Source organism: uncultured Turicibacter sp. (assembly GCF_938044715.1).
GTDB classification, from domain to species: domain Bacteria; phylum Bacillota_I; class Bacilli_A; order MOL361; family Turicibacteraceae; genus Turicibacter; species Turicibacter sanguinis.
In genome coordinates this window covers 1-57671 of sequence record NZ_CALIOS010000116.1, presented here as the reverse complement: position 1 = coordinate 57671, position 57671 = coordinate 1, and the positions used below count along the sequence as shown (strand labels likewise).

50 protein-coding genes and 1 tRNA gene (1 of these 51 running past the window's edge) are annotated in these 57671 nt (G+C 32.9%); 8 read left to right on the top strand and 43 right to left on the bottom strand.

Features of this window, described 5'->3' with window-relative positions; genetic code table 11:
* On the top strand, nucleotides 1–965 hold the 3' portion of the coding sequence (locus QWC74_RS11115) for an HD domain-containing phosphohydrolase (RefSeq protein ID WP_006785218.1). The gene continues 286 nt to the left of window position 1, outside the view; the window shows 965 of its 1251 coding nt (coding positions 287–1251); its start codon lies beyond the left edge, outside the window; its stop codon occupies nucleotides 963–965.
* Between the two features lie 38 nt (nucleotides 966–1003).
* Here QWC74_RS11115 and surE read toward each other — a convergent pair whose 3' ends face one another.
* The 6 genes from surE to QWC74_RS11085 all read right to left on the bottom strand — a co-directional run bounded on the left by surE (nucleotide 1004) and on the right by QWC74_RS11085 (nucleotide 7042).
* On the bottom strand, nucleotides 1004–1720 hold the full coding sequence (surE, locus tag QWC74_RS11110) for a 5'/3'-nucleotidase SurE (protein WP_006785217.1): 717 nt from the start codon (nucleotides 1718–1720) through the stop codon (nucleotides 1004–1006).
* 12 nt (nucleotides 1721–1732) lie between these two features.
* Nucleotides 1733–2674 carry a bifunctional oligoribonuclease/PAP phosphatase NrnA gene (locus QWC74_RS11105; RefSeq protein ID WP_006785216.1) on the bottom strand — a complete coding sequence of 314 codons (942 nt, stop codon included), beginning with the start codon at nucleotides 2672–2674 and terminating at the stop codon, nucleotides 1733–1735.
* A 117-nt stretch (nucleotides 2675–2791) separates the two neighbouring features.
* Nucleotides 2792–4111: an ABC transporter substrate-binding protein gene (locus QWC74_RS11100; protein ID WP_006785215.1), complete on the bottom strand. Its 1320-nt coding sequence runs from the start codon at nucleotides 4109–4111 to the stop codon at nucleotides 2792–2794.
* Nucleotides 4112–4222: 111 nt separating this feature from the next.
* On the bottom strand, nucleotides 4223–5065 hold the full coding sequence (locus QWC74_RS11095) for a carbohydrate ABC transporter permease (protein ID WP_006785214.1): 843 nt from the start codon (nucleotides 5063–5065) through the stop codon (nucleotides 4223–4225).
* Nucleotides 5066–5077: 12 nt separating this feature from the next.
* Complete coding sequence (locus QWC74_RS11090) at nucleotides 5078–5989, bottom strand: carbohydrate ABC transporter permease (protein ID WP_006785213.1); 912 nt, start codon at nucleotides 5987–5989, stop codon at nucleotides 5078–5080.
* Between the two features lie 9 nt (nucleotides 5990–5998).
* Nucleotides 5999–7042 carry an ABC transporter ATP-binding protein gene (locus tag QWC74_RS11085; RefSeq protein WP_006785212.1) on the bottom strand — a complete coding sequence of 348 codons (1044 nt, stop codon included), beginning with the start codon at nucleotides 7040–7042 and terminating at the stop codon, nucleotides 5999–6001.
* A 347-nt stretch (nucleotides 7043–7389) separates the two neighbouring features.
* On the opposite strand from QWC74_RS11085, the gene QWC74_RS11080 reads away from it, so the two are divergent.
* The 3 genes from QWC74_RS11080 to QWC74_RS11070 all read left to right on the top strand — a co-directional run bounded on the left by QWC74_RS11080 (nucleotide 7390) and on the right by QWC74_RS11070 (nucleotide 10091).
* Nucleotides 7390–8415: an ABC transporter substrate-binding protein gene (locus QWC74_RS11080; protein ID WP_006785211.1), complete on the top strand. Its 1026-nt coding sequence runs from the start codon at nucleotides 7390–7392 to the stop codon at nucleotides 8413–8415.
* A 115-nt stretch (nucleotides 8416–8530) separates the two neighbouring features.
* Nucleotides 8531–9289, top strand: coding sequence for an ABC transporter ATP-binding protein (locus tag QWC74_RS11075; protein ID WP_006785210.1), 759 nt, complete (start codon nucleotides 8531–8533; stop codon nucleotides 9287–9289).
* Complete coding sequence (locus QWC74_RS11070) at nucleotides 9270–10091, top strand: ABC transporter permease (protein WP_009606695.1); 822 nt, start codon at nucleotides 9270–9272, stop codon at nucleotides 10089–10091. The genes QWC74_RS11075 and QWC74_RS11070 overlap by 20 nt, the downstream gene beginning before the upstream one ends.
* A 31-nt stretch (nucleotides 10092–10122) precedes the next feature.
* Here QWC74_RS11070 and QWC74_RS11065 read toward each other — a convergent pair whose 3' ends face one another.
* The 35 genes from QWC74_RS11065 to QWC74_RS10895 form a co-directional block, all read right to left on the bottom strand.
* A complete protein-coding gene (locus tag QWC74_RS11065; protein ID WP_238672939.1) occupies nucleotides 10123–10506 on the bottom strand; it encodes a hypothetical protein in 384 nt (127 codons plus the stop codon).
* Between the two features lie 17 nt (nucleotides 10507–10523).
* Entirely contained in the window at nucleotides 10524–11651 is a 1128-nt protein-coding gene (locus QWC74_RS11060; RefSeq protein ID WP_230321562.1) for a DHHW family protein, read from the bottom strand.
* A 12-nt stretch (nucleotides 11652–11663) separates the two neighbouring features.
* The gene (locus QWC74_RS11055) at nucleotides 11664–13079 is read right to left on the bottom strand and encodes an MBOAT family protein (RefSeq protein WP_006785206.1); all 1416 of its coding nucleotides are present in this window, start codon (nucleotides 13077–13079) and stop codon (nucleotides 11664–11666) included.
* Nucleotides 13080–13152: 73 nt separating this feature from the next.
* Entirely contained in the window at nucleotides 13153–13680 is a 528-nt protein-coding gene (locus QWC74_RS11050; RefSeq protein WP_006785205.1) for a DUF4358 domain-containing protein, read from the bottom strand.
* 171 nt (nucleotides 13681–13851) lie between these two features.
* A complete protein-coding gene (locus QWC74_RS11045; RefSeq protein ID WP_006785204.1) occupies nucleotides 13852–14253 on the bottom strand; it encodes a hypothetical protein in 402 nt (133 codons plus the stop codon).
* Between the two features lie 116 nt (nucleotides 14254–14369).
* On the bottom strand, nucleotides 14370–15821 hold the full coding sequence (locus tag QWC74_RS11040) for an NAD(P)/FAD-dependent oxidoreductase (RefSeq protein WP_006785203.1): 1452 nt from the start codon (nucleotides 15819–15821) through the stop codon (nucleotides 14370–14372).
* 99 nt (nucleotides 15822–15920) lie between these two features.
* The gene (gene smpB / locus QWC74_RS11035) at nucleotides 15921–16388 is read right to left on the bottom strand and encodes an SsrA-binding protein SmpB (protein ID WP_006785202.1); all 468 of its coding nucleotides are present in this window, start codon (nucleotides 16386–16388) and stop codon (nucleotides 15921–15923) included.
* Between the two features lie 26 nt (nucleotides 16389–16414).
* On the bottom strand, nucleotides 16415–17905 hold the full coding sequence (locus QWC74_RS11030) for a CapA family protein (protein ID WP_006785201.1): 1491 nt from the start codon (nucleotides 17903–17905) through the stop codon (nucleotides 16415–16417).
* A gap of 36 nt (nucleotides 17906–17941) precedes the next feature.
* On the bottom strand, nucleotides 17942–20287 hold the full coding sequence (gene rnr, locus QWC74_RS11025; protein ID WP_006785200.1) for a ribonuclease R: 2346 nt from the start codon (nucleotides 20285–20287) through the stop codon (nucleotides 17942–17944).
* 192 nt (nucleotides 20288–20479) lie between these two features.
* Nucleotides 20480–20710, bottom strand: a complete 231-nt coding sequence (secG, locus tag QWC74_RS11020) for a preprotein translocase subunit SecG (RefSeq protein WP_006785199.1) — start codon at nucleotides 20708–20710, stop codon at nucleotides 20480–20482.
* 58 nt (nucleotides 20711–20768) lie between these two features.
* Nucleotides 20769–21743: a sodium:calcium antiporter gene (locus QWC74_RS11015; protein ID WP_006785198.1), complete on the bottom strand. Its 975-nt coding sequence runs from the start codon at nucleotides 21741–21743 to the stop codon at nucleotides 20769–20771.
* Nucleotides 21744–21970: 227 nt separating this feature from the next.
* The gene (locus QWC74_RS11010; RefSeq protein WP_006785197.1) at nucleotides 21971–23083 is read right to left on the bottom strand and encodes an AI-2E family transporter; all 1113 of its coding nucleotides are present in this window, start codon (nucleotides 23081–23083) and stop codon (nucleotides 21971–21973) included.
* A 486-nt stretch (nucleotides 23084–23569) separates the two neighbouring features.
* Nucleotides 23570–24859: a phosphopyruvate hydratase gene (gene eno / locus QWC74_RS11005; protein ID WP_006785196.1), complete on the bottom strand. Its 1290-nt coding sequence runs from the start codon at nucleotides 24857–24859 to the stop codon at nucleotides 23570–23572.
* Between the two features lie 284 nt (nucleotides 24860–25143).
* A tRNA-Thr gene (locus tag QWC74_RS11000) sits at nucleotides 25144–25217 on the bottom strand.
* 300 nt (nucleotides 25218–25517) lie between these two features.
* Nucleotides 25518–27059, bottom strand: a complete 1542-nt coding sequence (gene gpmI / locus QWC74_RS10995; protein ID WP_006785195.1) for a 2,3-bisphosphoglycerate-independent phosphoglycerate mutase — start codon at nucleotides 27057–27059, stop codon at nucleotides 25518–25520.
* 243 nt (nucleotides 27060–27302) lie between these two features.
* A complete protein-coding gene (gene whiA / locus QWC74_RS10990) occupies nucleotides 27303–28274 on the bottom strand; it encodes a DNA-binding protein WhiA (RefSeq protein WP_006785194.1) in 972 nt (323 codons plus the stop codon).
* 5 nt (nucleotides 28275–28279) lie between these two features.
* A complete protein-coding gene (gene yvcK / locus QWC74_RS10985) occupies nucleotides 28280–29260 on the bottom strand; it encodes a YvcK family protein (protein WP_006785193.1) in 981 nt (326 codons plus the stop codon).
* A gap of 14 nt (nucleotides 29261–29274) precedes the next feature.
* On the bottom strand, nucleotides 29275–30144 hold the full coding sequence (gene rapZ, locus QWC74_RS10980) for an RNase adapter RapZ (RefSeq protein WP_006785192.1): 870 nt from the start codon (nucleotides 30142–30144) through the stop codon (nucleotides 29275–29277).
* 39 nt (nucleotides 30145–30183) lie between these two features.
* Nucleotides 30184–30639, bottom strand: coding sequence for an NUDIX domain-containing protein (locus tag QWC74_RS10975; RefSeq protein ID WP_006785191.1), 456 nt, complete (start codon nucleotides 30637–30639; stop codon nucleotides 30184–30186).
* A gap of 77 nt (nucleotides 30640–30716) precedes the next feature.
* A complete protein-coding gene (locus tag QWC74_RS10970; RefSeq protein WP_006785190.1) occupies nucleotides 30717–31532 on the bottom strand; it encodes a putative manganese transporter in 816 nt (271 codons plus the stop codon).
* 91 nt (nucleotides 31533–31623) lie between these two features.
* Nucleotides 31624–32553 (bottom strand): thioredoxin-disulfide reductase, encoded by a 930-nt coding sequence (gene trxB, locus QWC74_RS10965; RefSeq protein WP_006785189.1) that lies wholly within the window; start codon nucleotides 32551–32553, stop codon nucleotides 31624–31626.
* Complete coding sequence (ppaX, locus tag QWC74_RS10960) at nucleotides 32553–33203, bottom strand: pyrophosphatase PpaX (RefSeq protein WP_006785188.1); 651 nt, start codon at nucleotides 33201–33203, stop codon at nucleotides 32553–32555. Before ppaX ends, trxB begins: the two co-directional genes overlap by 1 nt.
* 15 nt (nucleotides 33204–33218) lie before the next feature.
* Nucleotides 33219–34073, bottom strand: a complete 855-nt coding sequence (gene lgt / locus QWC74_RS10955) for a prolipoprotein diacylglyceryl transferase (RefSeq protein ID WP_006785187.1) — start codon at nucleotides 34071–34073, stop codon at nucleotides 33219–33221.
* A 55-nt stretch (nucleotides 34074–34128) separates the two neighbouring features.
* Nucleotides 34129–35067, bottom strand: coding sequence for an HPr(Ser) kinase/phosphatase (hprK, locus tag QWC74_RS10950; protein WP_288994047.1), 939 nt, complete (start codon nucleotides 35065–35067; stop codon nucleotides 34129–34131).
* An 82-nt stretch (nucleotides 35068–35149) separates the two neighbouring features.
* A complete protein-coding gene (locus tag QWC74_RS10945) occupies nucleotides 35150–35683 on the bottom strand; it encodes a phage holin family protein (protein ID WP_006785185.1) in 534 nt (177 codons plus the stop codon).
* Nucleotides 35684–35981: 298 nt separating this feature from the next.
* Nucleotides 35982–36956 (bottom strand): 3D domain-containing protein, encoded by a 975-nt coding sequence (locus QWC74_RS10940; protein ID WP_006785184.1) that lies wholly within the window; start codon nucleotides 36954–36956, stop codon nucleotides 35982–35984.
* A gap of 372 nt (nucleotides 36957–37328) precedes the next feature.
* Complete coding sequence (gene uvrA, locus QWC74_RS10935) at nucleotides 37329–40163, bottom strand: excinuclease ABC subunit UvrA (RefSeq protein ID WP_006785183.1); 2835 nt, start codon at nucleotides 40161–40163, stop codon at nucleotides 37329–37331.
* Nucleotides 40164–40236: 73 nt separating this feature from the next.
* The gene (locus QWC74_RS10930) at nucleotides 40237–42108 is read right to left on the bottom strand and encodes a HAMP domain-containing sensor histidine kinase (RefSeq protein ID WP_006785182.1); all 1872 of its coding nucleotides are present in this window, start codon (nucleotides 42106–42108) and stop codon (nucleotides 40237–40239) included.
* A gap of 95 nt (nucleotides 42109–42203) precedes the next feature.
* On the bottom strand, nucleotides 42204–43385 hold the full coding sequence (locus QWC74_RS10925) for a CamS family sex pheromone protein (RefSeq protein WP_006785181.1): 1182 nt from the start codon (nucleotides 43383–43385) through the stop codon (nucleotides 42204–42206).
* Nucleotides 43386–43397: 12 nt separating this feature from the next.
* On the bottom strand, nucleotides 43398–45386 hold the full coding sequence (ligA, locus tag QWC74_RS10920; RefSeq protein WP_040764069.1) for an NAD-dependent DNA ligase LigA: 1989 nt from the start codon (nucleotides 45384–45386) through the stop codon (nucleotides 43398–43400).
* Nucleotides 45387–45441: 55 nt separating this feature from the next.
* On the bottom strand, nucleotides 45442–47667 hold the full coding sequence (gene pcrA, locus QWC74_RS10915; RefSeq protein WP_006785179.1) for a DNA helicase PcrA: 2226 nt from the start codon (nucleotides 47665–47667) through the stop codon (nucleotides 45442–45444).
* A 901-nt stretch (nucleotides 47668–48568) separates the two neighbouring features.
* On the bottom strand, nucleotides 48569–50221 hold the full coding sequence (locus QWC74_RS10910; RefSeq protein WP_006785178.1) for a glutamine--tRNA ligase/YqeY domain fusion protein: 1653 nt from the start codon (nucleotides 50219–50221) through the stop codon (nucleotides 48569–48571).
* Nucleotides 50222–50312: 91 nt separating this feature from the next.
* Nucleotides 50313–50972, bottom strand: a complete 660-nt coding sequence (locus QWC74_RS10905; RefSeq protein ID WP_006785177.1) for a B3/4 domain-containing protein — start codon at nucleotides 50970–50972, stop codon at nucleotides 50313–50315.
* Nucleotides 50973–51039: 67 nt separating this feature from the next.
* A complete protein-coding gene (locus tag QWC74_RS10900) occupies nucleotides 51040–51405 on the bottom strand; it encodes a hypothetical protein (protein WP_006785176.1) in 366 nt (121 codons plus the stop codon).
* A gap of 407 nt (nucleotides 51406–51812) precedes the next feature.
* A complete protein-coding gene (locus QWC74_RS10895; protein ID WP_237701279.1) occupies nucleotides 51813–54044 on the bottom strand; it encodes an Ig-like domain-containing protein in 2232 nt (743 codons plus the stop codon).
* Between the two features lie 150 nt (nucleotides 54045–54194).
* Here QWC74_RS10895 and QWC74_RS10890 point away from each other — a divergent pair, with 150 nt between their 5' ends.
* The 4 genes from QWC74_RS10890 (at nucleotide 54195) to QWC74_RS14855 (ending at nucleotide 56111) form a co-directional block, all read left to right on the top strand.
* Nucleotides 54195–54833 carry a VanZ family protein gene (locus QWC74_RS10890; protein WP_006785174.1) on the top strand — a complete coding sequence of 213 codons (639 nt, stop codon included), beginning with the start codon at nucleotides 54195–54197 and terminating at the stop codon, nucleotides 54831–54833.
* A gap of 103 nt (nucleotides 54834–54936) precedes the next feature.
* Nucleotides 54937–55110 carry a transposase gene (locus QWC74_RS10885; RefSeq protein ID WP_006785173.1) on the top strand — a complete coding sequence of 58 codons (174 nt, stop codon included), beginning with the start codon at nucleotides 54937–54939 and terminating at the stop codon, nucleotides 55108–55110.
* Nucleotides 55111–55355: 245 nt separating this feature from the next.
* On the top strand, nucleotides 55356–55472 hold the full coding sequence (locus QWC74_RS14860; RefSeq protein ID WP_081448241.1) for an IS3 family transposase: 117 nt from the start codon (nucleotides 55356–55358) through the stop codon (nucleotides 55470–55472).
* 15 nt (nucleotides 55473–55487) lie between these two features.
* Complete coding sequence (locus QWC74_RS14855; protein ID WP_081448240.1) at nucleotides 55488–56111, top strand: DDE-type integrase/transposase/recombinase; 624 nt, start codon at nucleotides 55488–55490, stop codon at nucleotides 56109–56111.
* 109 nt (nucleotides 56112–56220) lie between these two features.
* On the opposite strand, the gene QWC74_RS10880 is transcribed toward QWC74_RS14855, so the two are convergent.
* Together QWC74_RS10880 and QWC74_RS10875 are read right to left on the bottom strand one after the other, a co-directional pair.
* Nucleotides 56221–56853, bottom strand: coding sequence for an IS110 family transposase (locus QWC74_RS10880; RefSeq protein ID WP_006785171.1), 633 nt, complete (start codon nucleotides 56851–56853; stop codon nucleotides 56221–56223).
* A gap of 12 nt (nucleotides 56854–56865) precedes the next feature.
* A complete protein-coding gene (locus tag QWC74_RS10875; RefSeq protein ID WP_081448239.1) occupies nucleotides 56866–57321 on the bottom strand; it encodes a transposase in 456 nt (151 codons plus the stop codon).
* Between the last annotated feature and the right edge of the window lie 350 nt (nucleotides 57322–57671).

Here is a 57671-nt window from a genome sequence, read left to right as displayed (position 1 = left end):
CACCTTTATCTCATTTATCAGATATTATCCTCCATCATCACGATTCTATAATAGAATATGAAAAACTAGATTTTCCTTATAAAGATGAGACTATTCTCTTAAATCTCCTAGATAAGATATCATTATTTATTCATCGTAAATCATATATCACAGATGAAGCCTTGAAAAAGATTTTACATTCTCCTCTAAACTCTTCCCTTCTCGACTATTTTAAAGAAGTTAATCAATCAGAAGAATTAATAAGCAAAGTAATAGATGGGCGATATTTAAAGGAATTATATCATTTTTTAAATCATTTCGAGCCCTCTAAAGAAACAACGATGGAATACGTTAGAATGATGATGTATATGATTGATTTTAGAAGTGAGAGTACGCTCATCCATACTATAACAGTGACTAGTTTATCAAAGATTATCGCAATAAAACTAGGACTTGATGATGAAGTGGTAACGAATCTTGCATTTGCAGCGACGATGCATGATATTGGAAAAATCGCTACTCCCATCGAAATTTTAGAAAAACCAACAAAACTTACTTCTAGTGAGATGGAAATTATGAAACAACATGTTACGATTACATATGACATTTTAAATTGTATCTGTTCTAAAGATATCGTTGAAATGGCAGCTTATCATCATGAGAAATTAGATGGTAGCGGTTATCCTTTTGGTTTAAAAGATCATCAACTTTCAATTCCGGTTCGCATTATTAGTATTGCTGATATTATGAGTGCTCTCCTTGGCGTGAGAAGCTATAAACAAGAATTTCCAAAAGAGAAAATTATCAATATTTTAGAGAACTTAGCACGTGACTATAAAATTGATGCTGATATTGTAGAATTTATCGTTACTCATTACGATACTTTAGTTTACGAATTAAGTATTGATTCTAAACCTTATCTGGACCGCTATACAGATTTAAAAAAAGAATATCAAGCTTTATTTAAACAAAAAATAGCATGTTAAAAATCCTGAGAAAAAATCTCAGGATTTTTTATATTAAATTAAAATAATTTTTGTAATTCTTTTATTTTATCATCATCATCTAGCTTAATTTTTAACGGAGTAATAGTAATATAACCTTTTTGAATAGATTTTACATCTGTATCCTCAGATTGTTCAATATCGATAAATGGACCTGATAATTTATGGCCACCATCTTCTTCAACATAAACTTCATCATAACGTGTAACTCCTAAACTTGCAACTTTAATTCCTTTAGGTTCCGTTAATGAAGGGAAATTAATATTAAATGTAATATTTGATTCTAATTTTTGAGAAAATAGCTTTTCAAATAGTTGAGGCAAATATTTTTTTACTACCTCAAAGTTTGACTCTGTTGTTGATACAGCAATAGAAGGATATCCACAAAGATTTGCTTCAAGCGCACCCGATACTGTTCCTGAATATAAAACATCAGTCCCAACATTACGTTCATCATTAATACCTGATAAAACCAAATCGGGTTGAATCTTCAAATGACCAAGGGCATATTTCACGCAATCAGCTGGTGTCCCATCAATTCCATAAGCCAGTTTGGTATAAGGAATTGATTCAATATAAGCTTTTAAGGGACGGCGCATTGTAATTCCATGTCCTACTGCACTATTATTTTGATGAGGAGCAATCACATAAATATCACCAAATTTTGATGCAATTTCAGCTAAGGCTGCAATTCCTGGCGCTTTTATTCCATCATCATTTGTAATTAAAATTTTCATGACATCATCTCCTTAGTTATTTTGAGCTAATTCATCCAAGTCAGCAATCATCGCATCAACAGTTTCCCAATCCATTACACGAGCACCTGCTGCTTGCACATGACCACCTCCGCCATATTTTTTAGCAATTTCATTAACGGCTGCCCCACTTGAACGTAAATTAACGCGAATATCATTTCCTTCAGCATTTTCAACAAAAAATGCCCAAATTTTAATTCCTTCAATGTTTGCCAACGTATTAACGTTAGCTGAAGCTGCTAATTCATTTACGTTTAAAGATTGTAATAATTCATCTGTTAATTTTAAATACCCAACACCATGAGCCGTTTCTTCAAAGTTACAAACCGCATAACCTTTAAAACGTGCTAATTCTTTAGATTGTGTATACATTTTTGAGTATAACTCTACCATATCAAAATTATATTTTAATAATTCTGATGCATAACGGAATGTTTGCTCACTTACTCCACGGAATAAGAAGCGTCCTGTATCTGATACAATTCCATTGAATAAGCAACGAGCACCGTTATCATTTGTTTTTAAATTATTCTTAACTAATAAATCTGTAATCATTTCACAAGTTGATGTATAACTTGTATCAATCCACTCAATATCTGCATATTCATCGCTAAATGGATGATGATCGATTTTAATTTTGAAAGCACCTAATTTCCAACGTTCATCTGAAATACGTGCTGCGTTCGATGTATCTGTAATGATAACTAAAGCATTGTTATATAGTTCATCTTCAATTTCTTCTGTATGACCAATGTAATTTAAATAAGCTACTTCCTCGCCTACAAGGTAAACTTTCTTCCCCTCAAAACTTTCACGAATGATTTCAGCTAATCCAAATGATGAACCATATGCATCTCCATCTGGAATGACGTGACGGTGAATAATAATTGTTTCAAATTCTTCAATTTTCTTTAAAATCTCTTGTTGAATTGACATATTGAACCTCCTAATATAAAAATGATTACCTACTTTAATTATACGTCAAATTATGACACTCTATCAAATTATAAAGAAAAAATAGAGGTAGAAATTCTACCTCTATTCATAATCAAATTATTTTAATTGATTTAAGGCATCTTGAACTGCTTGTTCAGGAGATACTCCATTTAATACAACTTGCTCAACAGCTTGACCAACTGCTGTACGTACATTGTAAGAAGAGAATGTATCAGTGAAGAATGATGGATCATAGAAGAAAGCACTATCTTGAGATGGTCCTACAATTTTCGTTTGATCATTAGACTCTGTTACATATGCTTGATAATCTGCTGAATCAATAACTGATTGGCGGATTGGTAAGTAAGAAGTATGAGTTGCGAAGTATAAATTTCCTTCATATGAAGATAAGTATTTTGCAAATTCATATGCTGCATAAACTTCTTCAGGAGTTTTATTTTGGTTAAATACTACAACGTTAGTTCCTTGTTGAATAACAGCTTCAGTTTCTTTAGAAACTTGAGGAATTGGTGCTACCCCAACTTCGAATTCAGCTGAAGCAATATGAGAATAACCAGCAGAAGAACCAATATACATTTGAACTAAATTACTCATGAATGGACCAGACATGTATTTATCTTCTCCAGCTAAACGCCAGTATCCAGCATCAGTATTACGTTGCATTAATGTTAAAGCTTCAATAGCTGCTTGTGCATTATCTTCTGAGAATAAAATGTCACCTTTAGAATTTGTATATTCTCCACCAAATTGCTGAACCATTGTAATGAAGTAGTTTTGTGATGAATCATGACCGAATGCTGGTTTACCAGTTAATTCAGTAATTTTAGCTGAAACAGCTTCAACTTCTTCCCAAGTTGTTGGAACTTCTAATCCATTTTCTTCGAAGAATGTTTTGTTATAGTATAAAACTTCTGTTGATTTGTTGAAAGGTAAAGAATAGAATTTTCCACCTTCATATTGGCTATTTTCTGCACGATAAGCTTCAATAATATCATCAAAATCAGAAATTCCAACTTCTTTATCATTAATATAATCATCCAATGCTACAACTGCACCTGATTGTAAATATTCTGCAACCCAATCAGGATATGCTTGTGAAATTGCTGGAGCTGAACCAGATTTTAAAGCAGCTGTTGTTTTAGTTTTTAAATCATTGTAAGCACCTTGATAAACTGATTTTACAGTAATTCCTTTTTCAGCCCCAACTGTCGTATTGAATTGCTCTACTAATGCATCTACTGCTTCTTGATTTGTTCCTGACATTGCATGCCAGAATTCGATTGTTACAGGTGATTCAATTGTAGTCACTAATTCAGCTGTAGATTCATTAGTTGTTCCTGTGTCTTTCCCACTTGAACAAGCTACTAAAGTTGTTACACCAGCTAAAAGTGATAATGATGTAAATAATTTTTTCACTTTGTAGTCCTCCTACTCACAATTCATTGAGTTATTTATCTATGTATAAAAGGATTATCTCCTTTAATACCCCATTTAATACCTACTTCATAATAATTTAGTATACAAGGACTATCCTTTTAATCCTCCACGAGTTACCCCACTGATAATGTATTTCTGTAAGAATAAGTAAATAATCACAACTGGAACAATAATGATTGTTGCAGCAGCCATTTGTAAATGAACTTGTGATCCTGATTCATTTGTAAAGTGAGTTAACCCGATTGTTAAAACACGCATACTATCTTTATTTGTAATTAATAATGGCCATAAGAATGCATTCCAGCTTGCGATAAAGTTTAAAATACCAATTGTTGCGACAGCACTAATCGTATTTGGAATAATGATTTTCCATAAGTATTTCCAATCGCTACATCCATCAATTTTTGCTGCTTTATATAATTGTTCTGGAATTTGCATAAAGTATTGTCTTAATAAGAAGATATAGAAGACATTCGCAATATATGGAAGAATTAATCCTTTGAATGAATCAATCCATCCTAATGCTGATACAGTTTGATAGTTTTGGATAATTAACATTTCACCTGGAACCATCATCGTTGCTAATAATAAAGTGAAAATTGTGTTACTTCCGAAAAATTTATAACGTGTAAACGCAAATGCTGCAAAAATTGTTACGAAAATGGTTAATACTGTATTTCCAACTGCTGAAATAACAGTATTTTTAAAATAAACATCAAAAGGTGCCATTTCCATTGCTGTTTTATAATTTTCAAATTGGAAAATTTCAGGTAATAATTTTGGTGGAACAGCAATAGATTCTGAATATGTTTTAAATGATGTTAAAATCATGAAGATGAATGGGAAAAGCATGATAATTGCTCCAAGTGATAACGCAATGTAAATCAATACTTTAGCCCATGTTGAGGTAACTTTTTTTGTATTACTTTCCATTGAGCACACTCCCTATTTGTAATGAACTAACTTCTTACTTAATACCATTTGTACAAGCGTTACAGCTAAAATAATAACGAATAAAATAATTGAAGCTGCTGCAGCTTTATGTACTTGTGATGAACCATAGAACATATCATAAATGTAGTATACAACCGTCATACAACTATTTGCAGGTCCTGGCTTTCCACCAAATAACGCAAATACTTCATTATACACCTTAAAACTTCCGATGACTGAAGTCATTGTTAAGAAAAATACAGTTGGCGATAATAAAGGTAATGTAATACGAGAGAATACTTTCCATTTAGGTGTTCCATCGATTTGCGCTGCCTTGTAATATTGTGGATCAATATTTTGTAATCCTGATAAGAAAATAACAATCTTAAAGGCTAGTCCACTCCAAATATTGAAGATGATTAATGCCCAAATTGCCATTTTTGGATCATTTAGCCATTGAATTGGATCAACACCAAACATTCCTAAAAACTGATTAATATATCCAAAGTCACTATGGAATAACCAACTCCATACAATCCCAATGGCAATAACTGAAGTTACATATGGCAAGAAATAAATCGCTTGGAAAAACTTACTTGCCTTAATTCCAGTATTTAATAACAATGCAATTGCTAATGCAATAATCATTGAAACCGGAACCGCGATTACTACAATTAAAAATGTATTTTTTAATGCTTGATGGAAATTAGGATCTGTTAAGACGAATTTAAACGTTGCTAAACCGAATCCACTTCCTTCATCTGTATAATAATTATATTTTTCATAGAATCCCATACGGAATGACATAATTAATGGATAAACTACGAAAACAGCTGTAATGATTAATGTTGGTAATAAATACAAATAACCTAAAAAATTGTGTTTGATGGTTGTTCGGGTAGCATTTGATAGTTTTTTATTCATAGTTGCCCCCTACGCTAAACGGTGACCGTTCGTTGCATCGAATAAATGAATATTTTGTTGTTTTACCGTTAATTTAACGATATCTGAAACATTAACTTCATTTTCTGAATCAATTAAGCAGCGAACTTTTTGTCCATCGATTGTTACTGTCATTAATTTGTCACGTCCAATTACTTCAACCATAACAACTGTTGCATCAACACCATTTTCTTGTGCAAGGCGCCATGACTCAGGACGAACTCCAACAATTGCATCTGTATTATTTAAACCAGTTGCATCTCCTAATACAGATCCACCAACCATTACTTTTCCATTTTCAATACGTCCATTCATAAAGCTCATTGGTGGTGTTCCCATGAATGAGGCAACGAACTGATTAGCTGGTTTACGATACATTTCTTGAGGTGCTTCTTTTTGTTGTAACACTCCATCTTTCATTAAAACAATTGCATCTGTGATACTCATTGCTTCTTCTTGATCGTGTGTTACGAAAATTGTTGTAATACCAGTTTCTTGTTGAATACGACGAATTTCTTCACGAGTTTCTAAACGTAAACGAGCATCTAAGTTTGATAACGGCTCATCTAATAATAAAACGCGAGGTTTTTTCGCAATAGCACGTGCGATTGCTACACGTTGTTGCTGACCACCTGATAATTCTCCAGGTTTACGATCCATTAAGTGTCCAATTTGAACTAAATCAGCCATTTCTTGAGCAATTTTTAATGCTTCTGCTTTTGGTACTTTAGCATTTTCAAGTGGGAACATGATATTTTGGCGTACCGTCATATGTGGATATAAAGCATAGTTTTGGAATACTAATCCAATTCCACGTTTTTCTGGTGGTAAATCCGTTACATCTTCGTCACCGAAATAAATACGACCACTTGTTGGTTTTTCTAATCCAGCAATCATATAAAGTGTTGTAGATTTTCCACATCCAGATGGTCCTAAAAGACCAGCAAGTGTTCCATCTTCAATTGTTACGTTTAAATTGTTAACTGCCGTAAAATCTCCAAAGCTTTTGGTAATGCCCTCTAATCTTACTTCCATCGAACTAACCTCCAAAATTATGCATCCGTTTTGCGACTTATTTTTATATGGATACTTTGTAAAAATTCTCATTTACTATTTCTATTAGAAAAATAACATCCAAACAGTATTCTAATGAATTTTAGTATCACAAGTCAATGGAATTTATGTTAATTTCTAATTAATTTTATCTATTCTTGTCGAAATTACTTTATTTTATTCTTTTTCCTCTTACAATTATGCCCAATCAAGCAGACTTTATTACTTAACTCAAAAAATTTTTAATACTTCGTGTGCACACATTCGCCCAAGTTAAAATATGATGTATTAGACCGAGAGTTAAAATTTCGGCAAATAGGAGGGCTAATATGAAATCAATTAAACGTGTTACTTCGTTTTTAGGATTGATGGCACTTGCAACAGCTACATTAGTTGGATGTAACAAGTCATCTGATGAATTAACTCAAATCAAAGTTGCTGAGGTAACTCACTCTGTTTTTTATGCACCACACTACGTTGCCATTAGTGAAGGATTCCTAGAAGAAGAAGGATTAGAAGTTGAATTAATTAATGCTGGAGGTGCTGATAAAGCAATGGCCTCTTTACTATCAGGCGATGTGCAAATTGGATTTATGGGACCTGAAGCTTCTATTTATGTCTACAACGAAGGTGGAAAAGACCTTGCCATAAATTTTGCACAAATCACTCAACGTGATGGTAGTTTCTTAGTGGCTAAAAATCCTCATGAAAACTTTTCTTTTGATGAAATGAAAGGAACTGAAGTCATCGGTGGTCGTAAAGGTGGAGTGCCTGAAATGACACTTGAATATGTCTTAAAATCACAAGGTCTTGATGCTCGTCCAGACGATAAAACAGCAGAAGTTAATGTGCGTACTGATATCTCATTTGATGCCATGGCAGGAGCTTTTACAGGACTTGACGCTGAATATGTAACACTTTTCGAACCATTAGCAACAACTATGGAAAAAGAAGGTAAAGGTTACATCGTTGCATCAATTGGTGAACTAGGTGGTGACATTCCTTATACTTGCTACCAAACAACCGAATCATACTTAAAAGAAAATAGTGATGTCATCCAATCATTTACAAATGCTATTTATAAAGCGCAGTTATGGGTTTCAACACATACAAGTGAAGAAATTGCACAATCAATTCATCAATTTTTCCCTGATATGGAAATTGAGGACTTAGTAACAGTTGTTGAACGTTATCAATCTATTGATGCCTGGGCAACTGATCCTGTTTTAAAAGAAGATAGCTTAAATAACCTAATGGATGTTATGGAATTAGCAGGACAACTTGATAATCGTGCGCCTTATGAAACAATCGTCGATACAAGCTATGCTGAAAATGCAATTAATAATATCAAATAAAAAGATTTACTCCCTAATCAAAATAGGGAGTAAATCTTTTTTGATATTAGGTACCCTTTATTCTTTTACCTAATATTATAAAGTAGGACATATGAGAAAATGGAGGTGACCTTATATGTCAAAAATTCTAGATGTGAGCCATGTTTATAAAGATTTTTACTCAGTTGAAGAAGAGCGAAATATTATAAATGATATCACCTTTTCAGTTGAAGAAGGTGAAATTTTAGTCTTACTCGGACCTTCAGGATGTGGAAAATCTACAATTTTAAACATGATTTCTGGCTTACTAGAACCCACAAGTGGAGAGATTAATACCTATAACAAAAAAATCGGATATATGTTTCAAAAGGATCATCTATTTGAGTGGCGAACTATTATGAAAAATATCACCTTAGGCCTAGAAATTCAAAACAAATTGACAGATGAAGCAATGGAAGAAATTAAGCGATTACTACAAATTTATGATTTATGGGATTTTAGAAATAATTATCCTCGGGAGCTTTCTGGTGGGATGAAGCAACGTGCTGCCCTAATTAGAACACTGGCATTAAACCCTGATATTTTATTACTAGACGAACCCTTTTCAGGACTTGATTATCAAACAAGATTAATCGTTACCGATGATATTTATAAAATTATTAAAAGTGAAAATAAAACAGCAATTTTAGTAACCCATGACATCTCTGAAGCTATTTCAGTAGCAGACCATGTTGCTGTCTTAAGTCATCGTCCAACGACAATAAAAAGCATGCGTCCGATCAACTTGACACTTGATCATGAAAAAACACCTTTAAGCTCCCGAACTGCTCCTGAGTTTAAAGATTACTTTGATTTATTCTGGAAGGAGTTGCAAAATGATGAAGAAACAAATTAATGGAACTCCTGGCTATCAAAAATACTTAAAAGATCGTAAAAAAGAGGCATTCAATATTCACTTTCTTCAAATTTTTCTACTCGTCGCTTTCCTAATTTTTTGGGAAGTCGGCGCTCAACTAGGATTTATTGATGATTTCTTATTTAGCAAACCATCAGCTGTTTGGAATATTCTCGTCAAATATGTTTCAAATGGAGAAATCTTCAAACATCTTGGTATTTCATTATATGAAACAATTGTTGGTTTAATTATCGGGACCTGCTCTGGATTATTTATTGCTATTTGCTTATGGTGGTCAGAAAAACTTGCCAAAATTTTCGATCCATTTCTTGTTGTACTAAATGCTTTGCCAAAAACAGCTCTTGCTCCCATTTTAATCGTTTGGGTCGGAACTGGAGTAAAAGGGATTGTCGTCATCTCGATTATTACCTCTATTGCTGTCACTATTTTATCTGCCTATAACTATTTTTCAACAGTTGATGAGGATAAGATTAAACTTATGAAAAGTTTCGGAGCTAGTAAGTTTCAAATTTTAACGAAACTCGTCTTACCATCAAATACAAGTAATATGATTAACCTGTTAAAAATCAATATTGGTATGGTCTGGGTCGGGGTTATCGTTGGGGAATTTATCGCTTCTCGTGCTGGACTTGGATATTTAATCGTATATGGTGGCCAAGTATTTAACTTAAGCCTTGTTATGATGGGAATCTTAGTCCTTGCAATCTGTACACTTTTAATGTATCAACTTCTAGGCTACTATGAAAAAAAACTTAAAAAACGCCAAGGAGCTAATAAATAAAAATAAGGTGATTCTATGTGCTAGAATCACCTTATTTAACTTTTAATCGTGTTCTTTTGAGTGAAACATAATTAATTAATGATTTTAATGCCCTATAAAAAAATCCCATTACTTCAAATAATACAATTAACGTTGGCAAGATGAGTTCAACATTCCATTCAAAAGTAAAAACAAATGTTGAAAGTGGGATTAATTGAACGCCAAATAAAGCAATCAAATTAATTATTGTTAGACGCCTTACTAACTTTTGAGGTAAATCTTTAAAATAGCAACTCAGTAATAAAACTGCAATGATTAAACAGACTAAGCCATATCCCTTAAAAAATGGTCCATTTAATGATGTTAACCCAAAATAATATCTTAAGCCCATGAATCCCACTAAACAACTTAAACATGACAGATATATTTTTCTCACTAAATGTTCCCCCCCACTTAGTTATAAGACTGTAATTTTATTAAGTTAGGTTCTGATCCAAATGTTGATAAATTATATAAAAACAATGCCTGATCAAATGATTCATCTCTAATATATTCATATGGATTCATATTGAAATATCTTAAATCAATTAAGTGAATTTCTTCAAAATGTAACGCTAAAAATGGTACTAAACTGTGAGCATATGAATCTTTAAACACAACAAGTTTTCTACCGTTATTTATACTACTTTTTACAATGGTTAAAGGCTGATTTCCTCCTAAAAACATTGAGTATTTATCTTTTTGATTAAGGTAATTATAATCGTATAAACCATCTAAACTAACTTCTTCTCCATTCAAACTCACAGAAAAACTCACGTCAGTTTTTGGAATAAAGATATCCATTGAATCAGGTTGTAAATGGTGGTTATTTGCCTTTGAATAATATGTTCCATAAAATGAATCACTGACTTGTTTAATATTAAAATCCTCTAAATGATAAGCTTGTTCACCTATTGCACCCATTAGACTTTGATAAGCATAAAAAGCCCCAAGTGTCGTCCAATGATGATCGGTTTTATAGAAAATATATTCAGATTTATGTGCTTCTAGAACCGAATACACATCAATTAAATCAACTGATAATGTAGCACTTGCTTGTTTAAGCATCAGATTTTGATCATATGTTGGTGCATATAGTGGCAATAACTCTTTATAAATTTCAACTGCCGTTGGAATGAGCATGACTTCTGTATTCAAATAGGGCAACTTTTTATGAAAGGCATTTATTGAATCTAAGTTTCTTATAAAGTATTTTCCAGGCGTCAAAAATTCTTCTAGTAAATAGCCTTGTTTTCCAAAATAAACTCCATTATTTTTCCCCTTTAAAAGTAAACGCTCGACATCAGATTTTACCCCTACCCAATCATCCTTAAATACAAATTGATCCGTCATGTACTCATCAAATCCACTCGTAAATTTTCCTGATGCAAGTCTTTCCCATGTAAACTTAGGAAATTGCTGTAAAGGACGATTTTCACTTTCAGAAATACTTTTATCTGGCGTTATCATATTCCATAAACTTATTCCAAAAATAAAAATTAAAAACATCAAACTATAAACTAAATTCTTAACTTTATCCATCATCCTCACCTCCTAAAATCTAAAGTACAAGAACGGATTATAAGACGAATCAACTAAGTAAGCTGTTGAAATAAATAAAATCGAAAAGTAGATTAATGGCATAATGATTAGTTCAAAAAGCCATTTGAATTTAGACGTGCGTGTGGCATAACCATAAATTAGCTTCATTAAAGGCGTAGAAGCGATAATTAACACAATGAGGGTAATGGCATTAGAAACTAAGTAAAACAACGTCATCTGATTATAAAGACCTTCTCCTTGCATTCCAAACATAACTTTGAAGTAATTCAATAAATGTTCAAAATTATCAAAAGCGAATAATCCCCATCCGATTAATAATAAGAAGATGGTATAGAAATGACGAATAAAAGCTGGACCTCTATTTAACCACTTCATTAAAAAGGCCTTCTCAATTGAAATAATGCTTCCAAAATAAAGTCCCCAAAATACGAAATTCCAACTCGCCCCATGCCAAAGGCCTGTTAAAAACCAAACAATAAAAACATTTAAATAGGTACGATACTTTCCTTTACGATTCCCGCCAAGTGGAATATAAACATAATCTCTAAACCAAGAACCGAGTGAGATATGCCAACGTCTCCAAAACTCTGTGATACTTTGTGAGATATATGGATAATTAAAGTTTTCTAACAATTCAAATCCAAGCATTTTACCAAGTCCAATAGCCATGTCTGAATATCCACTGAAGTCGAAATAAATTTGAAGTCCGAAGGCCATAACCCCCAACCAGGCAGATAAAACTGTTAAATTTGTGACTTCAGTTGTTGAAATGCTATCCCAAAGCAAACCAATATTATTTGCTAATAAAACTTTTTTCCCAAGTCCAATAATAAATCGTCTGACTCCATCCGCAAAACGTTCGATTGTTTCTTGTCTATGATTTAATTGTTCAGCCACGGTACGGTAACGAACAATGGGTCCTGCAATAAGTTGTGGAAACATTGCAACATAAGCTCCTAAATCAACGATATTCCGTTGTGCACGAGCATCACGTCTAAAGATATCAATCGTGTAAGACATTGTTTGGAACGTATAGAATGAAATCCCAATTGGAAGAGCAATGTCTGGAGTTGAAAAAGTTGTTCCAAAAATCGTATTAATATTTGTAATGATAAACCCCGAATACTTAAAAAATGTTAGTAATCCTAAATTAATAATTACTGAGGATAATACCACACGCTTTGCCTTTTTAGGTTGATCTTGATATTTTTCTACAAGTAACCCATGAATAAAATCAACAATGGTTGAGAATATCATTAAAACAACATAAATAGGTTCTCCCCATGCGTAAAAAACTAAGCTCACTAGTAGTAAAATAAAATTACGGACACGTCTTGGAACGATAAAATATAACAACAACGTAATTGGTAAAAAAACAAATAAAAAGACAAGACTACTAAAAACCATCCTTCATCACCACCCAAAGAAGAAAAAAGACTGTTGAAGCATTTAGCAATCAACAATCTTTTTTTCAAAGAAATTATTTTACTGACTCTTCAAATACTTTTACAATTTTGTCTGCTACATCGCTTGTTACATATAATAAATAGTTTCCTTGTTGTTTAATTTGGTTTTCTTGAACTAATTCATATTGATCTGGTAAGTACATTGACCATGTTGCTTCTTGATCAGATAATACTTTTTCAAACCCATCTTTAACACTTTCTGATGCTTTCTCATCTTTAGCTTTTACAACCATAATTAAAGAAGATTTAACATTCATCATTGGTAATAACATATATCCAGATTCAATATCTGCCGTATTAAAATGATCCGCATACATTCCTAACTGTAATGAATCTGTCATATCAATCACTTGAAATCCTGGTAATACACCATCTTGAAGTTGCATATCGTAATCACTTGCTAATGTTTCTTGAATTTTATTCATGATTTCTTCAGGTGTCGCGGACGTATTACTAGCTGATTCTCCTTCTTTTGAATTACTACATCCTACCGCTACAACTGTTACTAATAAAGCCATTAACATCATCTTTAATTTTTTCATAATTGTTCCTCCTAATATTTTGATTCAAATAGAATTCCAAATTTAGCTCTTTACATTAAATTAGACGACCCTATTGCCTATTTTGTTCCAAAAGTTATAGCTTATTTATTATAATTTTAAATAATTATTAATAATTAACAAAAAAAGAGATGAATACTCATCTCTTTTTGATTAAGAATAATATGTTTCTAAAACTTTTAACAACATGCCTTGAGTGATTGTTTGTTCATAAGCCTCTACTTCAGCTTCATAATTTTTGTATAATCTCAACAATGAGAAGAAGATATCTAAATCATCATCTAGTACAAGTGTAAAATAATTTTTTTCGTTTATTTTAATTGTAATTTTTTGGCGGTTAAGATGAGTTAAACGTGAATCAGTTACTTCGTAAACAAATTCAGCTAAATAGATGTTATCTGGTAATGTTTTGACAGAGCCTATTAGCTTAAGTGCATCTTCATCGTATACTTTTGGACTGTTTAAATCAACTGTTATCGTATATCGAATCAATACTGGTTTTTTTATTTCACCTTTAGCAAATTCGATGATTTTAAGAGTTTCACTTTTTAACATACAATCCCCCCTTAACCGTTTTATAATGCTTTTAGGTTTGGCATTAATTTATTATAACATAGTTTACCACTCGTTGGTGCTTGATTTCGTCTACATCAAAAATTATATGTTTTAAATTATAAGATATGCTTATCAATTTCTTCTACGACAAGCTTAGCACTATTTAAAACTAATGAAATCCCTGTTCCAGGATGATTAGAAGCACCAACAAAAAATAAATTATCATACTTTTCACTTCGATAATGAGGTCTAAAATAATTAGTTTGTAATAGATGATGCCCTAGTCCAAAAGCACATCCCTTAACCTCACCAAACTTTTCTTCTAAATCTTTCGGCGTCAAAAATTGTTCCACTTCAATCCATTGCTGTAGATTCTCACAATTTAAAACCTCTTCTAAAATATGATAAATTTTTTGTTTTAACAGGATTACGATTTCATCATTCCAAGAAATATGTGACGTTAAATTAGGAACCCTCATCATAATATTCAACGATTCACATCCTTTAGGGGCCATTGAAGAATCCAATCGACTTGGGCAATAAATATAGACAGATGGTTTATCAGGTAAATTCCCCTTGAATACTGTCTCAATATTTTTCTTAAATTCATCGCCTATATAAATATTATGAACATTTAGTTGAGGTAATTCTTTTTTAATACCAAGATATAAAATAAAGGCTGAACAAGATAACTTATCTTTATTTTCTAACAACTTATCTTTTAATTCAAAACCATTACAATTGACTAAAAAAAGATCAGCTTTATCTAATTTTTCTCCTATTTTAACCCCTTTCACATGTTTACCTTCCGTCACTAACTCCGTTACTTCCTGGCTACAATAAATTTTACCACCCAGTTTTAAAATTAAAGACTCTAACCTTTGTACAAAGGCGTACATTCCCCCTTTAAAGTATGGTAACCCATACAGTTGAGTAACGCCTGGAAGTAAGCTATATGTACTTGAACTATCGAATGGAGATGACCCAATATACATTGCCTGAAAATATAAATAGTTTTGAAGAATCTCACTTTCAATAAATTGAGAGACATAATCTTCAGTCGTTTGAAGAGGATGAATTTTAAAGATATTTTTCATATTTTCTAAATTAAAAAATTCTTTCTTTTTTTCAAAAGATTGAGTCAAAAAATTCTCTTCAATCAGTTGATATTTCTGATAAATATCTGTCATCAAATTCAAATAGCCGATGCTATCTTTTTTAGAGATAGATTCTAATGTTTGAGTCAACTGTATCAAATTAGTACTAAAATCTAATTTTTCCCCCTTAGCGCTAAAGACTCGATACAAAAGCTTAGGCGAAAGCATTTCAAGCTCGTTTTTTAAATTTAAATCGTCAAAAAGTTGCGAGAAATTTTGAGGAATTAGAGATAAAGAAGCTGTCAAATCGAATGTGTATCCATCTTGATAAAACTGATTTACAACCCCGCCGACTCTTTCATTTTTTTCGTATATGACGACTTCATAACCTTTGCTTAACAACCTTAAAGCGCTGGCTAATCCTCCTATTCCAGCACCAACAATAATAACTTTTTTTTGTGCTTCAATCATCTGTAAACCGCCTCTCAGTTTATTGTTATTATATTTATTTGTTAATTTTTAAAAATCATGCAAAAAAGACCCCAAGCTTAAGCTCAAGGTCTTTTTCAATTAATACTTTTGACGGTCTTTCAATGCTTTTTCAATTTGACGATTTGCATCTTTGGCCTTTAAATCTTGACGTTTATCGTAATTTTTCTTCCCTTTTGCAATACCAAATAATAATTTCGCATATCCATCTTTAATGTATAACTTTAATGGAATAAGTGAATAACCACCCATTTTTTGTGTTCCAATTAATTTTGCTATTTCACGTTTGTGTAATAATAGTTTTCTTGTACGTAATGGATCATGATTAAATCGATTTCCTTGTTCATAATGAGAAATGTGCATATTATGTACAAAAGCTTCATTACGATCAATACGAACAAATGAATCTCTTAAATTGACTTTACCGGCACGAATCGATTTGATTTCAGTTCCTTGCAGCACAATTCCCGCTTCAAATGTTTCTTCAATAAAATAATCATGTCCTGCTTTTTTATTTTGCGCAAGCGTTGATCCCACACCTTTTGGCATTCTTACACCACCTTTAAGCTCTCCAACTAATTTTCATCGTAAGTAATGTAATCTACAACATCAACTACATTCGAGTAATTTTCCATTAAAGCTTGAACCGTTTCAAAATAATCACGTTGATCAGATTCAACTAATGGAACTAATTGATAATTAACTGTTCCATTTTCAGCATAGTTATAGGTTGGCATTAATTGAGGTTGCGAAATTTCAATTTTCACTTCATCACCAATCGTTGTTTTAATAATATCAAACTTTAAAATTCCACCTACTAATTTAGCAAGTCCTGTTTGACCTGAAATAAAGTTACCTAATGAATACGCAACTAATGTTTCATTTCCATCACGTCCAACCAAGATATCAACAGGTTGTAAAACATGAGGATGTTCACCTAAAATAACATTTACACCTTGATCTGCTAGCCACTTGGCTTGTTCTAACTGTGTTTCATTTGGTGTATCTTGATATTCAGTACCCCAATGCATTGAAACCACGATAACATCTGCAACTTCTTTAGCTTTTTGAATATCTTGTTCCGCTTGTTCATAACTGAACTCATTAGCTAAATAAGGTTTATCTTCTGGAACCCTATATCCATTAAATCCGTAAGAATATGCTAGTAATGCTAATCTAATTCCATTTTGTTCAATCACAGGGATTTGATCACGTTTTTCTTGTGAATCAGTTGATCCAGCTGAAATAATTCCATTTAAGGTTTGCCAGTATGATTCAGCCAAAATCACGCCATTTTCTCCCTTATCTAATGTGTGATTATTAGCTCTTGAAAACATATTGAATCCAATGCCAACAAGATCTCGAACAATTTCATATGGACTATTAAAGTTTGGATATGAAGATAATCCAATCTCTATACCTCCAATATTTGACTCTTGATTTGCAAAAGCAAAGTCTGCTGGTTCAATATATGATTTTACATTTTCAAGTAATGGAGAAAAATCAAACAAATCTCCTTCTAATCTAAAATCATTAAATACAGTATCATGTAGTAAAATATCACCTACAGCAACCATAGAAGCTTTATAGACACGTATTTCGGGTCCTAAAGAAAAGCTAATATCAATACGCTGTTTAATAGGATCTGGTTCATAATAAACTGCAAATCCAGGCTTTACATCATTTGAGTACATTGAGTCATGATAATTGACTTCATTTGCTGTAATTAATCCCGTAGCAATCAATTCATCTAGGTAGGCTCTAATTTCTGTTTCTGTGTTTTTTGAGACATCTCTTCCTTTTGATATCGTTAATTTAACATCACAAGTCTCCTCATTTTCACATTTTTGTTGATCAACAACGATCCCATAATCCACTTCGTCTGAATAAATATAATCATAAATAATATTTATATCATTAGCAGCTTCATAATGTAAAACACGCTCAACATCCCATCCTTCCATATTAGGACGAACAAAAAATTGAGCTAAAACTAATAAACCAACCATGACGAATAGGAACAAAATGACATTGAACCACTTAATACCTTTTAACTTCTTCATCATGATTTACCTGCACCCTTTCACTAATTAGCCAAACTATTATTTATTAGATTTTTTTTGACTATTACTTTTTTGATTCGAAAAGTTTTTTGAACCTTTATTATTTTTTCTTTTTGGTTTCTTATTATCATTGAAACGATCAGATGATTTTTTATTACGATTATTTCTCGAATTTGATGATGAAGATGTTTTAGGTTTGCCATCTCTTCTTCGATCATTTGCTCCTGATGCACCTCGTGTATCAATACGTTTAAATGAACGTTTAGGACGGCTCTTACTCATACCAACTAATTGGAAGTCAATAGTTCTTTCCTCTTTACTTGCAGCTACTACAACAACTTTTACAACATCCCCAAGTTTGTACATGGTTTTCGTACGACGTCCAATTAATGCTAAATTATCTTCATCAAATTCATAATAATCATCTGTTAAATCATTTACATGAACTAGCCCTTCTACCGTATTTGGTAGTTCGACATACATTCCCCATTTCGTAACAGATGAAATAACACCTTCAAACTCTTCGTCAATAAATTGTGTCATATACTCTGCCTTTTTCATATCCTCCACTTCACGTTCTGCATCGATTGCATCACGCTCACGTTTTGAAGTTTGAAGACCAATTTCAGGCATAATAGTATTATAATATGTTAAAGTCTCATTTGATAAGTCCTGTTCGAACAAATATCGACGAATTAATCGATGAACAATTAAGTCCGGGTAACGACGAATCGGTGATGTAAAGTGAGTATAGAACTCTGCAGCCAATCCAAAATGTCCTAAACTTTCTTCACTATATTTTGCTTTTTGTAATGAACGAAGCATCATTGTATTAATTGCAGCATGCTCAGGTTTTCCTTGTACGGCTTCCGTAATCATTTGCAATGCTTTTGGATGAACATGTTCTCTTGTTCCTTTAATCTCATAACCTAAAGCACGAGCTAGCTTATAGAAACGCTCTAATTTTTCAGGTTTTGGATGTTCATGAACTCGATAAATAAATGGAACATCCATCCAATGGAAATGTTCAGCAACTGTTTCATTAGCTGCTAACATAAAATCTTCAATAATGCGCTCTGCGATCCCACGGTCACGAAGTTCAACACCTGTTGGAAAACCATACTCATCTACAATAATTTTTGCTTCATCTAAATCAAAATCAATTGATCCACGATCATGACGAGCTTTACGTAGAATTTGAGATAACTCATACATTAGATGGAAATTTGGTACTAACGCTTCATAACGATTTAAAACCTCTTGATCCTCACCCTGTAAAATCAAATTCACATTGTGATAAGTCATACGTTCTGTTGTATTAATTACAGAAGGGAAGATTTCATGGTTAACCACTTCACCTTTAGGTGAAATCTCCATTTCACAAGTAATCGTCAAACGATCAACTTGAGGATTTAATGAACAAATTCCATTTGATAAACGATGTGGAATCATTGGGATAACGCGGTCAACTAAATACACACTAGTCCCTCTAAAATACGCATCACGATCTAATGGAGACCCTTCGGTTACATAATACGAAACGTCTGCAATTGAAACACCTAATAAATAGTTTCCATTATCAAGCATTTTTACATGAACAGCGTCATCTAAGTCTTTAGCATCATCGCCATCAATTGTAACAATGGTTTCACCACGTAAATCACGACGACCTTTATAGCTGTCTGCATCTAATTCCGTAGGAATAGCAGCAGCTTGTTCTAATGCATCCTTTGAAAATTCAGGTACAATGTCATATTTATAAACAACAGATAAAATATCAATACCTGGATCGTTTTTATGTCCAAGAATTTCTAAAACTTCTGCTTTAACAACATTATTTTCTAAGTAGTCAACAATCTTAACACGGACTTTATGGTCGCGAACAGCCCCTTTACTTTTATTTTTAGGAATTGCTACAACAGCATGATAACGTGAGTTGTCTGGTTTAACATAACCTACTTGTTTAATTTCATAGTAAGTCCCAATAAACTCTTTCATTCCACGTTCTAAAACTTGAACGATTTCTCCTTCTAAACTATCACCTTTAGAAGATGGTAAGATTTTAACTAAAACCGTATCTTTATGTAAGGCTCCATTTAAATCTTCATTACGAATATAAACGTCATCCATATCATCTATTTCAACAAACCCAAATCCTTTTGGATGAATAGAAATAATTCCTTTATAAAAACCTAATTCACGTGCTAAATCATAACGATCATTTTTTGAACGTACGACAACCCCTTCATCTTCAAGGGCTACCATTAATTTAACGAATTCTTTAAAAGCTTCTGTTCCTTCAATTTGTAAATAATCTACTAACTCATCAATTGTCATTGCTTCATAATGACTTGATCCTAATAACTCTAATACTGTATTGCGCAAATAGCACACCTCCAACTCATAACTACTATTCTATCATACTCGGTTAAATATTTAACCATTTTTTAGAATCCGAGAATACAAAGTTCTCTTGTATTTGACCTATGTTTAGTTTGTACCAATATTATATAATTTATTGCTACTACGTATTTTGACATTAAAAAAACTCATATTCTTCGAATATGAGCTAGTATATTATTTCATAAAAATAATTAGTCCTAAAACGATAAAAATAATTGAACAAATATAAGTTGCACGAACAATATAAGCTTCTGCTCCACGTTCTTTTTGATTCTTGAATAACTCACTATTTCCACCTGTTAATGAATCGCTTAATCCCTGTTTAGAACTTTGTAATGCAACTAAGACAATTAGGATTACTGAAATAATCATAAATAATACGTCTACAACACCTAAACTAAACATCCTAAACCCTCCTTGTATATATCAAAACTGTATCACATCTATTATACAATTTCAACCATTATTTCAAGGATGTCGTAATATAGTAACAATAAACTAGAATAATCAAAACAGAAGGAATTGCGTATAAAAATTTATTTTTAATCTTAATACCAAATAACACAAAAGCTAATACAATAGATTCTGCCAAGCCAACAAAAACTAACAATGAATTGGAGATATCGGCAATTTCAAAGATATTACCCGAGAAATATAAAACATCTGTCAAAGCAATAATTCCAAAATTAAACAAGTTACTTCCAACAATATTCCCAACTGCAATATCATAGTTACGCATTCTAATTAAACTAATTAAACTAGTCATCTCAGGTAATGATGTTGCCACCCCTAAAAAGATTGCTCCCACAAAAGATGAACCAACACCAGTCTCCCTTGCAATGTTATCTGTCGTAATTGAAACTAATAAACTACTGATCACAATAACAATTGCAAAGAATACGAAGCGTAAAATTAAGTTAAGCATTGATTCTGATGGATTTGGCAAATCGCTACTTTGATTGTCGTTAGACTCTAAATTAGAAGCTAATTTTAAATTTAAATAATATAACACCGCAATAGAAATAGATGCTGTTCCAACATGTCCCACCTGTGTAATCGTTGGACTAAAAAACGTAAATAAAATAATAATATAAATACTACAGTTAATAACATTTGTCATCGTGTTAGAGCGTCCTATGTTATTAAATAACATGTGCTTAATAAAAACAATATTTCCAACCGCTAAAATAAAAACATTAAAAGCATTACTTCCAAGAATGTTTCCGAATGCTAAATCTGGGTTATTTAACATCATTGTTGATGAAATACTTGTAATCAATTCTGGTAAGGATGTAACCCCAGCTAATAAAATTCCTCCTATTAAAGCTCCCCCGAGTTTAGTTCTCTGATCAAGTTCATCTACACATTCTGAAATTTTAATTGATGAAAAGACGACTAAAAACGATAATCCCACATACTGCAATAATAACAATCCCATCTAACAACTCCTCCTACAATCATTACTTCATTATTTACATAAGGTAAAGTAGATTTCTTATCTATAAACTCTATGATTAACTAAACAATTATATGTAGAAAAGACATGATTTTTTGAAGTTTGATTATTTTTGCATATATAAGGCCCGAGACTCATTTATAATGGTGAAATATATTTTTGTTTTAATATAGAAAAGGTCATTCCATGATTATGAAATGACCTTTAAACTAATTCAATTCATTATTTTTTTTACTACGGTATTCAAAATAGACGTCTTTACTATAACGTAAGATAATTTTTATAATACCTGCAATCGGAATAATGAAAATCATCCCAATTACCCCAAAAATTTGTCCTCCAATAATAATAAGTGTTAACAAAATAATTGGATGAAAGTCTACTGCTTTAGAGAACACAAGTGGTTTAATAAAGTTTCCTTCAATAAAATTAAGTGCTAATACTCCGATAATGACATACACTGGCGTCCAAATCGAAACTGTTAAACCAAAAAGAGCAGCTGGAATCGTACCAATAATTTGTCCCACATAAGGAATAATATTTAAAAATCCAATTAAAACACCAAATACAACCGCGTTATCTAATCCAATTAAGGCAAAATAAATAGATGCAATTATCGATAAAGCAAGTGATACTGCTAATGTTCCTGACACATATCCCCTCACAACTTCTTCCGATTCTTTTAAAATATTAAAAAATTGAATATGACGGTGAGTTATTAAATAGTTTTTAATTCGATTACGCAGTTCATAGAAGTTATTTAAAATATAGTATAACAAAATAGGAACTAGGAATAACATCCCTATAATCATCGTAAAACTACTACTTGCACTTGATAACCAACTACCTGCTCGTGATAAAAATGATGAAAAAAGGGTAAAGAATTTTGAATTTTCACTAAACAGAGAACTAAAATCAAACTTATAAATATCAATATAATCTAGATTTAAATTAGAAATAAGAAGCTCCACTTTTTCAATCAACATTGGCATACTATTAAGTACTTCTTGAATATTAACAATTAAATACGGAATTAAGCTAAAGATAGCATAAAATAACCCACCGACAATTGAAACAAAGGTTACAAGTATCGCGTATGAACGTTTAAAATGTAAGCGACAGAAGAAATCGACTAATGGATTGAGTAAATATGCTAGAGAAATCGCAATAATAAATGGGCTAATAATTAAATTTAATGCTGAAATAACAGGTTTAATAATCGGAAAACATATTTTAATAACCTGAACCCCAACTAAGATCCCAATTAATAAGACAACTCGATTAATCAATTTAAAATTCAAAGTTTCTTCTGATTTTTTCATTTGTCTCATCCTTTCAATCATGTCATATATTTTTAACAATTTTAAACTGGTTAAACACTCTAGAACTGTATATTGAAATAAAAATTTCTTCCTATCAGTTGCGGATTGTTTTTCACACCAAATACTAGCGAACCTATATTATATAGATTAATTCCATCCTATGGTAATTTTTATTAAAGCAGTATTCTATTGTCTAAAGGTTAATTCACCAAAGGTGTAATAAAATCAAATGGAATCTCTCCCATTTAAAAGGTATCTTCTACTAATAGGTCGCATTTTTTCTAAGTATAGAAGACTTATATATAAGTATATTTTAGCATATTTTGTTAAATCGACAATTATTTTGAAAATGTTTTTTTGTCAAAAAAAGCCCATCTAGATTTAGTTACCTAAACCTAGATGGGCTTCAATATATGTGCATGATTAATTAGGTTATAAATCCCTAACTTAAAAACAATCGTGTGCGATTTAATTTAATAAATTAAATTATTTTTTTAAGTTATAGAAAGATTTAACTCCGTTGTAAACAGCTTGTTGTCCTAATTCATCTTCGATACGTAATAATTGGTTGTATTTTGCAATACGGTCTGTACGAGACATAGAACCTGTTTTGATTTGTCCAGCATTTGTAGCAACTGCGATGTCAGCGATTGTAGCATCTTCAGTTTCTCCTGAACGGTGAGATACAACTGCAGTGTATCCAGCTTTCTTAGCCATTTCGATAGCTTCGAAAGTTTCAGTTAATGTACCGATTTGGTTAACTTTGATTAAGATTGAGTTAGCCACGTTTTTCTCGATACCTTCAGCTAAACGCTCAGTGTTAGTTACGAAGAAATCGTCTCCAACTAATTGAACTTTATCTCCGATTTTTTTAGTTAAATAATCCCATCCAGCCCAGTCGTCTTGGTCTAAACCGTCTTCGATTGAGATGATTGGATATTTTTCACATAATTCAGCGTAGAAGTCACATAATTCTTCAGATGTGAATACTTTTCCACCTTCACCAGCTAAAACGTATTTTCCATCTTTGTAGAACTCAGAAGAAGCAACGTCCATAGCGATCATTACGTCTTTACCTGGAACATATCCAGCTTTTTCGATAGCTTCTAAGATAACTTTGATAGCAGCTTCGTTTGATTCTAAGTTTGGAGCGAATCCACCTTCATCTCCAACTGCTGTATTTAATCCCATACCGTGTAATACTGATTTTAATGCATGGAATACTTCAGCTCCCATACGGATAGCTTCTTTGAATGTTGGAGCTCCAACTGGCATGATCATGAATTCTTGGAAGTCGATGTTGTTGTCAGCGTGCTCTCCACCGTTGATGATGTTCATCATTGGAGTTGGTAATTCTTTAGAGTTGAATCCACCTAAGTAACGGTATAATGGTAATCCAACGAAATCAGCAGCAGCATGAGCAACAGCCATAGATACACCTAAGATTGCGTTAGCTCCTAATTTACCTTTGTTTTTAGTTCCGTCTAAAGCGATCATTAAACGGTCGATTCCACATTGGTCAGTAACATCCATACCAACTAATTCAGGTGCGATAATGTCGTTAACATTTTTAACAGCGTTTAAAACACCTTTTCCTAAGTAACGAGATTTATCTCCATCACGTAACTCAACAGCTTCGTAGATTCCTGTAGAAGCTCCAGATGGTACTAAAGCACGTCCGAATGATCCACTTTCAGTTGTAACTTCTACTTCAACAGTAGGATTTCCGCGAGAGTCTAATACTTCGCGAGCATAAACGTCAACAATATAAGGCATGTATGACAGCTCCTTTTTTTCTAATTTTTTCACACTTCTTATTATAATACATTTTTTTGGAGATTAAAGATATTTTTCTGTTGTAAACGCTATTTTTTGTAAATTAAAGCTCATACTAATGAAACAAAATAAGCTCTTACATCATATTATTCCTCAATATCTCAATTTTTTTCAATACAATCTCTAATATGACCAAAATTTCAATTATTATGAATCACTAATTAAGAAATTTGACAAAAAAAAATCTAGCTCTCAGCTAGATTATATATTTCAATCCATTTTGATGGTGCCGGGTGCGAGAATCGAACTCGCGGCTACGCATTACCATTGCGTTGTTTTACCACTAAACTAACCTGGCTTCCACTTTTATATAGTACCATAAATATCCACCATTTTCAAATATAAACGTTAAATTTACCTCTTTAATTCTTGAATAAGTCGATTTTTTTCTTTGTCTTATCATCCATACCTTTTATCTTTATTATGGAATTTTATATTACAAATAATCACACCTATTCCCTATAAATTAAACTTCAATCATATATTGAAAGTATATATGAATCCGATTATAAATATTATAATTTACCGAAAATAATACCACTTTTTTTACAAAAAGTAAAAGACATAACACCTTTTAGGCGCTATGTCTTTTTGAATATTATTTAATGATTGATTTTCCTGTCATTTCAACTGGTTGTTCAACACCTAATAATTGTAACATTGTTGGAGCTAAATCTCCTAAGTTACCTCCGTTACGTAACTCGATTCCTTCTTTAGTTACAATAACTGGAACTGGATTAGATGTGTGAGCTGTGTATGCTCCACCATTTTCATCTTCTAATTTTTCAGCATTTCCGTGGTCAGCTGTAATAATTGCAACTCCACCTTTAGCGATGATTGCATCCACAACTTTACCTAAGCACTCATCAACAGCTTCTAATGCTTTAACTGTCGCATCGAATACTCCAGTATGTCCAACCATGTCTGGGTTAGCGAAGTTTAAAATAATTGTATCATGAATATCTTTGTTAATTTCAGCTACACAAGCATCAGCTACTTCGTAAGCAGACATTTCTGGTTTTAAATCATAAGTTGCAACTTTTGGAGAGTTAATTAAAACTCGAGTTGCTCCTTCGATTTCTTTATCTACTCCACCATCGAAGAAGAATGTAACGTGAGCATATTTTTCAGTTTCAGCAATACGTAATTGTTTTAATCCATTTGCTGCAATAACATCTCCATAAGTATTAGCTAAGTCTTGTAATGGGAATACAACTGGCCCATTTACAGCACTTCCGTAAGACATCATTGAAATAAAGTATACATCTTTTGGCCCTTTTGATGAATCTAATGCTGGTTTACCTTCTTTTGCATAGTTTGCAACATTTTCTGGGTTAGATAACGCGATTGCGATTTGTTGTGCACGATCAGGACGGAAGTTGGCAAAAATGACTGTATCTCCATCTTGAATTAATCCATTTTCATCAACAACAAAAGGAGCAACGAATTCATCTAAAATATCATTTTTGTAAGAAGCCTCTACACCAGCTTTAGCTGATTCGAATTTTTCTCCAGTTCCTTGAGTCATAGCATCGTAAGCTAATTGTGTACGATCATAGTTTTTATCGCGGTCCATTGAGTAGTAACGTCCTGAAACAGTCGCAACTTTCCCCATTCCGATTTCAGCTAATTTTGCTTCTAATGCTTCAACATATTCTAATGCAGATTTAGGAGCTGTATCACGTCCATCTAAAAATGCATGAACATAAACTTCTTTTGCACCTTGAGCTTTTGCAGCTTCAACTAATGCATACATATGTTCATTATGTGAATGGATTCCACCAGGTGATAATAATCCCATTACGTGAATTTTTTTGTTATTCTCTAAAGCATGTTTAACACCTTCTGCAATTGTTGCATCAGTATTTAATTCACCATTTTTAACCGCTAAGTTAATACGAGTTAATGATTGGTAAACGATGCGTCCTGCACCTAAGTTTAAGTGTCCTACTTCTGAGTTCCCCATTTGTCCTTCTGGTAAACCAACTCCTAATCCAGAAGCTTCTAAAGTGTTATGAGGATATGTATGGAATAAACGATCTAAGTTTGGCATTTTAGCCGCTTTAACTGCATTCCCAGCAGTTTCATCACGTAAACCAAATCCGTCTAAAATGATTAATGCTACAGGTTTTTTAGTCATATTGTTTCCTCCTTAAATTATCTATCTATAGTATACTAAACTTTAATTTATAAGTACAAGATTATCAGAATGTAAGCGGTTGTTAATTTGTTTTCAATCCTCTTTATTATCTATCATTCATTTAAAATCATACTCAACTTAAATTTGATTTAACATAAAAAAACCTTATTTATGCCATATAGTCATAAATAAGGTTCACGTTTGTTCTACTATTTCAAAACGATAGATACTCATCATCTCGCTTTAATCTTGATTTTCTTCTAATAAACGTTTCTTTTGATTGTCACGAATTTCTTCAGCCATTTCAGCTAATTTACGCATACGATGATTAATCCCAGATTTCGTTAATTTAAATCCTCTTTCATTTGAAATATCGCTTAAATAATTCAAATTTTCTTCAGGAAATTCTAAACGCAATTTAGCTACATGTTGTAATCTCTCTGGTAATGAATCAATTCCATATACAAAATCAATTAATTCAATATTATCAATTTGACGTTGAGCCGCCGCAATCGTTTTAGTTTCATTTGCAATTTCACAATTATTCAAACGATTTTCTGAATTTCTAATATCCCTAAAGATACGAACATCTTCAAAATTCAAGACTGCATTATAAGCCTCAATCACTCTTAAAAAATCACTGATCTTCTCAGCTTCTTTAATATACATAATATATCCCTTTTTACGCTGTAAAACACGAGCATTTAAATTAAAAACATTAGCTAAATCTTTTAAATCTTCTGCTAGTTCTTGATCTAATGTAGAAATTTCAAAGTGATACGATGATGTTTCTGGATTATTAACTGATCCTCCCGCTAAAAAAGCACCACGCATATACGCACGTTTACAACAATCATATTCTACTAAATCTTTTGCAATTCCAAGAACAAATCCAACACTTTCAGACATAATCCCTAATTCTGTTGCAATATCTCTAGCATTTTTTTTAATTCGAATAATATAGACATTATTCTTTTTTAATTGCATTTTTTTTCGTGATAATAAATCGACCTCTGTATCAAAGAGCTGTTTAATTAACTGTAGCGTTCGTCTTGCAATTGCCGCATTCTCTGTTGCAAAGTCTAAAACTAATCCTTTATTCGATAAAGAAATCACACCATTCATTCGAATTAAAGCAGACAATTCGGCTTTTGCACAACAATCATCTGACTGAATTTGAACTAACTCTTTTTTTGTTTCAGAAGCGAATGACATAATAATCACCCCTCCCTTTGTTCTTCGATGTCTAATAATAATGAGAAAATAGTTGCTGCTACTTTCTTAGTATTATGGCGCACTTCTCCTACGTTATTATAAGAAACTAATCGGCTCTTAATAACATCTATATTCATGTTTTCTAATACCTCTTCGTCAATGACAACCATATCAGAATTTTGATGTGTATAGCGTTCATAAGTACTATCGTCAACACTTTCATCATTTACAATAATCTTATCGATAATATGACATCCTACATGTTCTTCAATAACACGAACATGATCAGAAGCCGTCATACCTGTTGTTTCCCCTGGCTGGGTCATAATATTACAACAATAGACACACTGAGCTTCCGTTTTAACAACTGCATCAGCTATTTGTTTTAACAAAAGGTTAGGAATAATACTTGTATACAAACTTCCAGGGCCTAAAAGAACTAAGTCTGCCTCCATGATAGCTTCAACAGCTTCATCTAGTGCTGGCTCATCTGGATTTGTATAATAGACACGTTTAATTTTCTTATCTTCAACAGGAATGAGTGATTCGCCTTGAATGATTGTACCATCATCATACTCAGCACACAAGCATAACGGGGTGTTACTTACTGGTAATACTGTTCCTCGAACTTTTAAAACTTCACTTAACTTTTGAACCGCTGATGCAAAATCCCCTGTGATATTTGTCATTGCAGCAATTAAAAGATTTCCTGTTGGATGACCTGCTAATTCTGTTTCACCTTTAAAACGATATTGAAATAGTTCTTGCACTAGTGGTTCTACTTCCGATAATGCCACTAGAACATTTCGAATATCTCCTGGTGGTGGAACATCAAAATCACTTCTTAAACTTCCAGAGCTTCCTCCATCATCGGCAACTGTTACAATCGCTGTAATATCGATTGGATAACGCTTTAATCCTCTTAATATTGTAGATAACCCGGTTCCACCCCCGATTACCGCTACCCTTAAATCATACTCTGCCATTATTTTAGGCCCCCTTATTTTTTATGTGCTCGGTGGATATCACGGTGTTTTGAATTGGTTTTATAATCATTTTCAAAAGCGTGCGCCAAGTATTCAGCAATTGCAACTGAACGGTGTTGACCTCCAGTACATCCAATCCCAATGATCACTTGTGATTTTCCTTCAGCCTTATATTTAGGAATTAAAAATTGTAATAAATCTACTAATTTAGCTAAGAAGGTTGTTGTCTCCTCAAAACTCATCACATACTCATAAACTCCATCATCAAGTCCTGTTTGTGGACGTAATGTTTCAATGTAAAATGGATTTGGCAAAAAACGTACATCAAACATAATATCTGTATCAATCGGTGTTCCATGTTTAAATCCAAATGACATGAATGTGACGCTAAAATAATCTGAATCCAAATCCCCAAACTTTGTAATAATCTGCTGTTTTAAATCTTTAGCAGCTAGACCCGTTGTATCAATTGTAACATCTGAAATATCTCGAATTGGCTTTAACAACTCTCGCTCTTTATCAATTCCATCTAATAAATTTGTATCTCGTGATAATGGGTGTGTTCTTCGAGTTTCTTTATAGCGTTTTACTAATGTTGCATCATCTGCATCTAAGTATAAAACATGGACATTAACAAAATGACTATCTTGTAAGAAATAAAGCATCTCGTCAATTGAGTTAAAATCAAGTGATCTTAAGTCAATCACAACGGCTAAATTTACTGATTGCTCACTCGTACCCAAAATTAAATCTGTTAATTTAGGCAATAAAATAGGTGGAAAATTATCAATACAATGATATCCTACGTCCTCTAGACTATTCAGTACGACACTTTTTCCTGCTCCACTCATTCCCGTGACAATTAATAAGTTAATCTTTTTCACTATGACACCCTTCTTTCACTCTATTATCACTTTTTAATATTATTCATCTGTATTTTGAATCAGTTCAATTAACTCATATGTTGGTGTATAAATTTGAGTTGAAACGATAGGCAGATCTGACTCTAATAATTTCTTAATAATAAAACGATCACCTTCAAACATCGGTAATTCATCAACTTCTTTAAGGGAATGCCACGCTAATGAACCTTCACGGTTTTCCTCAATTAATTCACCAGTTGAATCCGTTGCTTTAACGGTATATAACATCCACTCTTTTTTTTCTAATTCTTCTTCAACTACAACCGTTGTAATAGCACCTAATTTTGCGTGCTTCAATTGTAGGCCTGTTTCTTCATAAAACTCACGTAGCCCAGTTTGAATAATATTCTCCCCAAACTCAGCTTTCCCACCTGGTAAAAACCATTTTTGGCGACTAGGTTTAAACAAAAGAAGAATTTGATCATCTTGCACTAATAAACTATGAACAACTCTCATTCGTTAGCCTCCTTCATTACTCCTTATTATATCATATAAATAGCAAAATAGAAAAAACTGACTAACATCGTCAATTTTTAAATTCCAATAATCAGTATATGGAAAGTCAATCCGATGAGAACTCCAAAAAAGTAAAGTAATCCAATAATCACTAAATTTTCTTTAAGTAACTTATTCATTTTAAATAAGGTTAACAATCCTGCCCCCACACCTGTACAAAGTCCTGCTAACAAAGAACCAAAGGTAATCATGCCTTTTAAATAAAGATCAGTTAATAAAACAGATGCTGCACAGTTAGGAATTAATCCGATGAGCGCTGCTAAAAAAGGTTGTCTATAAGAGGTTTTCATTAATACCCGTGCCAATGTGTCTTCTCCAATCCAGGAAATAACCAAGTTAATCAAAAACGTCATGATAAATAAAAAGACTAGCACCTTCACTGAACGTTCAAATGCCTCTATAAAAATTGATTTCTCCTTTTGATACTCGTATCTAGAAACTGTGGATAATTCTGATCTTTCTCCTCTCCATAATAAATCAATTAGAATTCCAACAAAACTTGCATAAATCACTTTTATTATGACTAATAACGCAATCATTTTCCACTGATTAACATGAGTAAACATCAATGGAATCGCCTCATCCGATGTGGCGATAAAAACTGCTAGCAAAGTTCCTAATGTAATCACACGTCCTGAGTATAAAGACGATGCTGCAATCGATGCCCCACACTGTGGAATACATCCACTTAAAGCTCCAGCGATTGGACCTAATTCTTTCTTTGCACATAAATTTATTTGCTTATGTTCCACCCATTCAAATATAGCGTACACTATATACAAAAGTGGCCAAACTTTAGCCGTATCCAAGAAAGCATCCATAAGTAAATCCATCTCTCTCATCCTTTCAATTGCATAAAAAAAGAAAACTTAATTAAAGTTTTCTTTTTAAATATATTAAACGAAACGAGAGTTCATTCGTTAATTAACGTAAATTTGTTTCAATGTATTTAAAGGCAGATTGTGCAGCGATTGCTCCATCGTTAACTGCTGTGACAACTTGGCGTAATTCTTTACTAATAACATCTCCCGCTGCAAAGACACCTGGAATCTTCGTCATCATGGCGTGATCAACGACTACATACCCTGATTCATCTGTAATTCCTAGATCTTTTACCATCTCCGTAATTGGATCTAATCCGATATAGATGAATGCTCCCGCTGCCTCAACTGTTGATACTTCACCTGTTTTCACATTTTTAACTTTTACGGCACCTAATTTTCCATCAGCTTCTTCAAATGATTCTACTGTTGAATCCCAAACAAATTCGATTTTTTCATCAGCAAAAGCACGTTGCTGAAGAATTTTTTGAGCACGTAATTCATCACGACGATGAATAACCGTTACTTTCTCAACTAATCCAGCTAAATAGATAGCTTCTTCGATTGCAGAATCTCCACCACCGATAACTGCAACTTTTTTCCCTTTAAAGAATGCTCCATCACAAACAGCACACCATGAAATTCCACGTCCTGATAATTGTTGTTCACCTGGTACATTTAATAAACGGTGTTTGGTTCCTGTTGCTACGATAATTGTTTTAGCGTAAACTTTATGATCTCCACAATCGATAACTTTTGTTCCATCCTCCGCAATTGTTACATTTTCAACGTAACCATATGCATATTCAGCTCCTGCTGCTTGAGAATGTTCAAACATTTTCATTGATAAATCAGGCCCAGAAATCTTTTCAAATCCTGTATAATTTTCAATTTCGAATGTATTAACCATTTGTCCACCTGGAGCTCCGCGTTCGATCATAACAACAGAAAGACTCGCACGTGCTGCATAAATTGCAGCTGTCATTCCAGCAGGCCCTGCTCCGATAATCGCAACATCATATACTTTTTCCATTATTGAACACCTTCCTTTTTAATAATTTCTACTAGTTCATCAGCAGTATTAATTATATAAGTCGGATTAAACCCTCGCAAATAATCTGCACCTTTTAATGCCCAACCGACTGCAATACTTTTGACTGATGCATGATTTGCACACTCAATATCGTGTGAATTGTCACCCACCATTATAACTTCATCTTTTAAAAGATTTAGCTTTTTTAATGCTAATTCAATCGGTTCTTGATGGGGTTTAGGTTGCGTGACTTCATCTGATGAAATAATATAATCAAAATAATCTAAAATATTTGTATGTTTCATTGCCTTTAACGTCATATCACGTTTTTTAGATGTGACGATGACTAATCTTAATCCTAAAGCTTTTAAAGCTTTAAGCATTTCTTCGATTCCAGGATAGATTTTAATTAATCCATCATGATTTAACACATAATGATGACGATACATCTCAACCATTTCCGAAATGTTTTGTGGATAATATTTCATCGCTGTTTGTTCGAGTGTTGGACCAATACAGTCGATAATTTCTTCATATGTGAATTCACGGTTCGGATAATAGTATTTAAATGTGTCTGTAAATGATTTAATGATTAAATCATTTGTATTTAATAGAGTTCCATCTAAATCAAATAATACAGCTTTAATCATGAGTCTAGACTCCTTTTAGTTTTTTAAATAGAAACTACGATATGTGACCAAATTCTTTTTCATTACACGTCTTGCAACAACAACAATTAAAACAGCTATAACTGTGATGATTGAAATAAATTGAGCCATACGAATCGTATCCGTTAACATCAAACTATCCGTTCTCATTCCTTCAACAAAGTAACGACCAATTGAATACCAAATAGCATAAAAGGCTGCAATTTCTCCAACTAATAATTTACTTAGTTTTCGTAAGATAAAGATTGCAATTAAAAATCCAATCACATTCCAAAGTGATTCATATAGGAAAGTTGGATGATAATATGCCCCGTTAATATACATATTATTGATCACAAAATCTGGGATGAATAATGAATGCAAAAATTCTCGTTGAGCATCAAGTGTTGCACCTGGAACAACTCCACCATGCGCCTCTTGATTCATAAAATTCCCCCAACGTCCAATCGCTTGAGCAATAAAGAAACTGACAGCTGCAATATCTGTGATAAGCCACAGTGAAATATTTTTTCGTTTACAGAAGAAGTATCCAAAAATAACAGATGCTATAATTGCACCATGAATTGCAATCCCTCCCTGCCAAATTTTAATAATATCCTCAGGATGGACAGAGTAATAATCCCAAGAAAAAGCGACGTAATAAATACGAGCTCCAATAATAGCGATTGGTAAGCCAAATGTCACTAAATCATAAAAAAATTCTGGTTTAATCCCCATACGTTTCCCTTCACGAATGGCAAGATAAAGTCCGATTGCGACCCCTGACATAATCAAAACTGCATACCAATAAATAGTAATGGGCCCCAATTGTAAAAATACACGATTTAACGGTTCAATTGCTGAGTGATCCATATTATCCTCCTTATTACATGAAAAGTGAGGCTGCACGTCCTCACCTCTAAATCATTTATTGATTATTTTTATTTTGGATATAGCTATTTAATTGATTTGTGAAAGCTTCTGCTGCGTTATACCCCATAACTTTTAATCGATGGTTCATCGCAGCTACTTCAATTAAAGAGGCAATACTACGTCCTGGACGAACAGGAATTGTAATTTTCGTAATGTCTGTATTGAATAATCGAGTCGTTTCATCTGATAATCCAATTCGATTATAAATTTTTTCATTATTCCAATCTTCTAATTCGATCATTAATGTCACGCGTTTTTTATGACGATACGCACGGGCACCAAACATTTCAACCACGTTGATAATCCCAATCCCACGAACTTCAATAAATTGTTGTAATAATTCTGGCGCTCGTCCTACAACTAATCCTAGTTCTTTTTCATAAAAATCTACTCGATCATCGGCAATCAATTGATGACCACGGTGAATTAATTCTAAAGCTGTCTCACTTTTCCCGATACTACTTTTTCCGGTAATTAAAACTCCAATCCCATTGACGTCAACAAGTACCCCATGTACTGATTCAATTGGAGATAAAGCTTCCTCTAAATAATTTGAAATTGATGTAAATAAAACAGTTGTTTCTTTTTGACTTCTTAACATCGGCACTTGCGTTTCATTTGCTAACTCCATCATTTCTTCTGGAATTTCAAAGTTTTTAGAGAAAATAATAACTGGGGTATCTTCTGTGAATAAAACACGAGCTCTTTCTTTTCGAGTTTGTGAATCTAATGTTTGAAGATATAACCATTCTTTTGTTCCAATAATTTGAACACGGCGTTTTGCACTGTCTCTAAAATATTCTATAACACCCGCAAGCTCCATTCCAGGACGTGAAATCATTTGTTCTGTAATTTTACGATCTAATGAAATCTCTTTCGTGATTACTTCTAATTTTAATTCTTGAACTAAATCTGCAACTGTTACGACATTCATCCTATCACCACCAAATAATTTTAATGAATTTTATTCATCTTTATGAGCTATCGTTTAGAAAACGACTTATCTTTAGTTTTGATTACAATTTCACTTTTATTGTATCTTCTTTTAAAAAGTAATGGTTAATTGCCATCCTTAATAATGAAATGAAAATAGAAGCTAATACAGCAACACCAAATGATGTAATCTCAAAACTTGGTCCCATTAAATAATCAGCTATAACCAACAGAAATCCATTAACAAAAACATAGAATAATCCAAAAGTCATAATGGTTAATGGGAGCGTTAAAAGGACTAAGATAGGTTTTAAGATTATATTTAAGATAGACATTATAATGGCTGCGTTACAGGCATCTAAAAAGCTACCTAAATAAAATCCACCTAACCATCCACTTGTCACCATTAAAACAATCGTATAAATCATTAAATTAATTAAAATAGACTTTAAATCAAAGCACCCAACTTGTTTTGAATATATGACTTCGGTACCTGAACGATTTTTACCCGATTGTTTTTTTTCATTTTTAGCATCCCCATTTAAGAGATTTTCAATTACTTTATTTTCATCAATAACTTCTCGATCAGACTGATTAAGATTTTCTTTCCGATTCATTCTACTCCCTCCAAAGTCTAGTCAATATTATTGTATCATAACTCAAACGTATCACAACACTTTTAGCAATTCATGTCAATTTGTTTCTAGGGCTTTTAATATAATAAAAAAGCCTTCTAGCTTTAACAATCATGTTAAATCTAGAAGACTCTTGAATATTTACGCGTCACGTTATGACCATTTTAATGCTTCAGCTAATGACCTTGATATTGATTGTCGTAAGAACTTTCACTAACTGTCCATCCCTCTACAAGCAATTAAAATTGTTAAGTGGCTATAACGCCTCGTAAATGAAAGATTACCAGCCCAATCTGAGGACTTTAGTTTGTTTGTATTTGCGGCCAAAATCCCATGCGTTGGTATTGACCAATAAATCTAAATCATTTCCAGTGATAGCACTTCCTCGGTCAAGAACGATTGCTTTTCCGATTCCATCAATGTCAACAATTGTTCCACAAGGATAATCTTTCCCTGCGGCTACGATACGAAGTTGTCCGTATTCACTATCATTATAGTAAATCGTATTACTAACATCCGTATACGGCTTACATGCTACTCGTGAACCTCCACCAGCACTTTGAACATCATATGCTGTCATATTGGCAACAAATGAAGTAATGGCTCCAGTTCCAACAGCAATTGTGCGTGGTTGACCTTCATCAACTACATTAGTCGCTACTTTAGTTTGTTCAACGTGATCTCCGTTTTTATAAACTTTTTCGTAGACGTGCTCAACTACTTTTGGACTTCCTTCATTCCAAACTTCCTGTTCATTACTAGGAAGTTCATCCGTGTAAACATATTCAGTATCTAAATTTATTTCTTCATAAACAGATTCATACTCTTTTTCAACACGGGTAATTTCAATTTCCATATCACCTTCTACATGAGAAGTTCTGGCAACTGAAATTTCATCATTTGTACTTAGCTCGATACTACGAGCTTTTAATACATCATCGACAGTCGGTTCCGTTGTCATAACAAGAGTTTTAATTCCCCCATCGTTAATTACGACAGGTTGTGCTCTTGTAATATCAATTTCCATACCATCATAAACGCGATCATCAAAACTCACGTTCATATCATCAAAATTTCCAACTCTGATTTTTTGTTCCTTTAAGAACTCATCCACGGTTTGCTGATATGTTGTGAATGTACTTAGCTCTCCATTATCATTGATGTTTACTTCCTTCAAGTTGGATTGCATGACGGCGTAGATACCAACCACTATTACGCATAAAGCTGTAATAAATGCAATTAGGTCTCGTTTCATCTCATGCGCCTGTTGCCTAAAACACTATAGTGAATAATCATTCACCAAGCTCATTTTAGCAACAGTTCACCTCCTTCTTTACGTCCGATAAACAAGCAAGTAATCTTTCTAGCGTGAGCTTACGACTCGCCTATCATAGCACGAGGTCAAAAAAAAGGTCAACACTATCACCGCTTCTAATTCTTGTTTAATACATTTTTTATACAAAAAGAACATAAAAGTATAGTGATTCGGACACATTTCGTTCGTTTTTCGATGATTTTCCTGATTTTTCTAGAACACTTTGTCTGAAATGCGCATTATCGACCGTTTTAAGATGAATTAAAAAAACAAAGAGAGCCTCTTCCTTAAGAAAAAGCTCTCTTTTATTTTCTATCTATTTTGTCTTAGACGATCTCGCTCTAAAACTTTTTTCAAATACTTACCGGTATAAGACCCCTCTACATTAGCAACTTCTTCTGGCGTTCCTTTAGCAACAATCGTTCCTCCACGATTACCACCTTCAGGACCTAAATCAATAATATAATCTGCCATCTTAATCACATCTAAATTATGTTCAATAATAACAATAGTAGCTCCTTCATCAACCATTCTCTCAAGAACCTTTAATAATCGTCTGACATCATCTACATGTAATCCGGTTGTTGGTTCATCCAATATATATACCGTTTTATCTGTTATACGACGATGAAGCTCTGATGCTAATTTAACACGTTGTGCTTCTCCTCCTGATAAAGTAGAGGCTGGTTGTCCTAATTGTAAATATCCTAATCCAACATCGCATAAGGTTTTCAATTTACGAGCAATTTTGGGATGATGTTCAAAGAAATGATACGCATCTTCGACTGTCATCTCTAAAACATCGGCAATATTTTTCCCTCGATACGTGACACTCAAAGTTTCACGATTATATCGTTTACCATGACAAACTTCACAAGGAACATAAACATCTGGCAAGAAGTGCATCTCAATTTTTAGTAAACCATCGCCACGACAGGCTTCACAACGGCCACCTTTCACATTAAAAGAGAAACGTCCTTTTTGATAACCTCGAACTTTTGCTTCATTTGTTGCCGCAAATAAATCTCGAATATCATCAAACACACCCGTATACGTTGCTGGATTAGAACGTGGCGTTCTCCCAATAGGAGATTGATCAATATCAATAATTTTTTCAATAAATTCGAGTCCTTTTATCTCTTTATGAGCGCCAGGCTTATCTTTCATACGATATAATTTTGTCGCAATTGATTTATATAAGATATCATTAATTAACGTTGATTTCCCCGACCCTGATACTCCAGTTACAACATTCATAACACCCATTGGAATTGAAAGGTTAATATTTTTTAAATTATTTTCAGAAGCACCTTTGACTTCAATAAAATTCCCATTTCCTTTTCGACGTTCTTTTGGAAGGAAAATCTGTTTCTTTCCACTTAAGTATTGTCCTGTAATAGATTTATCATTCTTCATCACTTCATCAGGGGTACCTGCGGCTACAATCTCTCCACCATGAATCCCTGCACCAGGACCAATATCGATTAAATAATCGCATGCCATCATTGTATCTTCGTCATGTTCAACCACAATTAACGTATTTCCCAAATCTCGCATCGATTTTAATGTTTCAATTAAACGGTCATTATCACGCTGATGTAATCCGATTGAAGGTTCATCTAACACGTATAAAACACCTGATAAACGTGAACCAATTTGCGTTGCCAAACGAATACGTTGTGCTTCTCCTCCTGATAATGATCCTGCTGAACGACTTAATGTTAAATAATCTAATCCAACATTAACTAAAAAGCTTAATCGTTCTGTAATCTCTTTCAAAATTAAATTTGCAATTAATCTATCTTTATCATTTAAATTTAAGTTTTCAATAAAATCTAATGCTTCTTGAATTGAAAGATCAGTAAAATCATTAATATTTTTTCCATCAATTAAAACAGATAAAGCTTGCTGCGATAAACGTTTACCCTGACACTTTTTACATTTTAATTCAGACATAAAGCCTTCAATCCATTCGCGCATAAATGATGAATTAGTTTCCATATAGCGACGTTCTAGATTATTAACAACACCTTCATAAGTATCAAATTTTTCTTGCTTTATCCCACTCTCAGATTCTAATAAAAAATGAATCGGTTCTGTCGTTCCATATAAAATAATTTGTTTTTCTTTATCTGTTAACTCTTCGAATGGTTTATCCAAATCAATTCCATAATGGCGACAAACGTTATCTAGCATTTTACGGGCATAATTTTCTTCCTTTTCCCATCCTCGAATAGCACCTTGTGCGATTGATAATTTTGGATCTGGAATTAATAAGTCCACATCAATTTTTTTCTGAACACCAAGACCACTACATTCTGGACATGCTCCAAATGGGGAGTTAAATGAAAACATACGAGGCTCTAATTCACCAACAGAGAAATCACAATAAGGACAAGAAAAGTGTTCACTAAATACTAACTCTTCTTCTCCTATCACATCGATTAATACTTTTCCTGCTCCAAGTTTTAAAGCAGTCTCTAATGAATCTGCCAAACGAGCACTTGAATCTGGTTTTATTGCAATACGATCAACAACGACTTCAATTGTGTGCTTTTTATTTTTATTTAACTCGATTTCATCATCTAAATCTCTCATTTCACCATCAACACGGACGCGAACATAACCATCTTTTTTTAACTGTTCAAACACTTTAACATGTGTTCCTTTTTTACCTACAATCATGGGAGCTAAAATTTGCATTCTTGTACGTTCTGGGTATTCATATAGACGATCAACCATTTGTTCAACTGATTGAGCTTTAATTTCTACACCATGAACGGGACACACAGGTTTTCCAATACGAGCAAATAGTAGGCGCAAATAATCATAAATTTCTGTAACTGTTCCTACTGTTGAACGAGGATTACGATTTGTTGTTTTTTGATCAATCGAAATAGCTGGAGATAATCCCTCAATAGAGTCTACATCTGGCTTTTCCATATTGCCTAAAAACTGACGGGCATAAGCCGATAAACTTTCCACATATCGGCGTTGACCTTCTGCGTAAATCGTTTCAAAGGCAAGTGATGATTTACCAGAACCTGATAAACCAGTTAAAACAACTAACTGATTACGTGGAATTTCAACATCTATATTTTTCAAGTTTTGTTCTCTAGCACCTTTTACGATAATTTTATCATTCATGATGAGATTCACCTCATTCTTTCTATATCTAAACAAAAATGTTTTTCATAATTTTTAAAACCATATTCAGCATTTAATCTTCGATAATGATTGGAATTTTTGATAAAGGTAAAAACAGTGTAAATGTTGAACCAACATTCACTTTACTCTCTACAATCAGATTCCCTCCCATTACTTCAGCTAATCGTTTTGAAATACTTAATCCAAGCCCTGTACCACCAAACTGTCTAGAAATAGAGTTATTTTCTTGTGTAAAGGAATCAAAAATAGAATTTAACTTATTTTCAGCAATTCCTTTCCCAGTATCTTTAACTCGTATACTCAAGTAAACTTCATTTTCTGTTTGATAATCTAAATCAAAACTAACTTCTATTTTGCCATGCTCTGTGAATTTTAAAGCATTTGACATCAAATTAATAATAATTTGTTTAATCCTTGCTTCATCACCATATAAAACAGAAGGAATTTGTTCATCGATATTTACGACATAATCAAGACTTTTCTTACTCGTATTAATAATAAATAATTCTTCAATCACATGTGCCGTGTGGAATAAGTCGATTGTATCAATTTCTAATTTCACCTTTCCATCCTCTATTACAGAGAAGTCTAATAATTCATCGACTTGTTTTAATAATAAATCACTTGAATGATCAATTATTTCAATTTGTCTTAACTGTTTTGGATTATCAATACTTAATTTTAATAACTGAATATATCCTTTTATCGCATTTAATGGTGTTTTCAATTCATGTGATACTTTTGCTAAGAAATGTGTCTTAGCCTGATTAGCAACTAATGCTTTTTTCCAAGCATACTCAAGTTCCTGACTTTGATTATCTTTTACGGCTAATAAACGTTCATTCTCTAAATAAGCATTTCTAATTCTTACAAATGAAAAACGCCAACTCGAGTTAATACCAGGTGGAATTGTATAATCTCCTTCTCCACATCGTCTTACATAGTCAACTAATAAATAACAAGGTCTAATGATCACGATAAAAAGTAAATAGGATACAAATAAGAATGAAATAATCAATAAAATAGTACTAAACTCAAATAAACTAATCGTTTGACTTAATACCATTTCCTGTAGTTCAGCTGTTGAATAAAAATGAACCATTTTAACAATTTCATCTGCTGGACTAAAGCGACTCACATAATACCCCTTATTTGTTAACTCTCTGATAACTAGCTCGATATTATCGGTAGATAACTCTTCAACCATCTCTAAATCAGCACTATCACTTTGAATATAAACATTATTTCCGATGTAATAAATAATATTATCCATTGTCGAAATTAGCGGAATATCTACATAATGAGCCAAATACTCTAACATGATATATCCAATAGGATTTCCCTTGTAGTGGATTTCTTTATAAGTCCTTCCAAGACGTTGATTATCCTTGTCAATCTCTAATATAGTCACACCATTTGTCAACTCTATTTTATCTATATAATCAATCGTCTTTAACTCATCTTCTAATTGATATGAATTAGAATAAGGTACTAATTCAAAATCGCAAAGATTATATTGTTCCATATACATTTCCTGTAAATCTGACAAAATAATATCCAACTGTTTAAAGGTTTGGAGATAAGCTAATCTTAACACGTTATCGTCTGTTAAAATTTTTGTATTAGATTCTTCTATTTCTTGCAAGATCATATTAATCTGATAATCTGGCAAAGTTTGATATACCTGATACGAACTCTCATAAAACCCCTCAATTACACTTCCAACTGACAATGTTAAATTCGTATATTTGGTTAAGGTATCATTAATTTCCTCACCAATAGTATTTAAGTTACGATCGATTTCTAATAATTTCTGTGAATAACTTTTTTCATAATTTAAATAAAAATTGACACAAAAAGCACAAACTACGACGACGAACAAAGCCCAAAAAGTCATAGTCAAGCGCCAAATTAATCGTTTCATTTCATCCCTCTATTTCATTTACTCAATCTCTCTAATAGAAATAAAAATAAAATTCTCATTTTATGAATTAGTATACATTCTTCTGTTAGATCTTCTTACTCCCAATTAATTAAATTTACGTCTATATCTTTTTCATTAGCATTACGGGTTAAAATTCCGAAAATTTCTTCAGTTGAACGCACTACGACTGTAATATCATAATAATTAGAGAATGTCTCATTCATTAACTGTGCTAACAACTGATGGAATGATAGCTTTTCAGCTAATCCATAAAAATCAATATTGACAGTAATCTCTAAATTATCTAGCTTATTATCAACATAATGAGCGACTCCGATTACTCCATAATAGTGAGGATAATATTCTTTGATTGTATCTTTGAACTTGACAAACTGTTCAGATAATTCATAATCAATTTCTTGAATTTTACTATCTGGTAATAAATAGTATTGTTCATTAACACTATCCCAGTTTTTAATTTTACTTGAGCCTGATGAAACTAATGTTTTAGCTACCATACGCCCTGGAACGACTGCACTTTGTTCTTGTAGAACATACAATCCGACCATGATATCAACATTTTCAAAACCTTCTTGAGTTCTCAAAATATCAATGGCATGTTGAGCAATCTCTTTTCCTTTTGCAATTAGTTCTTCTTCTTCTAGGACAACGGTTTGTGTATATCCTAATTCTTCATTTTTCCATGTTTGATAAGGATTTAACGCCAGTCCAATTGAAACACCTTTTAACGTTGTTTGATCACCCTCGAGTACAACATAATCTTGTTCTAGTAAATATGATAAATAAACAGGATTTATGGTCAGACCATTAATTTCAATTGTCTCATCAGTTGAAGGATTTAAGCCTAAATCAACATATTCATCATCTTCAGCTAACGCTTGCTCTAACTCTGCTTGCGTTTTTTTCTTTGCTAACATTTGTTTCACAACAGGTTTTGTTAAATACTGTCCCTCTTGGAAATAAACTTCATTCGTATTGAAATAAGACTGAGAATAACGCATTAACGAAAGCTCCATCTCTTCAATATCATATTTATTAGCTAAATAAGAGTAAACTAATCCACGAGTTGGACTTGAAACATATGGAATAATCGTACGATAGTACTGTTCTGTCGCATCATTAGATAATGTTTGTTTGGTTGGAGCCACTTGCGAAATATTCTCCTCTTGTACTGCTGGAACTGGAGGTTTTGAACAGGCAACTAATAGTATACTAAGTACAAAAACACTTAAAAATCTTAAATAAATTTTTTTCATTTTTAGCCCCTCCTACTCATTCATCATCGATAAAAACGTTGCTTCATCTAATACTGTCACGCCTAATTGCTGCGCTTTGGTTAATTTAGAACCACTTTTTGCTCCAGCGATTAAATAGTCTGTATTAGAACTAATACTTCCTGAAACTTTCGCCCCAAGCGATTCTAATTTAATGCCTGCTTCTTTTCTCGATAACGTTTCAAGTGTTCCAGTTAATACGACTGTTTTCCCAAAGAATACGTGCTCTGTATTAGCATCAGCTAAACGGGCCCCTTTATATGACATATTTAATCCTAGTTCTTTTAACTGATCAATTAATTCAACATTAGCCGTTTGAGAGAAATAATGAACGATACTATTTGCAATAACATCTCCGACCTCTGCTACTACTTTAAAGTCATCAAATTTTGCATCCATTAACGAATCCATATTTTCAAACTGAGTTGCTAGAACCTTAGCTGTCTTACTTCCAACATGACGAATTCCAAGTCCAAATAATAATTTCTCTAAACTATTTTCTTTACTTGCTTCAATTGCATTTAATAGATTCGTTGCTTTTTTATCTCCCATACGTTCAAGAGGCAATAATTGCTCTTTTGTTAGGCGATAAATGTCTGCAACATTTTCAATTAATTTATGTTCAAATAACTGCTCGACTACTTTGATTCCAAGTCCATCAATATTCATCGCATCACGAGAAACAAAATGACTTAAACTTTCAACAATTCGCGCAGGACAATCAATATTTAAACAATAATAATCGGCTTCACCTGCTTCACGAACTAATTCACTAGAACAACGTGGACAAGTTGAAATCATTTCAAATGGTATTTCATCGCCATTACGCGCATCAATGACTGGCTTTACAACCTCAGGAATAATTTCTCCTGCTTTTCGAATAATGACACGGTCATTAATACGTATATCTCGTGATGTCACATAATCTTCATTATGTAACGTTGCACGAGAAACTCGAGTTCCCGCTACACGAACCGGTTCTAACACAGCATTAGGCGTTACCATTCCTGTACGACCAACCGTAAATATAATATCCGTTAAAATGGTTTCAACTTCTTCAGCTGGGAACTTATAGGCAATCGCCCAACGTGGACTCTTCACTGTGTTTCCTAACTTATCTTGTTCCTGTAATTGATTCACTTTAATTACAATTCCATCAATTTCATATGGTAAATCAAAACGCGCATTTGTCCAACGGTTAATGTACTCTAAGACTTCATCAATATTTTCGCAGACTTGACGATTTGGATTTACATTAAAACCAAGTTCAGAAATTTTTTGTAAGCTCTCCTCATGTGTTGTACAACCTAAATCAGCCGCACTCGGAACCGCGTAACAAAACATTGCTAAGTTTCGTTTTGCCGCAATACGTGAATCTAATTGACGAAGCGAACCTGCGGCTGCATTACGAGGATTTGCAAATAACTCTTCTCCTTTAGCAGCACGTTCTTCATTTAACTTCTCAAGCGTCGCTTTTGACATATAAACTTCACCACGTACTTCAAGCGGTTGATTATTATTGATATGAAGAGGAATTGTTTTGATTGTTTTTAAGTTTTCCGAAATATCCTCTCCAATGACCCCATCCCCACGTGTTGCCCCTTTAACAAAGGCTCCATTATTATAATGTAGCGTCACGGCTAATCCATCGATTTTCAATTCACAAACATATGTTGCTTTTGGCGATACTTTTTTAACTCGTGTATCAAAATCACGTAAGTCACCCTCATTAAAAGCATTTGAAAGAGATAACATCGGTTTTTCATGTTCAATTTTATTAAATCCTTCTAGAACCTTTCCTCCAACACGAACCGTTGGAGAGGTATTAGACTTAAGTTCAGGATGCTTTTCTTCAAGTTCCATTAATTCCTGCATTAAACGATCGTATTCACGATCGCTAACACTCGGTTTATCTAATACATAATATTCATGGTTATACTGTGTTAAAAGCTTTGTTAACTCTTCAATTCGAAGTTTTTCCATGACTAATCCTCCGTTACTCATATTTACTCTTCTTTATATGTTTAATCATGACTCATTAAGAACGTTTTTTCAAAGCAGGATGTGATCCCATCAACTTTTTAATGCCGTGCGGAGCACTAAAAGCAATTGAAACGACTTCTCCTTTAACTCCTACGACAACGCCTTCACCGAATGATTCATGTTCCACTTTATCGCCACTATTCCAAGAGGCATTATTGTTTAAGCTAATAGTTTTAATGTTACGCTTCGGCTCTTCTTTTTTAGGCTCTAATACTTCACTTAAACTAAATGAAGGACGTGGGCGTGATTGAACACCTGTTTTATTTAAATACTCTTCACTAATTTCACGAATAAACATTGACTCTGGATTCGCTGTACGATTTCCATACTGATATCGACTTTGTGCGTTTGTAATAATTAAAATATCTTCCGCACGCGTAATCGCCACATAAGCTAATCGACGCTCCTCCTCTAATTCATCGGCTCCTTCTTCAATCGCAGAACGTAGTGGGAAGACGCCATCTTCAAATCCGCAAAGGAAAACAACAGGGAACTCAAGACCCTTTGCAGCATGAATGGTCATAAGTGTTACTTTTGATTCATTTGATTCTTCTTCCGTTTCAACATCCGTTTGTAACATTAAATCATTTAATAAAATCGTTAATTTAACTGATGTTGGTAAATCTTCAGCACGTTCTTCACTTTCTTCTTCAGCTAAAATTAAATCTAATTCTTGCTCCTCAAAGTGACCTGCCATCGATTTAAACTCTTCTAAGTTATCAATACGGCTATCTGCTTCAATTGTTTTTTCATCTTTTAACATTTGTAAATAACCTGTACGCTCAAGAACCATATCAATTAATTCAACCATTGAATACGTGTCCATTTCCATACGCATCATATAAATCATTGTTTTAAAATCCATCATTTTATTTAATGTTGCTTTAGGAATAACACCTGTTGCATCTTGGATACTTGCCATACATGATAGTTCAGACTCAGCTGCAAAAACTTTAAGTTTATCCACAGACGTTGCCCCAATTCCACGCTTTGGTTCATTAACGACGCGTGCAAATGATAAATCATCATCAGGATTTAAAATTAATCGCAGATAGGCCATTAAATCTTTAATCTCTTTACGTTTGAAGAAACTTTGTCCACCAACTAAACGATAAGGAATATTTTGACGAAGTAGCGCCTGTTCAATCGCACGTGATTGAGAGTTTGTTCGATATAATACAGCAAACTCATGGTATTCATGTGCATCTCGGTGCATATAAGAGATTTTGTCTGCTACATAAGTCGCTTCTACATCACCATCTGTTGCACGGTAATATTCAATAACATCACCAACACCACGATCAGACCATAATTTTTTATCACGACGTCCACTATTATTTTTAATAACATCATTAGCTGCGTTTAAAATCATTTGTTTTGAACGATAGTTTTGCTCAAGTAGAACAACTGTTGCATCAGGATAATCATGTTCAAATGATAAAATATTTTCAATATTCGCTCCACGCCAACTATAAATTGACTGATCAGAGTCTCCTACAACGCAAATATTTCTAAACTTTTTAGCTAACATCTTAACGATGGTATATTGAGCATTATTTGTATCTTGATACTCATCGATATGGATATATTGGAATTTGTTTTGATAGAATGCTAAAACTTCAGGCTCTCTTTCAAATAAATGAACAGTTAACATTAATAAATCATCAAAGTCAACACGGTTATTTTTAAATAATACTTGTTGATATTTTTCATAAACACGAATAACATCTTCATTTTCAAATTCCTTACGTAAATCACGAGGTGTTTTTAGTTCATTCTTCGCATTACTAATTTGATTTAAAAAGTATTTAGGCGACTGGCGTTTTGGATCTAAGTTTAATTCTTCCATAACTGTTTTAATGACACTTAATTGATCTGTATCATCTAAAATTCCAAAGTTTAAATCATATCCAATTAAATCGATATCGCGACGTAAAATACGTACACACATCGAGTGGAATGTTGAAATCCAAACATCTTTTCCACGATCACCAATTAGTTTTTCCACACGCTCTTTCATTTCACGTGCAGCTTTATTCGTAAACGTAATTGCTAAAATATTATACGGAGCTACTAATTTTTCAGACATTAAATAAGCAATACGATGCGTTAAAACACGTGTCTTTCCTGAACCAGCTCCTGCCATAACAAGTAATGGACCTTCAGTTGTCTCAATTGCCTGTTTTTGCTGTGGATTCATATTCTGTAATAAATGATTCATCATTTCACCTCTATATTCAAACATATAATTTTTTAACATTTTTATACTCAGTCTTAGCTTTCATAGTAAGACGTCCTATAGTCTAAGGGATTTAAGTGTGTGATAACACATTCCCCAACTGCTAGGAATAAATTCCCTACATCAAAGAATGATCCTCCGTTAGTAAGCAGAAGTAAAAATTTTTTAACCTTCTAAAAATTATTTAGTCTTATATATAAAAATTTCAATTATTTCATATTTAAAGACATTCTGTTTTATTATAACAATTTTAGCTATCAAATTAAACAAACAAATGTTCAAGTTCAGCCATTTTTTGAGAATAAATTTAGAAAAGAGACATATTTATTATTTTACAGTTATTTCAGATTCCTTATTCAACTTTTGATAAATTAGATTCACATCCAAACATTGATAAATTTATACTTATTTAAATTTAAAAAAAACACTTATTTTATACGTGATCTTAACTTTTAAAACTCGTATTTCCTATAAACTTCCCCCCTAATAAAAAAGCTCAACTAGAATAATGCAAATCTTAGAATTGACGACACGAATTCTAAGATTTTAGACCTCGACCAAATGCTAATTCCCCTGACCATTAAGTAGTAGATTATCTTCGACAATCATTGAGGAACCTCTACAGTTTTATTCACCCTCTGTGTTTTTCATACACATCATTAAAGATAAAGATTAATACTTCACATAATGGGCCCTCCCCATCAGTGATTAAGCACTTTAGAAAAAAAACCACGTTCAATGAACGTGGCCTTATATAAACTTAGCTGTGGGCTTCGATACCTGTCCAACAATAGAGACTTCGTCTAAAAGAAAACACGCTCATGTAGAGCGTGTTTTCTATATAAAAAGCTTAATTACAGGCGGTAAGTCCACTGCCACAGCTTTATAATTTAAAACTTGATTTTAATGATACGATTCGGTTGAATGATAGTTTTCCGTCTTTTGTGCGGATTGGATCCACGTTGAAGTATCCATGGCGGAAGAATTGGAATTTGTCGTGTCCTTTTACATCTTTCATGTTTTCTTCTACGAATCCTTGTACGATTTTTTCAGAGTTTTTATTGATGCGCTCTAAGAATGGTAATCCTTCTGTTTCTTCATTTTCGATTAATAATGGTTCGTATAAATGGAAGTCTGCTGGGATGTTGTGTGTTGCATCTACCCAGTGAATTGTTCCTTTTACTTTACGTCCTGTGAATCCTGATCCTGATTTTGTTTCTGGATCATATGTCGCATGAATTTCAGTGATATTACCTTCTTCGTCTTTAATCACATCTGTACACTTGATGAAGTAAGCGTGTTTTAAACGAACCTCATTTCCAGGGAATAAACGGAAGTATTTAGGAACTGGATTTTCCATGAAGTCTTCTTGTTCAATATAAATTTCACGAGAGAATGGAATTTTACGCATTCCCATTTCAGGAACTTCTGGATTAATCTCAGCGTCTAGATATTCAACTTGTCCTTCTGGATAGTTTGTAATTACAACTTTTAAAGGTTTTAACACTGCCATTGTACGAGGCGCTTTTAATTTTAAATCTTCACGGATGAAGTGTTCTAACATTTGTGGATCAATTGTACTAACCGCTTTAGATAATCCCGCTTCTTGAATGAAGTTGGTAATAGCTTCTGCTGTATATCCACGACGACGAAGTCCTGCAACTGTTGGCATACGTGGATCATCCCATCCACAAACAATCCCTTCATCAACTAATTGTTTTAAATAACGTTTTGACATGATTGTATTTTTCATGTTTAAACGAGCGAATTCAATTTGGCGAGGTTTAGCTTCTGTTTCGCAATTTTCAATTACCCAATCATAAAGTGGACGGTGATCCTCATATTCTAATGAACATAAAGAGTGAGTAATTCCTTCAAATGCATCTTCAAGTGGATGAGCATAGTCATACATTGGGTAAATGCACCACTTATTACCTGTATTATGATGCTCTGTATGTAAAATACGATATAAAGCAGGGTCACGTAAGTTCATATTAGGTGAAGCCATATCAATTTTTGCACGAAGTACACGAGAACCATCTGGATAAAGACCATTTTTCATATTTTCAAATAACTCTAGATTCTCTTCTACTGTACGATTACGGTATGGAGATTCAACTCCTGGTTGAGTTAATGTTCCACGATTTTCACGCATTTGTTCAGGAGTTTGATCATCAACGTAAGCTTTACCTTTTTTGATTAAATCGATTGCATGTTCATACATTTTATCAAAAGTATCAGAAGCGAATAATAATTGGTTATACTCTACACCTAACCATTTAATATCGTTAATAATTCCTTGAACATATTCTTCATCTTCTTTTACAGGATTTGTATCATCAAAACGAAGGTTCATTTTTCCGCCAAATTCTTTAGCTAATAAATAATTTGTTAAAATCGCTTTCGCATGTCCGATATGTAAGTAACCATTTGGTTCTGGTGGGAAACGTGTAATAATCTCTTTATGTTTACCACTTTCTAAATCCTCTTTCATAATCGTCTTAATGAAGTTTGAATTTTCATTGACCATTTCCATAAAAACACCTCGCTAAGATTCAAAAATTTCCTTTTTATAAAATAAAAATCCATTTCTAGATTATATCATAAGTCTACTTTAGATAGTATCATTATTCCACTAAATCCATTGATAAATTCATCATTTCGCCATACTTAGTAAATAAATCCTGTGCCAACTTCGCATCTTCTTCCAATCCATCAGTTCCATTAAACGATGTAATAAATAATAAAATCTTTTTCGTCTCTTCCGTAATACGAGTTCTTGGCGTATCAGATGTCGGAGTCCCAAAAGGTCCTATCTCATCACAATAGACTGGAATATTTTCGATATTAATTTGGCCACGGCCAATCCCTTCGTAAGCCTCATCTTTTCCTATACGAATCAGCACATCTCCTTGAATTTTATCAAGGTCAAGAACTGCGACACTTCTTTGAGTTTTAACAGATAAAACATTTCCGATATCAACTGCATTATTTACAAAATATAGACCACTTCCTTTAATTAAACGGCGAAGAAGTGCTTCAGTTGATAAACGATAACGTGATGGGTCCTTACCTAATGCCTTATACCCACTACGAGCTGCAGCAATACGTGGTTCTTTTAATAACGTTTCAAGAGTTAATCGATTCATCACGTCTTTTTCCATCTCTAACATTTCATTCTTTAATGCGTCATCTGTTGGTTTAACCGTCATTTCAAATGACATAACCGCTAAACAATATCCCGGAACTTTTTCTTTTAATTGTTGATCTATTTTAATTGTAGTCATGATTTCTCCTCCAAGTTGTCATAATACTTATTATATAACTAAAAAAAGATAGTTTTAAACTATCTTCTTAATTTTTATTAATAGAATCAGCTTCCTTTTGACGAAGTTCATTTTCCATCAAAGCATAAGCTACTGCCAATTCTTTAAGTTTTTGCTCTCGTTCTTTTTCAATACAATATTGTTGAACATACAGTATCATTCCAAACGAAATAATGATTAAGACACTTAGATTAATGATATCCATAAAGGGTTGCTTCATCCCATCAATATAATATTGATTAGAAGATAGAACATAATAAACAACTAAAAATAAAGCATACCACTTCATCCAATTAAATAAATTAGATGGATTAATTTGTGTCACACGAATTTTATTCACAAAAAATAAAAACAAAATTAAAATAGATAAAATCAAAAATACAATAACGACCATAAACATAGCTCCCTCAAATGAGTTTTCCACTTTATGATTCCCAATTAATCTCTATTTTATCCCCATTTTTTTAAAAATCTTCGCTGTGTTAGACAATTTTGTTGGTGGGTAAAAATGCTTAATAGCAATGATTTTAACTAAGAATTTTTAAAGGTGATCTTTGCTTTAAGCGAATGAAGTATTAAAAACAACATTTTCGTCTAACAGAGCCAAAATCTTAAATCTTCCATAGGGATTAATGTTTGTTATAATTTTTTATTCTATATACAAACAGAAATATATTTCACTATTATAAATGAGTCTCAGTACTGAAATCTTTTTGATCCTTAGGTGTCACTATAGTCCAGTTAAAAGTTTTCCAAGTGTGAAAAACTTATCTGGACTTATATTGGTCGCTTTTCAATATATTATTCTTTAATTTGAATCTTGATTTCACTCTTAACCCCACTATCATCACTTAACAACGTTATTGTCACATCCCCAGGTGATACGCCTTGTACAAATCCATTTTGATCAACTGTAGCAACCTGATCATCACTAGAAATCCACATGACCTGTTGATTACTTGCATTGCTTGGTGTCACTCCGAATTCTAACTGCATCGTTTTTCCAACTTTTAAAGCTTTGCTATGATTTAAAATTTCCACTGATTCTACAGGAATGCTAACACGAATATCAAAACTTCTAATAATCTCTCCATCGTGTAAAATACTAACCTGTACAAGTCCTGGATTCAAAGCAGTGATAGAGCTTGGCCCAATTTCTATCACCCCATCAATCGAACAATCAATTTCAACTGCCTCAAAATGATATCCTAAACTTTCTAAAGCTGAACGAATTGGAAGAGAGTCACCGATTCCTAAATTTAAATAAGTCAAAATTTGAGTGGGATTATTGATAGTGGTCTCATTCACTAATAAAAGATCATTACTATCCACATATCCTGCGCTATCTTTAAATACATAGTTTGAATTAATCAAAGCTTGCTGCGTACTAGGTTCAATCGCCATGTCACTTTGAATTTTCAGTAATTCATCACCTCTCTCTAACACTAGGAAAGGATAATTAGAAATCGGTAAATTACTTTTACCGTTGGCTGTTAAGTACACCGTCTTATCGTCGTCCGATAAAACTGGAATCATTTCATTATCCAGCTTAATAGCAAGTTGATAGTAATTATAATCTTTGCCACCTAGCGCTTTATCCATACGATAATACCAACCTGCAATTTTTTCACCCCAATACGGATCAGAAGCATACTTCACATTCATACCACTTGCCTTGTTTCCAACATGGGCACCAAAATATCTAAAATCATCAAGCGCATCTGTGTATCCCCAAGACATATAACGCTGCGCGTGATAATAGACTCCATTTCGTACACTCGTGAACATCGTTGCATTTCCATAAGGATTGTTATCCGTTGCATTCATTCCAAACGTATTATTCTTTTCAATTGAAATCTTACTTCGACCTTGACCACTTTCATGAAGCGCCATTGAAAATTCAAGACCACCATTGATTCCAAACTCTTCTTGGGCTGCAATAAAACTTTCACCCTCACCAACTAACTGACTTTCGTTAGTATTTGCAGGATAGCTAGTCGGTTTTAACGTATAACCAAGTTCATTTAAATAGATATTTAACTCATCAAAGCTATAATTAGTTTTTGAACGATAAGGTAGATACTGAAAATAATTATAATAAGGATCATCCAAATTCAAAGCATACTGCTTATCAGCTGTAATCTTAGTCCAATCATCATAAAAATAGTTGCCATCATAACTATAATACTTCTGATTCTCAACCATAAAATCAGGTGCTTTCCCAATAATGACTGATGACGAGGCTAATTCATCACGCACATCCTTAGAAATATGATGAACTAAGTCCTCCCCCATCACTTCATAATAAGAAACGTTTTGAACCTGATTGCTAGGAACAATATTTACCCACGTTTCGCTACCACTTGGTGCATCATACAGCACATGTCTTGAAATCCATCCATCATATCCAGACATATAAACCTGGAAATCATCCTGTGATTCATCAAGCAAAAAAGCATCATCAATATAACACGCATTAATATAAGTATCTTGCTTAGCATTCGAACCAGCACGACTTTTTAAATTATGATTCGCACCACAAGACGTCGTTTTAAACTGAATAATAGCAGGAGTAAATGACATCACAATCATTCCATCATTTAAAACAACCGGAACATCCTCAAACACTAAGTTTCCCACACGTTCCTTAACCTGCTTCGCTTCATCAAACGTTTCAACACAAGCAACATGTTCAAATGTTCCATCAGACCTAGACATTGCAACCTCATAAAAATAAGGATCACAATAAGTACTCACCGTTTTCATACGAGTGGTTTCTTTTGCACTACTAGAGACTGTATTAATACTGTAATAATAATACGGACTAAATAAATCCATCAAAGATTCAAGAGAAAATAACTGATCAATTACCTGATGATAATTGGTTAATCCGCTAGGCGTATAACTTTCAAGTCTTTTTACTACTTCATCTACTGTTAAGTTAGGCTGATAATTAGTTTCTGCTAAAATTTCATCCTGATCCTTCAATATACTAAAAACCAATATCAACCCTATAATGAATATTTTTTTCATCATCCCGCTCCTAAAACAATATATTATTCTTTTATTATAGCAGCTTTAACTAATTTCATTAGTCTAAATAATATTTAATTATCAAATTTTAGCAAATTATTCCGACCATTATTGTATAATTAAAGAGATTTATTAGGGGAGGAATACTTAATGAAAAGAGACAAATTAAAAAAGTTGTTACTTGTATTCGTTGGAATCATTTTAGTTTTTAGCGTAATGCGCTTAATCTTCAATTTATCAGCTCAAAGTGGATCTCAATCAGGCTCATTATCAAATAGCCTCTATTTATTTTTAAGGAGATTTGAATTTTTAGGTCAATTACTTCATTATTGGGATCAACTTGTTATCAAAGTTTTATATATGTTGAATCTAGAAGAGTTATATCCCCTTTTATTTTCAACCTATAGTAATTGGAATGTCATTATTCGAAAATGGGCCCACTTTGGAATTTATATGAGTCTTGGGATTGCTTCTATGGGAGTCTTCACTTATGCATTTAACTTCTATAAAGCATTTATCATTACTCTTTATGTAGGAGCATTTTTCTCCTTCACAGATGAAGTTCACCAATTATTTGTAGATGGACGTTCAGGGCAAATTAGTGACTTTGGAATAGATGTTTTAGGATTAGTCACAGGAATCACGTTTTGTCTAGGAATCTATATGATGGTGTGTTTTTTTAGATTTATTAGAATCCTCATTCATAACTATAGAGAAAAATCTCTGAAAAATAACAATGAATTCGCTTTAGAAAAACATTTTACTTTGGATGATTTTGAAACACCTTAACATCTTATCTTCGAATTCATTCTTAAACTTTGGTGCTAGTATAGTTTTATGGACACACTTAAGTTAAGTCGTTACAATAGACTTAATAAAAGGATGTGTATGTATGAAAAAATATAATGCTGAATTTAAATCTATGGTTGTTGAACTTTATAAAACTGGACGGAGAGTCTTAGAACTTAGTCGTGAATATGGTTTATCAGAGGTCACTATCTATAAATGGATTAAACAAATTTCTCCTATTACCTCAATAGATGAGACTGGCATCACACTTGAGTAGATTAAGCGTATGAAACAAGAGATGTTACGTCTACAAGAGGAAAATGAAATCTTAAAAAAGGCTATGACCATATTGGCGAGAAAGTAACTCAATCTGAATTATGTCAGTTTATTAATCAACATCATCAAGAACATGATATTAAGTAACCTTTTGAGATCTTAAGTGTCCCAAGAAGCATTTATTATCAATAGAAGTATCAAACTGGATCTAAGTGAAAACGTGAAAATCACCAACTACTTGAATGAATTAAGAAGATTTATTTTGAAAGTAGCCGTCGATATGGTCCTATTAGAGTACACCGTCAATTGATTAAAGAAGGATTCTCTGTTAGCTTGAAACGTGTTCAGAGATTAATGAAATAAAGCGGTTTAGCTTCGATTATTCAAAAGAAATATCCCCCGTATAAACAAGCTAAGGAATTTGGTTTACAACGTCATAACATTCTAGAACAGGATTGTTCGACGACTTCAATTAATCAAAAATGGGTATCCGATATTACTTATATTTACGTCCACAAAGAAGGTTGGTGCTACTTAGCTTCAGTAATGGATTTACATTCAAAGAAAATTATTGGTTATCATTTTTCTAAGCAAATGACAAAAGACCTTATTGTTCAAGGTTTAAAGAATGCTTATTTTTCTCAAAGACCCAAAGACAAGGTTATACTTCATACTGATTTAGGGACACAGTATACCAACCAAGACTTTAAAAACTTAACTTTTTTGTGTCCAAAATATTTACCTAGATCCACTTTACTAAGATTTTATATATTTATAGTAAATTACTTTAAAGTAATTTATAATGATGGCAGGAAAATAGAGACGACGAACACTATCAAAATTTTATCAAAACCATTTATAACATTCTCTTATAAATCTAATTTGGCAGAAGTTATTAATCATACTCAAACTATTATTATAGAAGATGAGCTTCTTAATTTAACATTTATATTACTGACTAAGCAATACCTTTTTTCATGTAACAAAAACTTGCTAACATAAATCAAGTGTAAAATGATAAAAATTTATTTTAGATTAATCAAAATATTGGGTACGACGAAAAGACACTATCTTAGTGTCTTTTATTGGATATAAATAGAAAAAATGATTTCTACGCCCGATAGACTTCTATGACTCGAGCGTAATAAATTCTTAAAAATTTATTCAGTCCTGCAATCTTTACTAACTTCTTATTTTTACCTTCTGCTTCTTTTTTGAGCATATCTTCATAAACGGCATTATCTTCTTTTGGTTTCGATGATTTTACAGCCATCATCACTTCATAACCACACTTCCTCAAACTTCTCGAACCTCGTTTAGAGATGTGGCGATTCATTGCTTCGAATTGTCCTGATTGATAAGGTGGTGCATCAATCCCTGCATAAGCAATTAAACTTTTTGAATTTTTAAATCGTCTCACATCACCTATTTCTGCGATTAAACGTGGTGCTAACTTATCGCCGACACCTTTCATTTTTTTAATGATTTCGTATTCAGGAAGTTCTTTCGTTAACTCATCCATTTGTGTTATAATACTGTCAGTCGCTTGTTCTGTTGAACGAAGTAGACTGACGCAGTGTTTAACCGAGAGGGCTGCAACCTTTTGACTCGGTTCAAACGTGACGCACTCATGAGCAAGTCGATAGACTTTCTGTGCGATCTGGGCCCCTTTACGGTGTCCTTTTTTTATGGCCATTTTAATAAACTGATTCGAAAACTTCTTTTCACTAACCTGTCGAACCATTGAAGCACAAGGTTATAACTCATAGAAATCTAATAATAGCCCAAAATAATGACCTTTTAGAATTTTCTCAAGTCCTGGAAAACTAAGTTCTATTAAATTAGATAACTGAACTTTTAATTTAATCTTACTCGCCATAAATGAATTATATTCTCTCGATAAAAACTGTAAATCTTGATAGATCTGATCAGCCTTTGAATGCTCCTGTAAAAGCCACCACTTTTCTGTTCCATAACGAGAAATTTTTAGCGCATCTTTTCGATCTGTTTTTCCTTTTCGAATTTCAGCATCAAAATATTTTTTTATCAATAAGGGATTTGCAACATGTACAAAATAACCCTGTTTTTGAAGCTCGTTGACTAATCCTAAATGATAGATGCCAGTCGCCTCCATAATGAATCGAACTTGTTCTTTAGGATAATCTTTAATTAACTCAAGCAAGTTCTGAATTTCATTTTGTGAATGTTCAATATCGAAAGGTGTCTATAAGATTTTACCCATGACATTGATCATAGCCACTGTACTTTTTCGTTTAGATACATCAATTCCAATTGAAATCATTCATCCACTTCTCCTCTCCTTACTTTTTTATGATAGGTTCCCATCTCTGTTCATTCTTCTCATTTTGGTTCGTTACACGGCAGCTTAGTACCAACTTGCTTAATCGAATGTTAAATGAATAGAGTGGGGTAACACTTTTTGTTGCGGATGTTAAAACCCTAAAAGAGCTCCGTTACCCCATCACCTATTAATCATAAAAAATAAAGGTTCTATAATATTTGGTGTTGCTGATTAAGCAGCACTTTTTTCATGGCATCAAA

Excerpts from the sequence above, each read along its gene's own strand:
- QWC74_RS10880 (WP_006785171.1), bottom strand. The coding sequence starts at position 56,853 with ATGGTTCGACAGGTTAGTGAAAAGAAGTTTTCGAATCAGTTTATTAAA.
- smpB (WP_006785202.1), bottom strand. The coding sequence starts at position 16,388 with ATGCCAAAAGGTGTGGGATCAACGCTTGCGCAAAATAAAAAAGCAGGA.
- ppaX (WP_006785188.1), bottom strand. The coding sequence starts at position 33,203 with ATGATTAAAGCTGTATTATTTGATTTAGATGGAACTCTATTAAATACA.
- eno (WP_006785196.1), bottom strand. The coding sequence starts at position 24,859 with ATGCCTTATATTGTTGACGTTTATGCTCGCGAAGTATTAGACTCTCGC.
- QWC74_RS11015 (WP_006785198.1), bottom strand. The coding sequence starts at position 21,743 with ATGGGATTGTTATTATTGCAGTATGTGGGATTATCGTTTTTAGTCGTC.
- QWC74_RS10895 (WP_237701279.1), bottom strand. The coding sequence starts at position 54,044 with ATGAAAAAAATATTCATTATAGGGTTGATATTGGTTTTTAGTATATTG.
- QWC74_RS11040 (WP_006785203.1), bottom strand. The coding sequence starts at position 15,821 with ATGATTGAAGCACAAAAAAAAGTTATTATTGTTGGTGCTGGAATAGGA.
- hprK (WP_288994047.1), bottom strand. The coding sequence starts at position 35,067 with ATGAATGTCGTAACAGTTGCAGATTTAGTTCAAGAATTAAAATTAGAA.
- uvrA (WP_006785183.1), bottom strand. The coding sequence starts at position 40,163 with ATGAATGATAAAATTATCGTAAAAGGTGCTAGAGAACAAAACTTGAAA.
- QWC74_RS11070 (WP_009606695.1), top strand. The coding sequence starts at position 9,270 with ATGATGAAGAAACAAATTAATGGAACTCCTGGCTATCAAAAATACTTA.
- QWC74_RS10910 (WP_006785178.1), bottom strand. The coding sequence starts at position 50,221 with ATGGAAATGGTCAATGAAAATTCAAACTTCATTAAGACGATTATGAAA.
- surE (WP_006785217.1), bottom strand. The coding sequence starts at position 1,720 with ATGAAAATTTTAATTACAAATGATGATGGAATAAAAGCGCCAGGAATT.
- QWC74_RS11030 (WP_006785201.1), bottom strand. The coding sequence starts at position 17,905 with ATGATGAAGAAGTTAAAAGGTATTAAGTGGTTCAATGTCATTTTGTTC.
- QWC74_RS10970 (WP_006785190.1), bottom strand. The coding sequence starts at position 31,532 with ATGGATTTACTTATGGATGCTTTCTTGGATACGGCTAAAGTTTGGCCA.
- QWC74_RS10890 (WP_006785174.1), top strand. The coding sequence starts at position 54,195 with ATGAAAAGAGACAAATTAAAAAAGTTGTTACTTGTATTCGTTGGAATC.
- QWC74_RS10940 (WP_006785184.1), bottom strand. The coding sequence starts at position 36,956 with ATGAAACGAGACCTAATTGCATTTATTACAGCTTTATGCGTAATAGTG.
- yvcK (WP_006785193.1), bottom strand. The coding sequence starts at position 29,260 with ATGGCAGAGTATGATTTAAGGGTAGCGGTAATCGGGGGTGGAACCGGG.
- QWC74_RS10925 (WP_006785181.1), bottom strand. The coding sequence starts at position 43,385 with ATGAAAAAAATTTATTTAAGATTTTTAAGTGTTTTTGTACTTAGTATA.
- QWC74_RS11060 (WP_230321562.1), bottom strand. The coding sequence starts at position 11,651 with ATGGATAAAGTTAAGAATTTAGTTTATAGTTTGATGTTTTTAATTTTT.
- QWC74_RS11095 (WP_006785214.1), bottom strand. The coding sequence starts at position 5,065 with ATGGAAAGTAATACAAAAAAAGTTACCTCAACATGGGCTAAAGTATTG.
- QWC74_RS11010 (WP_006785197.1), bottom strand. The coding sequence starts at position 23,083 with ATGAAAAAATCAGAAGAAACTTTGAATTTTAAATTGATTAATCGAGTT.
- QWC74_RS11050 (WP_006785205.1), bottom strand. The coding sequence starts at position 13,680 with ATGAAAAAATTAAAGATGATGTTAATGGCTTTATTAGTAACAGTTGTA.
- QWC74_RS11075 (WP_006785210.1), top strand. The coding sequence starts at position 8,531 with ATGTCAAAAATTCTAGATGTGAGCCATGTTTATAAAGATTTTTACTCA.
- whiA (WP_006785194.1), bottom strand. The coding sequence starts at position 28,274 with ATGTCATTCGCTTCTGAAACAAAAAAAGAGTTAGTTCAAATTCAGTCA.
- trxB (WP_006785189.1), bottom strand. The coding sequence starts at position 32,553 with ATGGAAAAAGTATATGATGTTGCGATTATCGGAGCAGGGCCTGCTGGA.
- lgt (WP_006785187.1), bottom strand. The coding sequence starts at position 34,073 with ATGGATCACTCAGCAATTGAACCGTTAAATCGTGTATTTTTACAATTG.
- QWC74_RS11090 (WP_006785213.1), bottom strand. The coding sequence starts at position 5,989 with ATGAATAAAAAACTATCAAATGCTACCCGAACAACCATCAAACACAAT.
- QWC74_RS10900 (WP_006785176.1), bottom strand. The coding sequence starts at position 51,405 with ATGGTCGTTATTGTATTTTTGATTTTATCTATTTTAATTTTGTTTTTA.
- QWC74_RS11105 (WP_006785216.1), bottom strand. The coding sequence starts at position 2,674 with ATGTCAATTCAACAAGAGATTTTAAAGAAAATTGAAGAATTTGAAACA.
- QWC74_RS11055 (WP_006785206.1), bottom strand. The coding sequence starts at position 13,079 with ATGGTTTTTAGTAGTCTTGTCTTTTTATTTGTTTTTTTACCAATTACG.
- ligA (WP_040764069.1), bottom strand. The coding sequence starts at position 45,386 with ATGGAAAAACTTCGAATTGAAGAGTTAACAAAGCTTTTAACACAGTAT.
- QWC74_RS10885 (WP_006785173.1), top strand. The coding sequence starts at position 54,937 with ATGAAAAAATATAATGCTGAATTTAAATCTATGGTTGTTGAACTTTAT.
- pcrA (WP_006785179.1), bottom strand. The coding sequence starts at position 47,667 with ATGAATCATTTATTACAGAATATGAATCCACAGCAAAAACAGGCAATT.
- QWC74_RS10930 (WP_006785182.1), bottom strand. The coding sequence starts at position 42,108 with ATGAAACGATTAATTTGGCGCTTGACTATGACTTTTTGGGCTTTGTTC.
- QWC74_RS10905 (WP_006785177.1), bottom strand. The coding sequence starts at position 50,972 with ATGACTACAATTAAAATAGATCAACAATTAAAAGAAAAAGTTCCGGGA.
- QWC74_RS11080 (WP_006785211.1), top strand. The coding sequence starts at position 7,390 with ATGAAATCAATTAAACGTGTTACTTCGTTTTTAGGATTGATGGCACTT.
- QWC74_RS11085 (WP_006785212.1), bottom strand. The coding sequence starts at position 7,042 with ATGGAAGTAAGATTAGAGGGCATTACCAAAAGCTTTGGAGATTTTACG.
- QWC74_RS10975 (WP_006785191.1), bottom strand. The coding sequence starts at position 30,639 with ATGAGAGTTGTTCATAGTTTATTAGTGCAAGATGATCAAATTCTTCTT.
- QWC74_RS11045 (WP_006785204.1), bottom strand. The coding sequence starts at position 14,253 with ATGTTAAAAAGTGAAACTCTTAAAATCATCGAATTTGCTAAAGGTGAA.
- gpmI (WP_006785195.1), bottom strand. The coding sequence starts at position 27,059 with ATGACTAAAAAACCTGTAGCATTAATCATTTTAGACGGATTTGGTTTA.
- QWC74_RS10945 (WP_006785185.1), bottom strand. The coding sequence starts at position 35,683 with ATGAATCGGAAAGAAAATCTTAATCAGTCTGATCGAGAAGTTATTGAT.
- secG (WP_006785199.1), bottom strand. The coding sequence starts at position 20,710 with ATGTTTAGTTTAGGTGTTGTAGACGTATTATTTATGATTATTTCAGTA.